Origin of the sequence: Paenibacillus allorhizosphaerae (assembly GCF_042659105.1) — a bacterium.
In the GTDB taxonomy this organism is placed as follows: Bacteria; Bacillota; Bacilli; order Paenibacillales; family NBRC-103111; genus Paenibacillus_G; species Paenibacillus_G allorhizosphaerae.
Genome location: NZ_JBHSRV010000002.1, coordinates 461371 through 519041, shown reverse-complemented (window position 1 = coordinate 519041; position 57671 = coordinate 461371). Strand labels below are relative to the sequence as shown.

Genomic DNA, 57671 nt, shown 5'->3' with positions numbered 1-57671 from the left:
CAAAAATGTGGCGTTTTCCCGCCGTTTTCAGCTGCTGCTCGAGCCACGCAAGCTGCTCTCCGTCGATGGCGTAAGCTTTGGCTTCGTTTCTGCGGTCGGAATTGAGCGTAATGAACCGCGCGTTCTCATAATCGAATGAATAGACGGTCTTCCCGAATCCTGGAAGCTGTTCCTTCGGCAGCGCCGGGAACGCTTCCGTAAACACCTTCTCATTATGCTCGTGATTGCCGAGCGTAGGATACACCGAAGTCATGGGCATATAATCGTCGACGATATTTTTCCAGGATTCCAGCTGCCCCGCAACATCCGAGCCTCCGGTTACTTGATCCCCGGTAAATAACATGAAGCTTGGAGGCGGCGTCAACGACTTCACTTTATCGAGCAGCGCGCGAATCGTCTTTTCGTTCGTCCCGTTCGAGGACCCGCGGCTATCGCCCATGACGACGAATCGAAATGGCTTCTCCTCCGCGGCCGTCTGCTTGCCTGCATCCGAACCGGGCTTGGCGGCCCCCGGGGAAACTGCGGCCTGCGCTTCGGCCTTTCCCGCCGTTCCGGTTGACGATGCCGGCGGCGCCCCCCCGCAACCGGCGGCAAGCATCATTACGGCGACCATCCACGCGAACGTCTTCCCACTTTTTTTCCAGCGAAAGATTCCCTCCAGGGTCATCCTTGCTTCCTCCTCGCAGCTTGAAATATTCCATAATTAACTTATTTTTCTATCGTTCTCTTCTGCAAGTCTAGCAAATGAAACCGCTCCTGCCAATGGGAATTGTGCAAAAGACGACCGGCTGTTCCAGGCTGCTGGCGGTCGTCAAGTATTCCCAGTCGCCTAAGGTACAAAAAGCCGCCAAGCGTTACGAATCATATGTCAAACGGCATGACGCAATCCGGTCAATGACAGCACTGTTAATCCCGGAATGCTGCCGATTGTTTGGTCCTGATGGCATGTCTGCAAGTCGTTCGCCGTGACGATGGTTTTTTTTAGGAAATATTTAAATTCTATGATATTATGAATATAAATACGAAAAAATAGAAGCGTTAGGAGCATAGGCATGGATCAGAATACGACCATTCAAGAAAAATTCCTTTTCCTATACAAATTTCTAAGTTCGCCCAAACAAATTGGAAGCGTTACCCCTAGCTCTTCGTTTTTATGCAAAAAAATGATTCATGCCGTACCCTGGGATCAAGTCCAAAACGTGGCGGAGCTGGGCTGCGGTACTGGGGCGTTAACCCGATATATCGCGCAAGCGAGAAGACCCGGAACCAAAGTGCTGCTGTTCGAAAAGGAAGCTCATCTCCAATCGCAAATTGCCGCCCGTTACCCGGAATTTCCGTGCTACGGCGAAGCCAGCCAGATTGACGTCGTCCTCCGCAAAGAAGGAATCGAATCGCTTGACTGCATTCTCAGCGGACTGCCTTTCTTTAATTTTCCGCAGGAACTCCGGGACGTGCTCATGAAGCAGATTCACGATAACTTGAAAAAGGACGGCCTGTTTATCGCTTTTCAATATTCGAAGCAAATGAAAAAGCAGCTCTCGGACCTGTTCGACATTCAAGAGATCCATTTCGTCCCTATGAATATTCCGCCCGCTTTCGTATACGTTTGCCGCAAGCGATAGAAAACTCGATCCTCCCATCGCCTATTTTATCTGGATTAGTATCCCGGATTTGGCGCAGCGCATAGTCTGTTGTATCAATACCCCACAACTATGAGCTGAGAGGGAGACGTACATGAGCAAAGAAGAAACCCGTTCTTACCAGTATCCTTCCGGATACTATCCGCCCTATCATCATTATCCATACCCGCACTATCCGCATCACTATCCTTATTTCCCGCATCATCACGGTCACTATTATCCGGGTTATCCCGGCTATCATCCTGGTCATCATGGTCATCATGGTCATCCCGGTTATCCCGGCCACTATCCCGGCGGTCAGCACGGGCCATATCCGGGTCATCATGGCGGCGGACACTTTGGTCAAGGCAGCCAAAGCAGCGGGCAACGAAGTGGTCAACGAGGTGGTCAACGAAACGGACAAAGAAAGAAATAAAACGCAAGAAGACCCGCTGGCGGATTATGCCAAGCGGGTCTTCCTTATGAGTGAAGCTTACAGGCCGAAATCGAAATATTCCTTTGCGTTGTTGTACGAGATCGCTTGAACGATTCCTCCGAGCAGCTCCATATCGTCCGGCGCTTCGCCGTTTTCCACCCATTCGCCGATCAGATTGCACAATAATCTGCGGAAATACTCGTGTCTCGTGTAGGACAAGAAGCTCCGGGAGTCGGTCAGCATGCCGACGAAACGGCTGAGAAGGCCCAGATTCGCCAGCGCTTTCATCTGATCCAGCATACCGTCGAGCGTATCGTTGAACCACCAGGCGGAACCGAACTGGATTTTTCCTGCAACGCCGCCGCCCTGATAGCTGCCGATGATCGTGCCGAGCACATAGTTGTCTTTCGGGTTCAGCGAGTATAAAATCGTCTTCGGCAGCGCGTCTTCGGCGTCAAGCGCATCCAGCAGGCGAACCAGCGGCTGCGCGATCAAGCTGTCGTTGATCGAATCGTAACCGGTATCCGGTCCGAGCTTGCCGAACATCCGCGTATTGTTGTTCCGGTGCGCGTTGATGTGGAACTGCATCGCCCAGCCGAGTTCGGCGTACAGCTTGCCCAGGAACGTCAGCGTATACGTCTTGTATTGCTTTTCCTCCTCGAGGCTAACCGTTCCGCCTTGCAGCGCTTTGTCAAAAATCGCCGCGGCATCCGCTTGGGTAGTCTCCGCATACGCGACATAATCCAGCGCATGGTCGGATACGCGTCCGCCGACGGAATGGAAAAACCGTACGCGCGATTCCAATGCCGTCAGCAGCTCGTCGTAGCTGCTAATTTTGCCGCCAGCCACTTCCCCAAGCTTCTCCACCCAAGGCAAGAACGTAGACCGGTTGATCTCAAGCCCTTTGTCCGGACGGAACGAAGGCAGAACCTTGCAGTCGAAGCCTACGATGTCCTTGATCTTGATATGGTATTCGAGCGAGTCGGTCGGGTCATCCGTGGTGCAGACGACCTTCACGCCCGACTTCGTGATCAAGTCGCGAGCGGCAAATCCTTCGCCGCCGAGCTGCGCATTCACTTTTTCCCAAATCGCCGGCGCGTTCTTTTCATTGATCAGATCGTAGACGCCGAAGAAACGTTGAAGTTCCAGATGGGACCAATGATACAGCGGGTTTCCGATCGTCATCGGCACGGTTTTCGCCCAGGCCAGGAAACGGTCGTAATCGCTCGCCCCGTCGCCGCCGGTCACGTACTTTTCTTCCGCGCCGTTCGCTCTCATCACACGCCATTTGTAGTGATCGCCGTACAGCCATGCTTCGGTAATGTTTTTAAACCGCTTGTTCTCGTAAATTTCCTGCGGGCTCAAATGACAATGATAATCGATAATCGGCATTTGCTTCGCGTATTCGTGGTACAGCTTCTCCGCCGTGTTGTTTTTCAGCAAAAAGTTGTCGTCCAGAAACTTTTTCATCGGGGCACCTTCCTTTTCATAATAAGCATCAGAACGGCAATGCAGCTGCGTTCATGCCGCTTGGAGCGGAACCTTGATTTATTTACCGAGCAAATCCAAATGTTTGCCGATATGCGAGATCAACGATTGCGCATATGCTTCTTCCTGCTCGCTGAGCGTGCGGAAAAACTCGTCCTTGAACAGCGAATTTCCTTGCGCGTCCTTCGCTTGCAGCAAAATGCCGTAAGTGATATGAATCAGCTGGCGCGCATTGTCCTCATTCATGTATGTGTCGGCCAAATCGGCGTCGGCCACTTGATCGAGCGGAGCGATTTTGCTCAGATCGGTTGTAACATGATAGTAAGCGGTCGCTTCTTCGAAATGCTCCAGTGCATATTGATGCATGCTGCGGTACAGGGACGGCTTTACTTTCGCAACCGTACGAACGGCTTCGAGCCAGTTGGTGCCGGCTGTTTTTACATGGAAGCGGCCTTTCGTATATTTACCGATAATCGGGAACACGCTGAACTTGTCGCTGCCCGAATGAATGCTCAGCTTGTAACCGAAATCGTCGGCAATGCCCGCATGAATGACAAGCTCTTTCTCGAACTGGGCGATATCGCCGATATAGTCGATGCCCTTCTGGAATTCGCCGCAGAAACGAGGCGCCATGCTGTAAATGGTCAAGCCGCGGCTGTACAGCTCTTTGGCTACGAAGAAGTGGGATTCCGGCGCTGTCGGCGTCATCGTCTCGTCGATCGAGATTTCGAAGTCGACCTCACGCTCTGCGTTTTTAATGTACGTTACATAAATATGCTCCATGAAGTCGATGGCCGCTGCATAGATCAGTACGTTTTTGATCAGCGTCTCGCGGTCGAACGCGATCGTCGAGCCGGCTACCGGGAACGTCTGATTCAGGTAGCGGGACTCGTAATGGCTGCGAACGGATTCCGGCAGCTGCGCGTACTTCGCTTCTTGCTCTGCGGCGGATGTGCCTTCCACGTTGTTGTCGATTTTCTCCGAGCAGTCGAGCGTCAGCATCGTAAAGCCGAGACCTAGCGCCAACTCGATGTCGGCCTCCACTTTCAAGTGGTCGCCGTCCGCGCCGAAGCCGTCCTTGTATCCTTCCTGGAATGCGGCGTAGCACGCGGCGTCTACGACCTGCTTGTAGTCGCGCCCGGTCAGGTTCAGCTCGCGGATGCTTTGCTGCGCCAAAATCGGTCGAACATTCCGGCCTCTTACGGTACGAATATGACCCGGGGACGCGATGCCCAGACGGTCGCCGAGACCGATCGTTGCGATCTGCGTACCGAATGCGCGCGGCACCGTATATTCGAAGTATCGGTTTAATACGAGACGGTTTTCATGTGAAAGCGGACACAATTTTGCCCCGTCCTGTACTTCGCCGTGCAGCGCATCGTAGAGCGGACCTTTCCCGACGGCTGCAATATATTTGACATGGCTGTCCAAGTCTTTTACCATGACCAGCTTCGTTTCACCGGACGTTTCCAATGATGGTTCATATACTTTCACACCGCTGCCGTTTACATTCGAAAGCGTGCCTGCGATTAACGCTTCTGCGATCGGTTGGAACTTACCCATGAGCGAGACCTCCTAAGTTTATTATCACCTCTATCATCATATCGCAATAATAGTTTAGTTTCTCTACCGATCTTGCTCTATTTTATATTACCTATGCATATTTTGCTGTAAAGCTGGAAGGCGTTCTGCTACAATAGGGATAGTAAAGCGGAAACTTCGGATGATGTGCAAAGGAGACCACGCGAATGAGCGAAACGATAGAACTGAATTACGGCGCGGAAGAAGACGACTTTTATATACAGCATGTCAAACGAACGGAACCGTTCGAACGGACGAATCATTTTCACGGAACATACGAGGTATACTATTTAATAACCGGCCAGCGAACCTACTTTATCAAGGACCGGTCCTATTTAATCTCACCGGGCGATTTGGTATTCATCAACAAGCTCGACCTGCACAAAACGTCGGATGTCGGCGAGCCCGGCCATGAGCGAGTTGTCATCAACTTCAGCGACCGGTTTCTCGGCAGCGATCATCCGCTGTATACGCCTGCGTTGTTTGCGGCTTTCCAGCACCCGTCGCACGTATTCCGGTTGAAGCTGCAGGACCAGTTGTTCGTTCAACAAATTCTGAAGCGGATGACCCTAGAGCTGAAAGAAAAAGCAACGGGTTATGAAACGTACGTGAAGCTGCTCCTGATGGAGCTGCTGCTGTTCGCGGGACGATGTTCGGAACGGCAGGAAACGGTATCTTTCGAGCACCGGAGCCCGATGCACAAAAAAATTTCCGAAGTCGTACGCCATATCAATGGCAGCTTCCACGAGCCGTTGACGCTGGCGGGATTGTCGGAACGATTTTACATGAGTCCGTTTTATTTGAGCCGCGCCTTCCGCGAAGTGACCGGCTTCACCTTCGTCGAGTATGTCAATACGACACGAATCAAGGAGGCGCAGCGGCTGCTCAAGGAAACGAATATGAAAATCATCGAAATCGCAGATAGCGTCGGCTTCGAGAATATCGCCCACTTCGGCCGCATGTTCAAGAAGCTGGCGCGCCTGACGCCGCTGGAATACCGGAAATTGAACCGCTGAGCCCGGGAATTCGTCTATACTGACGAAACACTGATATCTTGCTGTAAACTTCTTGAATCGCTGTGCGCCTGTGATATACTTTTGTTATCGCGTTTCCAATTCATAGGGCTCTGTATGGAGGGATTGTTATTATTTATTTCGCCGCTTTTCTGATGTCCTTTCTGATTGTGCTGTTTCTTATACCTCCGTTGCGAAAATTGGCGTTTCGCATCGATTTTGTGGACAAGCCCAAACAAGATGTCGAACGGAAGCTGCACCGGGAGCCGATTCCTTTGACTGCGGGTTTCGCCATCTTCCTCGGGATCGTATGCACGAATCTCGCTTTTATCAAGGACGATTGGAAACAGACGCTCGGCCTTCTGTGCGGCTCGCTTCTCATTTTGGCGATCGGTACGATCGACGATTGGTACAAGACGCACGGCAAGGAATTTCCCGCGCTTCCGAAGTTCGTCGTGCAGCTTTCCGCTGCCGTTATTGTGTACTATTCCGGTATCGTGTTTTACGGATTTAACAATCCGTTTACGGGACAAGATATTTTGCTGCCGGTATGGCTGCAGTTTTTCTTGACGGTCACGTGGATTTTCGGGGTGACCACCGTCATTAACTTCTCCGATGGCATGGACGGACTGGCGGGAGGTTTGTCGGCGATTGCGGCTGTGACGCTGTTCATCGTGGCGGCAGCCAAAGGGCAGTCGGAATCGGCGATGATGGCGATCATTCTCGTCGGGGCGGCTCTTGCGTATTTGCGTTATAACAAACCGCCGGCGAAAGTGTTCATGGGCGATGCGGGGGCGACGCTATTCGGCTTCCTGCTCGGCGTTATCGCGCTTGACGGCGCATTCAAGCAGGCGACGGTGCTGTCGCTGCTCATCCCGATTTTGGCGCTCGGCGTGCCGATCTTCGATAATTTGTTCGTCGTCGTCAAACGGCTGCTGAACGGAAAGCCGATCTATCAGGCAGACGCGAGCCAGGCGCATTACCGGCTGCTGCGCACCGGGCTGAGCCCGAAACAAGTCGTGCTGTTTCTATGTTTGATTAACACGTGCTTCGGTTTGACGTCGATTATTTTACTCTTGTTAAACGTATAGGCCGCGTACCTGGGGTACACGGCCTCATCATTTGCCGGTAGTTCGGCGCTCCATCCTGGTGGACGAATCCTCAGCACACCCGGCGGCGGAGCATATGCAATTGGAATATTTATCATTATGATACATATCGTCGTTATGAAATTTGCGTGCCTTTCTTTAGCGATTTCTGATCGGAGTTCGTGTTAACGAGCAATGGAAGCATCTTCATGCCGCGGACCATCGGAGCATGGCATTGCCAGCAAACCGGCGCATTTTCAAAAGCGAAATTGTCCCTCATCCAGCCTTTGCAACCTTCCGTTTGACAATACCAAATCGCGGTGTCCTCCTGAGGAAGCTCCTCCGCTGATTTTTTCCGAAAATTCATGCGTACCCCTCCTTTTTGCGCTAAAAGAAAAAGCTGCCCCTAACCTCGTTAAGGGCAGCTTTTCACTTGTCGAATTACAGCTTTACAACGTTCTCCGCTTGCGGTCCGCGATTGCCTTGAACCACGTCGAATTGAACGCGTTGACCTTCGTCAAGTGATTTGAAGCCGTCGCCTGTGATCGCGCTGAAATGTACGAATACGTCTTTGCCGCCTTCTACTTCGATAAAGCCGAAGCCTTTCTCTGCGTTAAACCATTTTACTGTACCTGTTTGCATGGAATTACCTCCAAAAATTTAAATTAATATGTTTTTTTATTTGGTTAGCAAATAAAAAATTCACACATTGTAAAAGGTTCCATCACTCAAATGATAACCCTTTACAACAAGTGAATCAGGTCTCTAAGATATGACTGTTTTAGAATACCACATTTCGAGCCATAAGGCAAGGAGAAGAGCAGCCTATTATATTGGGCCCGGCGCTCCCCCTTCTATAGTCAGCTCTCCCCTGTCTTGAGACGTCCCTTCAGCGCCCATCGCAGGAAGTACGGCACGATGAACAAGATAAACAAAATGCGAAACATCTGGTAGGCGACGACCATGGACACGTCCGCATGGACGGCCGACGCGGTCACGCCCATTTCCGTCATGCCGCCAGGCGAAGTACTGAGAAAGGCAGTGACGACGGAGATCGGCTGAATGAGACTGAAGCCGAACGACAGTGCGAGCGAGAAGGCAACGATGGCCACGCCGCCGGCGAGCGAGTACGGCAGCAGCCGCCGCCAACCGGCGAGCGCGCTGAATTTGATGCCGAGGCCCAGATAAATGCCGAGGCTCCACTGCGCCGCGAGAATGAGCGGCGACGGCAGGTGCGGCGGAGCCCAGCCGCAAATCGTCAGTACGGCCGCGACGGTGATCGGGCCGAGGAACCACGGCGTCGGCAGCTTCAGCTTCACGGCGAGCCACGCTGCCGCAAGAACGAGCGCGGCGATCAAGATGGCCGTCCACCATGAGATAGAGGCGAAGATGGCGGCACCGGTTTGCGGCGGCAAGGCGCCTGTCGCTGCGCCGCCGGCCAGCCCGTGCACGGCCAAGAAAGGCACGACGAAAATGACGCTCAGCAGCCGGATCGTCTGCATGAAGGCGACGACGGTTTGGTCGGCGTTCTCGATCTCTTCGCTCAGCACGACCATCTGCGAGAGACCGCCAGGGATGCTGCCGATGATGCCGCTCGGCAAGCTGATCCCACTCCTGCGCGATATCGCATACGCCGACAGCACGCTGAATCCGATGGTCAGCACGGTCGCCGCAAGCATGGACGGCAGCTGCGTCACGATTTGCCGCGCGCTCTCCGCCGTGAACGCAAGCCCCATGCTGTAGCCGAGCAGCACCAGCCCGCCGTTACGCAAGCCGACGGGCCATGCCAGCGTCCGCTTCGTAAAACCCTGCCACAGCAGCACCGCCGTCAGCGGACCGAGCATCCAACTCAGCGGCAAGTGCAACAAACTAAATAGTATTCCTCCCAGGAAGGTGACGATGATCGTCTCCAGCAGCTTCCCCATGATGTCAGGACCTCTTTTCCGCTCCAAACGTGTAAGATGACAAAATAAATACCGGATCAAGTCTCCTCTTTTTAAGGATAGTCTTGAACCGGTATTTGTCAACCTCAAACCGTTATGTTTCCAAATTGACGCTTGTTTGGGTCTTCTTAAGCCTATGGTTTATTGCCGTCTTCCGACAGCTACTCGACTAGAAACGGACGAGATCGGCCACTTGAACCGGCAGCCCGGTTCGGATCGATCGATTGCCCGCGATGCCTGTCAGAATCGACATGGCGCCATCCACATGGGATGCGGCCCGGTTAAAGCGGTCGTAGTCCGGCGTGCCGAACAAGTCGTTCAGCAGAACAGGGTCGCCGCCGCCGTGTCCGCCCTTTTTCTCCTCCACCTTTACCTCATAAGGCGGCTCGAAAATCGGATGAACGAGAATTTTCTTCCCTTTAACGGCGCCTTCCAGCGCCTGATCGCCGCCCGAGTTCACATACGAAGCCTCGACGACATCCATTTCGATCCGGCCTTTCGTGCCGTTGAACGCCACGCGGAAACCTTCCCATGGCGCATAAGCATACAAGTTGTACGTTAATAATGCCTTATTTTCGTACCTTACCATCACGCCCATCGTATCTTCGATGTTAATGCCGTCGCCGAATACGCTTTGGTCGCGGAAATAGCCGTCCTCATGCTCCGCGTCCAAATACATCGCTTTGAGGTTCGGGTTTTTGTCCATATGCAGCGCAAAATGATCGTTCTCCGCTGCCTTGCTGCCGTAAGCACGGGAATAAAATTCCGTCACGCCTCGCTTCTCCGCGTTCTCCCGACCGTAGAACATCAGATCGCCGAGGGCGAATACGGTTTTCGGTTGGGTGCCGAGCCAAAAGTTCACCAAATCGAAATGGTGCGTCGATTTATGTACGAGCAGCCCCCCGCTGTTGCGTTTGTCGCGGTGCCAGCGGCGGAAATAGTCTGCGCCGTGCTTCGTGTTCAGCAGCCATTCGAAATGGACCGAGTGCACGTCTCCGATCGTGCCGTCCATGATCAGCTCGCGGATTTTCGTATTGTGCGGCGAATAGCGGTAGTTGAACGTCACCCGAAGGTTTTGTCCCGTTTCTTTGACGGCGTCGAGAATCGCCTGGCACTTCTCTTCGTCGACGGTCATCGGCTTTTCCGTAATGACGTCGCAGCCGAGCTGCATTGCGCGGATAATATATTTATGATGCGTACGGTCCACGGAAGTGACGATGACCGTGTCCGGTTTCATCTCCTCGATCATTCGGTCGAATTCGTGCGCTTTGAACGTAGGCACCGGCTCTGCGCCAAGCTCTCCGATCACCTTGTTCGCATGGTCCATCCGCGTCTGATTCACGTCGCAAAACGCGATGAGCTGCGAAGTTTCTTTGAACGTGCTGACAAGCGCTTTATAAAAAAACGATGCTCGTCCTCCTGTACCGACCAGGGCATAAGTTTTTCGTCTAGACATCTGTTGATCCTCCTCAAGAGTATGGTATAGTGGCAGTATATCGCAATATATACATGTAAACAGCACATAAATTGCTTACATTTTTATTTTTTCTACAAATATTGCCCTATCGATCTATCTTGAAAGGGGAGGCGTTTTGCGCATGACTCAAACCGAACCGAACCGTCCGCCGAAAAAACCGTATTTGCTTGAACACGCATCGCGTTCAGGCAGCTTCAACATGCCGCAAAATCATGCGCACGATTCGTATGAAATCTATTATTTGAAAGCGGGAAGCCGCTATTATTTCATTAAAGACCGTTCATACCTCGTCCGCGAAGGCGAACTTGTATTGATCGAGCCGATGGTGCTGCACAAGACGACCGAAGCGTACAGCCCGCATCACGAACGGGTGCTGATCAACTTCAAGCCGTCATGGCTCTCGCAAATGCTGGCCGAGCTCGACGTCGACGCGCTGTCCGCGTTCGGCGTCAGCCCGGTTATCCGGCCGGAGGGCCGCGATCAGGCCCACGTACAGCAGTTGATCGCAGCGATGCTCACCGAGCAGGACAACAAAGAGCCCGGATCAGAAGGCTGCATAAAGCTGCTGATGACCGAGCTCTTGTTATGGCTGTATCGTTATGTTTCCAAACAGTCGGCGGAACAAGGATGGGAGCGCGCCGACCATCCCACGACCTTGCACCGCAAAGTTTCCGATATGGTCAAACATATTAACGAGCATTACCCTGAGCCGTTGTCGCTCAAAGGAATATCCGAGCATTTTCACATCAGTCCGTATTACCTTTGCCGTATTTTCAAGGAGGCGACGGGCTTTACCTTAATCGAATACATTCAACGGCTGCGGGTCCACGAGGCGCAAAAGCTGCTGCAATCGACGCAGCTGCCCGTATCGGGCGTAGCGGAACAGGTCGGGTTCGACAGCGGAACGCATTTCGGCCGCGTCTTCAAGTCCGTCAGCGGCATGTCGCCGCTGCAATACCGCAAAACTTTCGGTACGTAACCGCGCGTTACTTTTTGAACCTTAGATTAAATTTTCCGGGTTCAACTGTTCGAGCTCCGGAATGACGAACTTGCCGTCCTTGCGAATCAGCACATCGTCGAAATAAATTTCGCCTCCGCCATACTCCGGCCGTTGAATGAGCACCATGTCCCAATGAACGGAGGAGCGGTTGCCGTTGTCCGCATCGGTATACGCGTTGCCCGGCGTGAAATGGATGCTGCCGTCGATTTTTTCGTCGAACAATATATCTTTCATCGGCTTCTTGATGTACGGATTGACGCCGATCGCAAATTCCCCGATAAAGCGCGAACCGTCGTCGGTGTCCAAAATGTTATTGAGCCGCGACGTGTCGTTGCCGGTCGCTTCGACGATTTTGCCGTTCTCGAAGCGCAGCACGATGTTTTCAAACGAAAAGCCGTTGTATATAGTAGGCGCGTTATAGGAAATGACGCCGTTCACCGAAAGTTTGACCGGTGCCGTGAATACTTCGCCATCCGGAATATTGTTTTTGCCTGCGCATTTGATCGCCGGAATGTCTTTGATGGAGAAGCTCAAATCCGTACCCGGGCTGACCAAGCGCACCCGATCCGTACGCTCCATCAAAGAAACGAGCGCATCCATCGCCTTCGACATTTTGCTGTAATCGAGATTGCACACCTGGAAATAAAAGTCCTCGAACGCTTCGGTGCTCGTATTCGCAAGCTGCGCCATCGAGCCGTTCGGATAGCGCATAATGCACCACTTCGTATGATTGACTCTCTGGTCGATCACCGGGCGCTGGTACTCTGTAATGTACAGCTTCATCTGCTCATCCGGCACGTCGGACGTCTCGGTAATGTTCTCGCCGCTGCGAACGGCCAAATACGCCTGCATCTTCTTCATCCGGTTCAGCTCGATATCCGCCATGCGCTGGAACAGTTCCTTCGTACCGCCAAACATTAGGGCGCGCGTCACCGAAGGATCGCGAAATTCGATGAACGGGTGACCGCCGGCTGCATACACTTCTTCTATTAGACACTTGGTCAATTCATGATCGCGAAGCCCGATCATTTCGATCAAAATATTTTCTCCCGGCTGCAGGTCAACGGAGTACCTCACCAAATTGTGCGCAAACTGTTTAAGTCTTGGATCTCGCATTCATCTCTCTCCTTTAGCGGAAACATGGAACAATCTACATTCCAATGTACCCAATTTTCGCGGAAAGTTCAAATCACGTTACAACATGTCGGAACATCGGTTCCATATTGAACTTGGAAAATACAGGAGGATGCAGTGTGTGCGCTGATCGCCTAGCTTCGGAGCAAATAATAAGTGCCGAGCAGAGCCCACCCGGCCATATGAACGACCAGCATAATGCCGAGTACCGGCGCCGCGGTCAGCGGTACGCCTAGAAACAACGCGAGAAAAAGAGCATAGATCCCGAATAAAGTGAGGATCCAGCTTTTCGCCCGGGCCCGCTCCCATACACGCACATATCGTTCATCCAGCCCGCGCTTCCCTTGGATGGCGCGCCGTCCTCCCCACCAGCCGAGAAAACCCATCAATGCTCCGCCCAACAAACCGAACCATGCCCAAAAATCCGTAACCATTCGATCACTCCCCTTCGAAAATGAAAAGCTCTTCAATCGTGCTCTGGAACGCCCTGGCGATCTTGAAGGCCAACTCCAATGAAGGATTGTACCGGCCTGATTCGATGGAAATGACGGTTTGTCTCGAAACGCCAATCCTTTCCGAGAGCTGCTCCTGGGTCCAATTTCTACGCGCTCTCATCTCTTAAAAGCGGTTGTTCATTCCTTCCCTCCTTCGTCTTGCCCGCCACCAATGTAAAGCCAGCTTTACGTAAAGGTTACTTTACATTTTCAATTATGTCAAGCAAGCTTTACATCAGAAAATGCAGAAACGAAAGACGGCGTTCGGGTGCGTCGAAAAAAAATCATTCCAGCCTATTGGACCGGAATGACCTTGTCAGTTACAGTATTGAGAGGCAGACCGACCGGATAATCGCCGGTCATCAGCTCTTCCGGCCGGAAGAAGTTGGAGATCTCCCGATCGGCGCTTTGCGGAGAATCGGAGCCGTGAATAATGTTATTGCCGGTATTCAGCGCATAATCGCCTCGAATCGTACCCGGCGCCGCGTCAAGCGGATTCGTCTTGCCCATCATCGCCCTGGAGAGCGCCACAATGTTGTCTCCCTGCCACACCATCCCAAAGACCGGTCCGGAAGTAATAAAGGCCACCAGTTCCCCGAAAAAGGGCTTGTCCTTATGCTCCTCATAATGGTATTCAGCCTGTTCCCGAGTCAACCGGAACATCTTCGCACCGATGAGCTGGAATCCTTTTTCCTCGAAACGCTGCACCAGTTTGCCGATCAAATGCCGCTGAACCCCGTCCGGCTTCACCATCAGATACGTTTTTTCCATACGCAGCCACGCTCCCATCCAAGCAGAAGTTGTTGTGTTATGTCGCTTACAGCATGTCATTATGCCCACTTCCTGCCTTTTCCATAAGCCGGCGGTCCGATGTCATGACCGATAAGGCCAGTGACCGCAGCCAAAAAAACCGTACCCTCCGCAAGGAGAGTACGGTAACAACGTTATTTTCATATTAAAATCCATTCATTCCGATCGCCGGACGACCATCCTGATCCGTTTCCTGTTCCATCAGCGAAAGATTCGCGCCAAGCGTACGGAAGCTGTCGATCAAGTCGTCATAGCCTCGCTCCAAATGCTCTACGCCGGTTATGCGTGTGACGCCTTCGGCTGCGAGTCCGGCAAGCACCAGACAAAAGCCTGCACGAACGTCCGTCGCATGCACCCATTCGCCGACGAGCGGCCGGCCGCCTCGAATGAAGGCGGTCTCTTTCCGCACTTCTACGTCAGCCCCCATCCTGCGAAGCTGCGGCACATGGTTGAACCGGTTCGGAAATACACGTTCGGTGACAATGCTCTTGCCTTTGGCCTGCGTAAGCAGCGCCGTCATCGGCTGCTGCAGGTCGGTCGCAAACCCCGGGTACATCGATGTGCGGATGCGCGTCGCCTTAATGGGGCCAAGACCGTAAGCCGTAATGCTGCTCTCATCGGTTTCGATCCCCAATCCGACTTCCTTCAGCTTGGCCAGGCATGAGCCGAGATGCTCGGGGATGATGTCCTTCACCGTCACCTGCCCGCCGTTCATGCCGGTCGCCATCAGGAACGTCCCGGCGATCAATCGGTCCGGAATGACGGCATGTTCCCCGCCGGTCAAGTACGGCACGCCTTCGATACGGATACGGTCCGTTCCTGCGCCGAAGATGCGCGCGCCAAGCCGGTTCAGCAGCGTAGCCGTATCGACCACTTCCGGGTCGACGGCCGCATTGTACAAATTCGTCCTGCCTTTTGCCCTGCACGCCGCGAGCAAACTGTTGATCGTCGCCCCCGACGTAATCGTATCGAAGTAAATGTCGGCGCCTCGAAGCTCCGCCGCTTCTACCATGTAATAATCTTCGCGAAATTCCACTTTCGCGCCCAATGCCTGGAACGCTTTGACGTGTTGGTCGATCGGTCTGGAGGAGAAGTCGTCCCCGCCTGGAAACCCGATCGTAACCCTGCCGAATTTGGCGAGCAGCGCTCCTGCAAAATAATACGACGCCCGATACGCCGCTGCTTTCCCCGGATCGATGACAGCGCTATGTATCCAGCGCGGATCAATGACGATATTGCCGTTCTCCATTCGCCGCAGTTCCAGGCCGATATCCCGTGCGATGCGCGAGACGACCTTCACATCGTCGATGGCCGGAATGCCTTCCAGCGTCACCACATCGTCGGCGAGACAAGATGCGGCAAGCAGAGCGAGCGAGGAGTTCTTGGAGCCGGGAATTCGAACGGAGCCTTGAAGCGCCCCGGCCGGTTCCACTTGTATATATCGCATGCAATCGTACCCACTTTCGGAAGTTCGCTATTTGGAGTCCATCTCCAGCACATAACCGCTGCCTCGGACCGCGCTTATCACAAACGTGTCCTTGCCGTATTTTTTGCGAATTCGATAAACCAGCGCATTCAGCTCGTCCATGCTTACATCCGGCATGCCGTCCGCTCCTGTCGTTCGCTCCGGCCATACGTTGTGCTTGATTTCTTCGATAGGCACCAGCCGGTTTGCGCGATCGTACAACAATTGAATCAACAGGAATTCTTTCTCCGACATCGCAATCCGTTTGCCGTCCACCACGCATTCGCGCTTCTCCCAATGAATCTTGAGCGGCTCTGCCGGAATCGTGATACGCTGCGTAATGCTAAGCGGCTCGAATTCCAGCGTCTGATCCGCGAAAATATAGGAAAAGTGCAGCACCGTCATTCCTTTCGCCAACTTAATAATATCGAACGACTGCAGCGGATAAGGCTTGTTCGGTACGGCCCGTTCCCCGTTGATTTCGGTGCCGTGCGTACTCCCAAGGTCATACAGAACAGCCTTCTCGTCTTCCTTGCGTATAAGAAAATGCTTCCGCGATACAAAAGCGTTCGTAAAAGCGAAGTCCGGCGAAAAATGATTCGATGCCCGGCCGACAACGGTTTCGTCCGCCGATAGATTCAGGCAAGTGCCCGGACGGAACGGTTCGCCCCGGATTACATATAGACAAGCGAATGTTTCCAGTTTCTTTCCCTCCGCAACCGGTTAGCAGCCCCTCAGAAGCTGTACTTTTTAGAAAATGAATCCAATACCTTCATCATATCGCATTTTCAGTCCGAAGGTAAATACCCTAACAGTAACATCTCCCTTATAACTCAGTAACGATTTTACCATTGGTTAATGCAGGAGAAGTCATATTTTTTGCTTATTGTCCGCGCTCCCGTTATATCCCCGCTCGCCGTAAGGGTGAAGCTTCTCGAGCCAGGTCGCTTCCATTCCGGCCAGCGTCTTCCGCACATCCTGCATGCTGCCTTCACGGCCGTTCAGCTTTTCCAGCACCTCGAATTCAAACCCCGCTTCCCCGCCGTCGTTCCAATCCTGCTGAAGCGACGGATCCCGATGCCGCCCGATGGAAAGCTCGAATTTGATGCGGTTGATGGCGCCTTCGATGTTCGGATTCGAGCCGATTCCGATTTTGCCGTTCCGCTTGTTGCGAAGAAGAAAGACGCCTCCCGTCCGCTCCTTCTCCTCATACGCAGCGATCAGCTCTTTGCGCCGTTGCTTGCTCGTATCGGGTTCGTTCACGACGTCCACGCCATCAACGCCGTTCATCCCGCTCTCGTCCGGAAGCCAATAGGCGCTCCCATCATCCTTACGCAGCAAGTAACCGTATTCGACCATATACCGGCGCAGCACGGCATAATCCGGCCACACTTGCTCCAAAATAGCGTTGACCTCCGGCTCCGTGTACGTGGTTCCGTGCCGAAAGCGGCGCTGCAGCGATCCGGCAATTTCTTTTCGCTTGCTTTCCTTGTTCGGCCACTGCTGAAGCGGCCCGTCCGACGCTTCCGGTGCGTCCTCACCGTCAACCGTTCCCGGATGCTGCCCCTTCGCCGTTTTGCTTTTCGAAGCGCGGTCGGTTTCCGATCCGGTCTTCTCCTGAAACAGCTCCATCAGAGCCAGAAACAGCCTCGCCTGCTTCTCTTTCTCCCGCAGAACAAACCGGTGATTGCGAATCGTCGATGCGCTGCCTGCCCCTGTCCGGCGAACAACATCCGCGTCGCTGACGCCTTCATAGAACAACAGCAGCAGCTGCCGCTGCAGGTGGGAAAGCCCGGTTCTTTTTTTATCCAGCGTCAGCAAATAATGAAACATCGATCCGTGCTCCGCCGCAATATGCTCCTTCATCTGCTTCTCGGCATCCCGGTATCCCGACCCGTCGGGCGCCGCGTAAATGACGCCCTGCTCGGTCTCATATCCGCAAACCAAGCAAAAATACCGGTCGCTCTCTTCGCTCAAGCCGTACCCGCGTTTCAACTCCTGCATGGAGGAAACGAATAACGGATCGATATTATGATCTTGATTCATTTAAACATAACCACCATTCATCTTGTTATATATAGATATTTTATTGTTTTGTTTGTTTTATGTCAATTTGCTGCCATCATCTAATCAAAGCCCAGCACCTTTCGTCCGTACCGACTCTGTAACGCAACGATTCGGACAACCTGCCCTTTCTACCATTATGCCATAAAGTAGACAACGATAGCATGAATGATATAATACAGTAGTATACGATTAAACGCTTACACCTACAGGAGAGTTTTATGCCGCAACTCATCCGTTTGATGTTGACGGCCATCTTGACGATGGTCCTTCTGACGATACAATCGTCCGAATTCGAATTGCTTATGAATGAACCTACGCTGCCCGTCATTGTGCCGAAACCACCTACCTGGACGGAGGAGGAGCTCAACAAGCGGCAGCCGAACATTATCGTCGTGCTCAGCGAGTCGTTCTGGGACATTACCCGGCTGCCCGGTCTAAAATTCAGCCGCGATCCGGCGCCGTTTTTCCATTCTTTGCAGGAACAGTATACGCATGGCACCATGCTGTCCCCCCAGTTTGGAGGAGGCACGGCCAATGTCGAATTTGAAGTGCTGACCGGACATTCCATGCGCTTTTTCCGCGAATGGGCGATTGTTTACGATAAATACATCCACCAGCCGACGGCCTCGCTCTCGAGCATTTTGGCAAGCCAAGGCTACCGTACGACGGCGATCAGCCCGGTTGAACATTGGTACGCCAATTCGTCGCAGGTGTACAAGTACCTCGGGTTTTCGCGCTTTATAAGCCAGGAATATTTTAACCCTGATGATTATGTCGGTCCGTACTTGGGCGACCATTCGGTAGCAAGACGGATTATTGAAGAAAGTCAGCGAAACGAAGGGCCGGATTTCATCTACGCGGACACGATGGAAAATCATTACCATTATTGGCCGGGGAAATTCAAGCGTAACACGATCACCGTTCAAGGAAACGTATCGGATACGACGATCGGCATTGCAGAAACGTATGCCCAAGGGATGTCGGGCGCCGACCGCATGCTTCAGGAGCTTGTGACGTATTACAATCAATCGAAAGAGCCGACGATCATCGTATTTTTCGGAGATCATCTGCCCTCTCTCGAACAATATTTCGTATACGAAGACACGAAGTACATCACAGGCGAAGACGATCCGGAGTTTTTGGAAAAAATGTACCATGTACCCGTGCTCGTGTGGAACAACTATTTGCCGCCCGAAGCGAAGGATGAACTGCATATCAGCCCCTCGTTTCTCAGCCCTTATATTTTACATACCGCACAGCTCAAGGGCAGCGATTATACGGACTACTTGTATCAGCTGTCGCAAAAAATGCCGATCATACCGCCGGAGGACCATTATGAAGCGATGCAGATCGACAAACGGCTCGTGGACGAGTACGAGGCGCGGCAAACGCATATTATGGAGGCTGAACGAACGGCACCGCCACCGCCGGAGTCCGAATATATTCTCGGCTACGGCGATCCGAGAATCGACAAAATTTCGCCCGACACGGTGCCCGTACCCGTACGCGGCGGCGCTTTCGGCAAGACGCTGCTGAACATCAGCGGCGGACGTTTCGGACAAGGCAGCACCGCATTCATAAACGGCAAGCCTTATGAGACCCAGTGGCAAAGCGAAGGCACGCTGGTCGTGTCGCTGCCGAAAGAATCAATTGCCGCTCCCGGAAGTCTGGATATCCAAGTGAAAGTGCTTGATTCGAATAAGAAGGTACTAGGACAATCGCGGATCGTCAAAGTGCCTGTAACCGATAAGCCTCCGGGCAGCTGAAACGGACGGAAACAAAAAAACGATCATACGGCAGCAGTGCTGCCGCCATGATCGTTTTTTTGTTGAAGGCTGTCGAGGCGTGCGCTTGCCCGGGAAATAGACGGCTGGCTCCCGCTAGTCTTCTTTGTGCCACAAGCTGCGCAGCTCCTCGTTCGTTTCCAGCAGCTCCTCCAACTTGCCCGCGGCATCCACGCGGCCGTTCTTCAGAACGACGATCCGGTCGGCCCGGGCAAGCGCCGCTTTGCGATGGGAGACGACGAGACAGGTCGTCCCCTGCCGCTGTTCCTCGAGGCGCTCCCACAGCTTCCGCTCGGTGTCGACGTCCAGCGCGCTGGACAAGTCGTCGAACACGAGCAGCTCCGCCTCGCGGACGAACATGCGTGCCGCGGCCGTACGCTGCGCCTGACCGCCGGACAGCTTGACGCCGCGCGGGCCGATGACCGTCTCGAGCCCCTGCGGCAGCCGCTCCAGGTCGGTTTCCAGCACCGCGGCGCGGATCGCTTGCCCGAGGCGATCCGGCTCGGCGCGAAGCCCGAGCAAAATGTTATTCTCCATCGTATCGCTGTACAGCCGCGGAATTTGCGGCGTGTAGGCGCTGCGCGGCGGAATGAAGAAATCGCCGGGCGCGTCGACTCGTACCCCGTTCCAGCGGATGTCTCCCGTCTGCATCGGGAGCAGTCCGAGCAGCGCGCGCACCAGCGTCGTCTTGCCGGAGCCGACACGGCCCGTCACGACCGTGAACGAGCCGCGCGGCAGCTCCAGCTGGACGTCCTCGACGCCGCGGCCGGTTTCCGGATAGCGGTACGTCAATCCGCGCACCTCGAGCCGGTCAAGCAGGTCCTCTCCGCGCATTGAAGGTGCGGCCGGCTCCGGGGGCGCCCCGCGCAGGTGCAGCGGGTGATACTCCGTCAGTTTCTCCGGAGAAGCGCCTTGCAGCAGCTGCTGCAGCCGATCTTTCGCCACGGTGGACTGTTTGAAGTAAGTTAGAAATTTTCCAAAATTTTGGATAAATTGGGTGACGAAGGTTAAATAATAAACGAATAGGGCAAAGTCGCCTACGGTAAAACTGCCGTTTCGCATCGAATTCGCGGCCAACAGCAGGATGAGCCCTGTCCCGATATTGACTGCATTCGAGAAGATCGAGTCAAGCACGGAATTCACCAGCTTGTCTTTTAGCATCGCTTCCCGTCGTTGGTCGTTCAATGCCTTGAAGCGGCCGATCACCCGATCTTCCGCACCGGCTACCTGGATCGACTGCACGGTGCTGAACATTTCGCTGATCGCGCCGGTCACTTGACTCGTCGCCTCGCGGCTTGCCGCGCGGTATTTTTGCAGCAGCGTCGTAGACAGCTGCGCAATCGTAACGACGACGACGAGCGGCAAGAACACCCACAGCGTCAACTCCGCATTGATCCGCACCAGAATGAAGCAGGAGACGGCGGCGAATATCGTCATGCCGAAGGCGTCCACCGACCAGCTGACCGTTTCTTCCACCTGATCGACGTCGTCGCGGAACGAGGAGATTGCTTCCCCGGGCGAATACGGAATCGCTTTGGCCCCAGGTTCCTTGAGCACATGACTCAGCATGTTCCTCCGCAGCAGCCCCCCGATGCGGAACCGGAACTGAACGTCGGTAATGAACCCGAAAAAGATCAGCGCGGAGCGAGCGATAGCCGCCCCGATCAATAGCGCGATCAGAGCGCCTACGCCCAGGCCGTAAGCCGAATGCCCCGTCAGCAGGTCGAAAAACTGCTTCGTCAACAGCCCCGGCAAGATCGGCGCCAAATAAATCAACGTCCAGGCGAACGCATTGAGCCAATAACGCCCGGCCCGGTAGCAGGTCAGCTTCCATAAGAATGAGAACGTCGTCATACCAGCATTTCCTCCATTCCGACCTGAAGCATTCGGCTGTACCTTGATCTGGCATCCGCTCCGAGGAGCACCCGTTCCCCGTACTCGGCGATCCGCCCGTTGTCGAGAATCAAAATGCGATCCGCCCGCTGTATTGTAGCTAGCCGGTGAGCGATAATGATGCAGGTGCGATCTTGCAGCAGCCGGCTGATCGCCAGTTCAATGCGCTGCTCCGTTGCCGGGTCGAGACGCGAAGACGCTTCGTCGAGAATGACAAGGCCCGGATCGGACAAAAACACCCTCGCGAACGATAGCAGCTGTGCTTCGCCCGCAGACAAACCTCCGCCGCCCGATTCCAGCATCGTCTCCAAACCGTTCGGCAGCGTGCCGACCCAGCGCTCCAGCCCAAGCTCCGATAGCACTTGCATGATTTGCTTTTCGCTGACCATGTCGTCAAAAAACGTCAGGTTGTCGCGCACCGTCCCTTGGAAAATCTCGATGTTCTGCGTAACCATGCCGACGCGGCTGCGCAGCTCGTGCAGCTTCGCGTCGCGCAGTTCCGTGCCGCCGAGCCGGATGCTGCCTTCCTGCGGATCATAGAAGCGCAGCAGCAGCCGGGCGAGCGTCGTTTTGCCGCTGCCGGTACGTCCAAGCAGGCCAAGCACCTGCCCCGGTTCCAGGCGAAAGCTGATATCTTCCAGCGTAGAGCTTATATCGTCATACCCGAAGCGAACGCCTTCAAATTGAACCGTCAGCGCTCCCTTCGGAATGGGCGTGCCGGGGCCGTCCTTGATTTCCGATTCCGTCTGCAGCAGTTCTCGCACCCGGACAATGCTGGCGTCCGCTTTCTGCAAATCTTCCATCTGCGTGCGGATTTTTTCAATCGGTTTGGCCATCAGCTCCGTGTAATAAAAGATCATGTACACCGTTCCAATGGTTATCAATCCTTTGTGCCACAAATAGAAACTGAGCGCAATCGCGACTGCGTTTCCGATCGCAAACACAACCAGCGTCGTAATCCACATCGAAGCCCAGCCCAGAAAAGCGCGCACCCGCAGCGGCAGCCATTCTCTCAGCAGCCGGTGAAACCGATGCATGACATAACCGGTTGCACCGTTCGACCGCGTGTCCTCCGTGCCTTCCAAATGCTCGCCGAGAAAACCGTAGAACGTCGCGCTGATCTGCCTTAGCTTCCCCCAATGGGGAACGGCAAACTGGCGAACGTATTGGATAGCGTACATCGCGAATACGACAAACAGCAGCATGCCTGTTCCGATCAGCCAATTTTCACGGAACAGCAGCACCAGCATCCCTACTACCAGCAGCAGGTTGCTGAGCAGCGTAATGACGAAATTGGAGAAAAAGTTGGCCAGGTTGTTAATATCGCCGTCCACCCGTTCGATAATGACGCCGGACGTTTGCGATTTGTGAAAACCCATATCCAGCTTCATGCAATGTGCCGCTACATCCCCGCGCAGCTGGTTGGTGGCGATCCAGCCGACATTCTCGCCGATGTACGCCGCTACCACGGAGACGACCTGCTGCAGCAGCGTCACCCCGATAAACAAACCGGCGGCATACAGCAGCGGCGAGGCGCTTTCCTGTGATTGCGCCGTGTCGATGAAATACCGGATGATCTGCGGATTTACAAGCTGCATTCCGATGCCGACGAGCAGCAAAATGCTGAGCGTGACGATACTCGCCCGCTGCGTCTTTAAGTAGCGCCTTAGCAGAACAGTATATTCGCGAATCGGTATTTTTCTTTTTTGCGCAGTGTTGCTCACGGTACCGATCCCCCCATGTTATGAACAATAACAATGTCAATAACCATAATTTCAGAAACAACATGGATCTATTATCACGGTTCATAAAAATGAAAGCAAGCTAATTTCATACCAAGCTTAACGTTCCGTCCTTCTTTTATTCCGCGGCTAGTTGGGAGGGATCTTATCACCCGCCCCGTTCACTTATCGCTATCCCTCTGCTCCTCATTTATATGAAGCATATGCCGGAGTAAAGAATAAACTCGAAGACGTGAAGTTGCTCGAACCGTAAAATGACTCGTGAAAAACCTCCGAATCCGCGCTTCAAAGCGGGCTCGGAGGTTTGGTTTTCATGCACGACCGGACCGGTGTCATCGGCGGACCGTCGATACCGTCTCGTACGTATCCTTGTTCACTGCCGTAACGAACGGACTCGCTTCTCCGAGCGAGTACAAGCGCAGCGTATGCATGGCCCGCGTACATGCGGTATAGAACAGCTTGCGCACATCTTCCGTCCGGTATTGCTCGTTCGAAGCGTTGTAGATGACAACGGCATCGAACTCCACCCCTTTGGCGAGGTAAGCCGGTATGACGAGCGTCCCTTTCTCGAAAGACGGCGAACTCTTGGTAATAAGCCCAAGCGGCAGTCTGTCTTTCAGCGCATCGTAGACTTCCGCGCTTTCGCCAGCGGTTTTGCAAATGAGTGCAACGGACTCGTATCCATCAGCGTACAGCGCTTCGATATCCCGAACGATTGCGTCATGCAGGTCATCCCGGCTCCCGGTCAGCGTCAGTACCGGCTTCTCTCCGCTCCGGTTGAACGGCTCGATGGCGTCTCCGCCCGGCACCATGCCGCGGGTGAACCGGACGATTTCCTGCGTCGACCGGTAGCTGCGCGTCAAGCGAATCACTTCGGTTTGATCGGCCCCGTAGAGCTCCGTCAGCGGATCGATTTCATGCAGTACGGAAGCATGGACGTAGATCGCCTGATTCAAATCGCCGAGCGCCGTCATTCTCGCCTGAGGAAACAGCCGCTTCAAAAATTCGAGTTGGAACGGGGAGTAGTCTTGCGCTTCGTCTACCAGAACGTGACGTACGGATGTATTCGTCTCGAAGCCGAGCAGCAGCTCCCGCAAATACAAGTACGGCGTCGCGTCCTCGTAAGGCAGCTCCAACCGATCCAGTCGCTCCAGCGTTTGCTCGCAAACGAGCGGCCATGCCTGCGGCAGTTCCTCCCCGCCCTGCAAACCCGCGATCCGATCCGGGTTTTCGAACAATTTCCGGTACAATCCGAGTACATCGACATACCGAAGCCGTTTGATGCGCTGACGAACCAGCTTAAGCTTTTCGTTTACGACCATTCGCGCGAGCAGCTCCCGCTCCTTGTCGAAATCGTCGAAAGTAAAGTCTCTCCCTCGCTTACTGCGGCGCAGCTTGCTGTAAGCCCGGTGATAATCTTCGTTGCTCAGCAGCTCGATCTCATCTTCCACCCAATGCTTCTGCCATTCCGCCTCTTCGAACTCGGCGATTTTCTCCAACAGCCACTCGCGCATGAGCACGATGCGGTTCGTAAGCCGAATCGACGGATCATACTCGTAGAACCGCTCAAGCAATTGTTCGGCGGATACGATGTCTTCTCCTCGGAAGCGAATAGCCTTGAACAGCATGCCTTCGTGCTCCAACCGTTCTTTGTAGGCACGAATCGCCTGCAAATAACCGAATGACGATTTGTAGCGAATCCCGCTCACTCTCGCCGCTTGATTCAGGTCGTCCGCTCCCGTAAGCAGCGATTCGAGCTGCGCGAACGGGTCCTCGATCTGAAATTGCTTACCGAGTCGGTGCTCCAAGTATTCCTGAAAAGTCGTTTGCTGCATGTTTTCTTCCCCAAGCTCGGGAAGAACCGTGGAGACGTAGCTGTTGAACAGCGGGTTCGGCGAGAACAGCACCATCTGATCGGCCTTTAATTGTTCCCTGTGCTTGTAGAGCAGGTAGGCGACCCGCTGCAATGCAGCCGATGTCTTTCCGCTCCCGGCGGCGCCTTGCACGATTAGCATGCGGCTGCGGTCGTTGCGGATGATCCGGTTTTGTTCCTTCTGGATCGTCGCCACAATCGTCCGCATTTGCGAATCGGAAGTGCGGCTGAGCACCTGCTTCAGCAGCTCATCACCGATCGTCACGCCGGTATCGAACATCAGCTTCAATTCGCCGTTTTGGACGGCATACTGCCGCTTCAACAACATCTCGCCGGTTATCTCTCCGTGAGGCGTTGCGTAAGCCGCCGGACCGGGCGGGTAGTCGTAATAAAGACTGGAGATCGGCGCGCGCCAGTCATAGATCAAGTACGTTTCGCCGTCATCATCGGCAAACGAAGCGATGCCCAAATAAATTTGCTCAGGCCGCCGCATGCCAGTTTCGGTGAAATCGATTCTGCCGAAGTATGGAGAGACGGCAAGCCGCTTCAGCTTGCGCAGCGTTTCAGCGGCGTGACGGTAGCTTCGCTCCCGTTCGGACAACACCTCGACCTGCTGCTTCATGCTGAAATACGTCTCGGTTATATCTTCCGCCGTGCTGAGGTTGACCGTCACCTCATCCCAAAAATGTTTGCGGATATCGACGACTTCCGCTTTCGATGTTCCGATCTCGCTTTCCAGCCGTTCGATGCGATCCTTGATTTTTCCGGTTACCGAATGTACCCGTTCCTGCTCTGCTTTCCAATCTTGTTCCGTAATACTCATCCTATCGCTCCTCTTCAAATGATGTGACGATCCACAACCGAATTTCACGTTTGACAATGAGGGTTGATGGTGCTATAATTATTGTAGGAAGATACTGCAAAGATAGTTTTAATGCGATGCAGACACCAAAACATATTGTACCACCGGAAGCTGCCGAAATCAACGGGGCTTTTTTTATTTGCCTAAGCAGTCGGAACAAAAAACGGAGGATTCCCTCCGTTTTCTGATGGCTATAATTGCTTCCTCATCCGTACATGCCATATGCCGGCATCCAAGAACGGTTCACTCGAGATCGTCTCGTAGCCCAGCTTCCGATAAAAGGCTTCCGCCTGCGTCTGAGCATCCAATATGACGGCCGGTACGCCGCCTTCCCGAATATCCGCTTCCATCGCATCGATGATGATCCGCCCGATCCCCTTGCCGCGATACGACTTCAGCACGGCAATCCGCTGCAGTTTTGCCGTCAACCCGTCGTACATCCGCCAACGCGCGGCAGCGATCGTCTCTCCGAGATCATTGCGTACAACAAAATGCCGGCATGCCTGCGGCGAAGCGTCAAACTCGTCCATTTCGAGGTCGCGGGGAACGTTCTGCTCCTCCACGAACACCGCGATTCGGACGGATAAACCTTCCTGCAGCTGCTCATCCGTCTTGACCTTGATGATTTCCACTACCAAAGCAGCTCCTTTATCGTCGATTATATTGTCATCTTTTCGCCCGGCGAAAGCGATCGGCCGCCAATACCTTTTTCCGCCAACCGGCTTATAAACTGCTCTCCGTTTTGCGCAATCGGCGGGAAGGTGTTGAAGTGAAGAGGGACGACCTTCTTCGCACCGAACCATTCGGCAGCGGTAACCGCATCTTCCGGCCCCATCGTGAACAAGTCGCCGATCGGCAAGAAGGCGAGATCGACCTGATTGCGTTCCCCGATCATCTTCATGTCGGAGAATAACGCTGTATCGCCGCTGTGCAATATCGTCATCCCGTCCCACTTGATAATAAATCCGGCAGGCATTCCGGCATATACGATTTTACCTTCCTGGTCCACAATGACGCTGGAGGAATGGAACGCTTGAATCATTTGCACTTCGGCAAACCCAAGGGAAACTTTGCCTCCGAGATTCATTCCGAGCGCTTTGGCCCCCTGCCAGCCCATATACGTAGCGAGCTCATGAATCGCTACGATGGTAGCGTCATTGTTCCTCGCAATCGGGAGCGCGTCGAGCGTATGATCCGTATGCCCGTGTGTCAGCAGCACGTACTCCACTTTGATATCCTGCGGTTTGGTTACAGCCAGCCCGTTCCCGGATATAAACGGATCGATAATCAGCGAATGTCCGCCATGGGTTAGTTGCACGCAGGAATGTCCGTGATACCAAATTTCCAATTCAAATCCCTCGCTTTCCAAAATGATCACAATACTATGTTTGCGCAAGCAGCTTAATACCATTGTACTATCCGAATGCGCCAAACTCCAAATTTCGCCGATTCAATCGTTGGCGAATCTCATGTTACATACGGACCTGGCTGTCATCCGGCAAAAGCTTTGCGGAACGCCTCCATGACCCGCTCTTTATTGAAAGGCTTGACGATAAAATCGCTTGCCCCCATATTTACGGCCTGAATCAGCAGCGCCTGCTGTCCCATCGCCGACACCATAATAATTTTTGCGGAAGGGTCCATTGTACGAAGCTTGCCAAGCGCAGTGATTCCGTCCATCTCCGGCATCGTGATATCCAGCGTCACCAAATCCGGTTTGTGTCGTTCATATAATGTCAGCGCTTCCAGACCATTGCTTCCTTCCGCAACGGTTTCGTATCCGAGCTCTTGGATCACGTTTTTCAGCATCATTCTCATAAACAATGAATCGTCGACGATTAATATTTTTTTCACGTGTTCCGAGCTCCCCCCCACTAAACGTAGAAAAGCCCCCCCAATTGCAAAAGGGAGGCCTGTTATCTCTTATATCCTCATGTCCTTCGGCAGCTGGCTGACATTGTTTACACGTTAGTCCCTTTAGCTTTGCGTCCTTGGCTTTCACCAAGTTTGCTTTTATGTACCGACAAAAGTATTTTCCAGTTGTATTATAGCATCCCTTCTAGAAAATACAAGTAAAATGATAGATTAACCCATTCATTGCTCCCTAATACTGGTATAATGAGTTTATACTGTACGTCAACAACCATCGGAGGGATGATCATAATGAAGGAAATCAGGTGGGGGATTATCGGGTGCGGGAACGTGACGGAAGTCAAAAGCGGCCCCGCTTTCCAAAAAGCGGAAGGATCGCGGCTTATCGCTGTCATGAGACGGGACGGCGCGCTTGCGGAAGATTACGCCAAACGGCACGGTGTTCCAAAATGGTACGACCGGGCCGAGGCGCTTATTACCGATCCCGAGGTCGACGCCGTCTACGTGGCGACGCCGCCGGCCTTCCATAAAAATTATGCGATCGAAGCGGCAAAAGCGGGCAAGCCGGTCTACGTGGAAAAACCGATGGCGATGAACGCCGCCGAATGCGAGGACATGATCGCTGCTTGCCGTGAAGCAGGCGTACCGCTCTTCATCGCCTATTACCGTCGCGCGCTGCCGCGGTTCCTCAAGGTGAAACAGTGGCTCGACGACGGCGCGATCGGCGAGGTACGCACCGTCATCACCACGCATCTGGCGAAGCCGAGCGCCCATGACTTGAGCGGAAGCTCCACGGCATGGCGGATTAAACCGGAGTTGTCCGGCGGCGGGTACTTCTACGATCTTGCCAGCCATACGCTGGATCTGCTCGATTTCTTGCTGGGACCGATTGAGCGGGCCCATGGCTCGGCCTCGAATCAAGCCGGGCTGTACGAGGCGGAAGATATCGTTACCGGCAGCTACACGTTTGCTTCAGGTGCCCACGGTACCGGAACCTGGTGTTTCACCACCGGTTCTCGGGTAGATCGCAACGAAATCGTCGGCAGCAAAGGCCGGATCGTCTTCTCCACCTTCGGGGAAACGCCGATCCGGCTCATCCGCGAGCAAGGAGAAGAGGAGTGCGTCATTGAGCATCCGGCCCATATTCAACAGCCGCTCATTCAATCGATCGTGGGTCAACTGCTCGGCAAGAGCTTTTGCCCTAGCACAGGCGAAACCGCGATGCGAACGAGCCGCGTCATGGACGCCTTAACGGGCGGCCGCAACTTGTAATGGAATACGGGGAGGCAGCAAGACGATGCAGCCGCCTCCTGGTGAAAAAGCTGCCGGGCCCCCGGCAGCTTTTTCGCTATTGCTATGCTATACAGCCGTATCCGCTTGCCCGGCTTTCGGTTTGGCCATGCCGCGCTGCGCGGTTACGAGCTTGTAATAAATTCCTTTCTGCTCCATCAGTTCTTGATGGCTTCCGATTTCCGCCAATCGCCCTTTATCCAGCACGACTAGCCGATCGGCGTTACGCAGCGTCGTTAGCCGGTGGGCAATGGCCAGCGTCGTACGATTTTGGGTCACCCGCTTGAGCGCTTCCTGAATCGCCGTCTCCGTCTCGATATCCAGCGACGCCGTCGCTTCATCCAGGATCAGGATGCGCGGGTTGTTCAGCACCGCTCTGGCGATGGCCAGCCGCTGCCGCTCGCCGCCGGAGATGTTGTTCCCGTTCTCCTCCAGCTTGGTGTCGTAACCGTCCGGACAGCGGATGATAAAGTCATGGGCGTTGGCGATTTTGGCCGCTTCAATGACCTCCTCGAACGTGGCATCCGGCTTGGAATACCGGATGTTGTCGGCGATCGTCCCGCTGAACAGAAACGTTTCCTGCAGCACGACGCCGATTTGTGACCGCAGCTCCTCCTGCTTGATATCCCGGATATCGATGCCGTCTATGCGAATGCTGCCTTCGGTCACATCGTACAAGCGGGAAACGAGATTGATCAGCGTCGATTTGCCTGAACCGGAATGGCCGACAAGCCCGATCATCTCCCCCTGCTTTACATCAAATTCGATTTTTTTGAGCACCGGCTCGTATGACTTGTAGCCGAACGTAACGTCATGGAACGAAATGGAGCCCTGAATCGAATGCTTCTTGGAATGATGCTTGTCATACACTTCCGGCTGTTCGTCGATGACGGAAAATACGCGGTCGATGGAGATGACGGCGTTGGCTACCCATCTCGGCATGAACATGAGCCAGGCGATCGGGCCGAAAATCATCGATGCGTACATCGTAAACTGGACAAGCTCCCCCAGCGTCATTTCCTTGCCGATAATCATGCTGCAGCCGATCATGAGCACGAGATATTGTCCCATTTGAATCAAGTAGTTCGTGACCGGCGATAAAATGCTGAACAGCTTTTCGCTTTTGATCGAAGCGTCGGCAAAATCACGGTTGAACTTAATGAACCTTCTTATTTCCCGCTGCTCCTTGCCGAACGCCTTCACCACGCGAATTCCGCTCAGCACGTCATGCAAAAACGAGCTCGCTTTGTCATATACGCGCCATTGCAAATGAAACAGCTTCCACAACACGTGCTTCCAAATGTAAACATGCAAGTAGGCGACAATCGGAGCCGGAAGCAGCACGACGCAAGCGAGACGCCAATCCGCATGAAACAGCAAACTCGCTGCGGAGACAAGCACGATCATTTGATAAATCGCGGTCGTGCACAGCTCTTGAATCAACTGCCGGATTCGTTCCGTATCCGACGAAATGCGGTTCATCATGTCTCCGGCCCGCTGCGACGTTAAAAATCCGAGCGACAGCTGCTGCAGCTTGTCGTACACCATTTGTCGCAAATCGGCGGCGATCGACGAGCTGACGCCCGCCATAATCCGGCCTCTGGCGATGCCGAGCAATTCGCCGAAGAGCAGCACGGATAACATCCCGCCCAGCGCAAAGAAGAACATCTCTACGCTAGCGCTCTGACCTTCGGGCGGCTGCAGCGCGGAGTTGACCATCACCTTCTGGAAATACGGGCCAAGCATCGCGAGACCGGCGGAGACGAGCAGGACGGCAACCCCGAGCCCGAGCTTTTTCCAGTGGGCCTTGGAGACGAGCAGCAGCCGTTTTAAAGCCGCCGCCTTGTTCATGCACTTCGGGCAAACGCGCGTGCCGGAAATGTACGGGCCGCCGCAATTGGTGCAGATGGCTTCCTCTTCGTTGTTGTAAATTTTCACCGGGCTGTTCTCGGCCTTATCGTTCAATATTTTGGCCATGTAGCCATAGCGGGCCGCATGCTGCATCGTCACTCTGGCGACGATCCGCTTCGAGCCGTTCTCCGTCGCTTCCAGAACGGCATTGCCGATGAGCGGCACGATTTTGTAATCTCTCGCTTCCGCAATCACACCGCTGTCCAGCGTCTCGCCATATTCGATGCTAGCCCACTTTTCGTGTCCAATGACGAAATAGCCTTGCGTCCTCATGCCGCCTAACGTCAGATCGGCAGGCACGCAGTATTCGATATGCTCTCCGACGGCATGCTGCGCTGCGAGTAAATCGCGTTCGGAGAGCGTATAATGTAAATTCATCGAAACCTCCGCTTTCTCCCATGTACTGGCGAACGATTACATGCACATTTCGACCATCCGGTATTCTTTGTCACTGAGCTTCTCCAGATCGGGAATAACGAACCGGTTGCCGTCCACATCCGTAACCAGCAGCCGGTTCTCCCCAACCAGCTTCGCGTTGCTCCCACCGCTTCGCACCGTAAAACGGCAAATGCCCGAGGTCGTCTCCGTTTCCCAGTAGGAGTAGCCGAATTCATCCTTGATCTTGATGACCCTCGTAATTTCCGGTGCGAAATAGCGGACCCGCACCTGCTCCTCAAGCAGCACGGCCACATCGGGCGGGAACTCGTCAAGCGACCGGATCATTCCGATCTCTTTGTTCTCGAACGTCCGGATGGATAAATAAATGCGCTTGTTCGTATGCGGAAAAGAACAGTGCACATAGACGGAATCGGTCTGCACGCCGTCAATCGTTACGTTCAGCATCCGGCCTTCCGTGATGTCAAATTTCGTATTGGCCGGCGTCATATAGCGGATTTGCGCTGCCCCGGCGAGATCCGACTCGTTGTTCCGTTCGCTGCCTTTCTCCGTCCCGACCGGCATCGATTTTTTCTCCGGAGCGTTTTCCGTTTCCGTAACCGCTGTCGTCATGCGATGATCCCCTCTTTCATTTTGAGCGCTTCGTCATGCTTTTTCACGAGCTTGCAGTATTCGCCCTCTTTGCTCATCAGCTCGTCGTGCGTCCCGGCTTCAACCACTTTGCCCTGGTCCATCACCACGAGGTAATCGGCGTTGCGAAGCGTGGACAACCGGTGTGCGATGGCGATGGTCGTTCGGCCTTTGATGAGCGAATCCAGCGCGTCCTGAATTTGCAGCTCCGTCTCCGTGTCAAGCGAGGCGGTCGCTTCGTCGAGAATCAGTATTTTCGGATTGTACAAAATAGCTCGCGCGATCGACAGCCGCTGCTTCTCACCGCCGGACAAATTATGGCCGCCCGTTCCGACAATCGTGTCGTATCCGTCCGGAAGCTTCTCGATGTAATCGTGAGCGTTGGCGATTTTGGCGGCGTAAATAATATCGTCAATCGTACAGTCGGGATTCGCGTAGGCGATATTCTCGGCAATGCTGCCGGAGAATACATACACATCCTGCGAAACGATGCCAATATTTCGCCGCAGCGAGGCGGTCGTCAAATCTTTGACGTTGATGCCGTCGATCCGTATTTCGCCCTCCGTCACGTCGTACAATCGCGAGATCAGGTTGACAAGCGTCGATTTCCCCGCTCCCGAATGTCCTACGACGCCGATCATCTGGCCGGGCCTCGCTTCCATGGATACGCCCTTCAGTATCGCTTTGTTCGGCTCGTAGCCGAAGACGACGTTCGATACGCGAATCTCGCCTCTCAGCTCCTCCAGATGAATTGCGTCGGCTTTTTCCGCTACGTCCGGCACCGTGTCCTGTATTTCGAAAATGCGCTGGGCCGCCGACATGCAGCGCGACCACCAGTTGACGATATTGTTCATAAACTGAATCGGACCGTACAGCATGTGCATATAGCCGACGAACGTCATCACCTGTCCGAATGAAAATTGGCCTTTCATGACCATCCAGCCGCCGAAAGCCCAGATCAGCAGCCCGCCCGTTTGGGTCAGCAGGTTGAGCACCGGGAACACGGTGCCGCCCAGCTTGTTAACCATCTGTTCCGATTCGGAGAAGGAGACGTTCGCTTTATGAAACCGTGCGATTTCCTCCTGCTCTTTGCCGAACGATTTGACGACACGCGTCCCGCGCATCGTATCGCTGATGATCGAATTGAGCGCCGACACCTTCCTGTGCCTTCTCCAGGAAAGCCTCCACAAGCGTGGGAACACTTTCCGGACGATAACGAAGACGAGCGGCATCGGAAGGAAACAGAGCAGCGTCAGCTTCCAGTCCATGACAAGCAGGACGACGGTTATGCCAATAATGTTCATCGCGTTCACGATAAAATAGGACATGCCGTCTACGAAAAAATATTGCAGCTCGGTCGCGTCGTTGTTCACCCGTGTCATGAGCTGGCCCGTCTGCTTGCGCTGGAAAAAGTGAAGAGACAACCGCTGCATGGCGGAAAATACGCTTGTTTTCAGGTCGAAGGAAACGTTGGCTGCCAGCTTCGAAATCATGACCCCGAAAAGGACCCCGAACAACAGCGACAGTGTACGGAACGCAATGATGAGCAAAATGACGAGTCCGATTTTACCTGCGAACGTCCCTTTCCCGCCCAGCGCCTGATCGAACAGTACGGTTCCCTGCAAATACGGGATGACCAGGCCGGTCGCCGAATTAAGCAGCATGAACAAAACGATGAAAAAAATCGAAGTTTTGTAAGCGCCCGAGAACGAGAGCAGCCTAAGGAAAATGGCGTGCTTTTTCAAACATTTCGGGCAAATTTGCCGGCCTTTTTCCGGGTAAATCATGCCGCATTTGGGACAGGATGAGGTTTCCTGCGATTCATCCAGCTCCTGCGGGTCAAGCGCTTCGTTCTTCTTCAGTTTCTTGAATGCGGAAGCCAGCTTCGCCGCCCGGGCCATATGCCCGTTCGTAAAGGCGGCAACGATCCGCTCACCCTCCTTTTCCTTGATCACGATCATCCCGGACGCGACGAGGTTGACGACTGAGATCGCTTCCAGATCACTCAGCTTCATCGTCTCTTTGGACCACGGACCGGTTGGGACCGGGGTGGCGGCCTTTTGTTCCTTCTTCGGCACGAAGAAGCCTTTGTAGTTTTTCTCAAGCGACGGCGGCCGCCCGCTGGAGACGATGACGAGCGCTTCCCGGCCGAGCAGCAAATACGTATCCGCAAAGCTGCCGTCCGTGCTTCGATCGCAGACCATCCAGTAGATCAGTTGTTCCCGATCGAGCCCGTTTTGCTGCAGTACCGCTTCCACTTCCATTGGCAACGTTTTCATCTTTACTCCATTTAGTAAGAAATTGGGATTTTTCCGTGCATATTACCAATAATAATGATTATACCGCCATCTGAAAAGGTAAAAAATGATTGAAAAAACGGAAGAAACCGCATGAATTCTCCAAATACCCTTCGAATGCCCGACGTTTGAAATTGTTTTGCAATCCGACAAGATGCACAGGATGCATTGGCTTGATTTTGATACACCTCCAATTTGTGGATCTTACTCCTAGTATATAGGAACAACCGTTCCCGTTCAAGTCACAATAATAGCGTTTCCATTTATGACTTAAACCTCATGTCTTCTACATGAAGAAAAGGAGAGAAAGATGACGTGCGGTTCTCGTCTCTTTCTCTCCTTCTGTACACTTCAATGTCGAATTAATTATGCCGTTACTTCTCCTTGAGCGGAAACACCATATTCCATGTATTCTTGGCGTCGGAAAATCCCTTGGTTCCGTCGGACACGGCGGCGAACAAATGCGTGGGCTTGCCGTCCTCGCCGAAGAGCAGGAACGGTCTTTCCATATTGCCGAGCGTCGTCGACGTGCCGTCGTCCCATACGATATTGCGGGAGTAAGCATGCGGCTCGTCCGAGACTTCCCATTTCAAACCATCGGCAGAACGCGCGTGAATGCCGCCGTATTTCTCTCCGCAAATATTGCCGTCCATATCTTTCGCGATCAGCTCATAGCCGTCTTTCGTCCTCCAGATGAACGGGTCTTCCAGATGGAACTGCTCCGGCGGGAAAACGGGCTCCTCCTGCAGCACCCGGTAAGGTCCCAAATAATGGTCCGCTGCAGCCGCGCCGATCGTCATTTTCCCGTGCACGTTGCCCTCGTATTTGCGCGCCTTGTATATGAGCAGCACCGATCCGTCCTCCGCCACGCTCGGCGCCGGATTCGACGTAAGGAAGCTGTCGAATCGGCCGGAGCGGGTCGGCAGGACAGGCGCATCCAGACGCGTCCATGGTCCGAACACGCTCGGTGCGGTTGCGACGCCGATTCTTTTGTTTGACCGAGCGACGATGGTTACCGGGTCCTGCAATCCTAGAAAGCTCTCCGTGTCCGGATCGGACAGAGGATGGGTGGAGCCCATATAAAACAGTACGTACGTCCCGTTATGCTTTGTGATGTGCGGGTTATGCGTGCTGCGTCCGTCCCAGTATTCGGCGCCTCTGGCAGGCAGCACGACTTCCTGGAACGCATACGGCCCTTCCGGCGTATCCGAAACCGCCCTCACGACCTCCGAAGCAAATAGCCAGCCCGGATGCATCGGATAACGTTTCGGCCAACGCGATGCGAACATATGATAATTGCCGTCTTCTCCGCGTACGACCGATCCGCACCATACCCAATATCCTTCCATGCGGAAACCGCCTTGCTTCGGAGCTGGTTGAATGTTCCATTTCATAAGATGACAACTCTCCTATTCCATATATCTTGTAGTTTCGTTGCAAGCAAATCATGAGGATTCGACAAGGAAACAACGATTTAAGCTATGTTTTCTTCGTACCGGCAAGTCTATAATCAAACTATACCAAAGAATCGCAAACGGAGGAACCACCTTTGAACCTGCAAGGTAAAGCATATTTCATCGTTCAATCGGCTTTGCTCGCCGCCCTTCTATCCGGATGCAGCGGCGGTGTGAAGCAGACGGGCACGCCGGCAGCCGCGCCTTCCGCATCGGAAGCGTCCAAACCGGAGCCTTCCGGACAGCCGTCTGCCAAATCTTCGGCCGCACCGGCAACGTATATTATGAACGGCGCCGTGCTCAGCGATATTCGCGCCAAGATCGCAGCCGGCAACGCGGCCGAATACAAAGCTGCGCTGGATCAGCTGAAGCGGGAAGCGGATGCGGCACTGAAGACGCCACCCTTCACCGTAACGGCTAAAACATCCGTACCGCTGAGCGGCGATAAGCACGATTATATGAGTATGGCGCCCTATTGGTGGCCCGACCCGGCTAAGGCGGACGGCAAGCCGTACATCCAGAAGGACGGGCAAACGAACCCGGAGCGCGATACCGAAAAATACGACGCCGTCCGGTTCGGCAAAATGGCCGGAACGGTAGAAACGCTCGCGCTCGCTTATTATTTGACGGGCCATGAGCCGTATGCCGTGCAGGCCGGCAAGCTGCTCCGCACCTGGTTCCTCGACTCCGCCACGAAGATGAACCCGAATATGAACTTCGGGCAAAGCGTGCCGGGCCGGGCCGACGGGCGCAAGGAAGGCGTGCTCGATTCGCGGCACTTCCTTGCGACTTCCGACGCCGCCTCGCTGCTGGAAGGCTCGACCGGCTGGTCGAAGCAGGACCAAGACGGCTACCGCAGCTGGCTTTCCCAGTACGTCAGGTGGCTGAAGGAAAACCCGCTCGCGCTGCAGGAGAAGAAAGCGACCAACAACCACAGTACGTGGTATGACGCCATCTTGACCGGCCTCATGCTGCACAGCGGCGACCGCGAAGGCGCCGCCGCTTATTTGAAAGAATCGGTGCCGGGGCGCATCGCCGCGCAGATCGACAAGGACGGCGGACAGCCGGAGGAAATGAAGCGCACGCGTTCGTTCCACTATCCGGTGTTCAATCTGGAGGCGTTCTCGATGCTCGCCCTCTACGGCCAGAAGACCGGCTTCGATCTGTGGAAGTACGAGACGGCCGATGGCAAAAGCATCAAGAAAGCTTTCGATTTTCTTGTCCCGTATTTCAACGGCAAGCCTTGGCCTCATGCGCAAATTAAAGCGGAGAACGAAGCCGATTTCGCCGCCTATCTGCGCGAAGCCGCCATCATCTACAGCGACCGCAGCATGGCCGAAGCGGCGGACAAGACGCTCGGTTCGGCCAAATCGAGCTCCCGCGTCAATTTGATCGCGCCTCAACCGCCGAAGGTCTCGCCCTAACCGCCATGGTTAGGGCTTTATGCCTTGCGGCACGATCGCGACGGCCTCGCTCTTGCCGAGCGTCAAGCTTATGGCGCGCATCCGCACGGGAATGGAGGGTCCGAACGGAGTCAGCCCATCGATGCCGATCCGATACGCTTCCACCGTTTCGCCTTCCGGCCAGTCCGGCGGAAGCTCCCATTCCATCCCGCTGCATCCTTCTTCGCTGAACGCGATGATTTCCGGGTGGCTGTGCTCATGCCATAGCGCCGGAACGAACAAATCGCCTCCACGCCGAATCCATCGGTCTGCCTGACGAATCCATAACCGGTCGCCATCCATTCCGCTGGTCACATCGCTCGAGAACGTAACGACGCCGTCTTTATCCTGCAAGCGTTCCAGCCGGTTGAGGAAATACCAGGGCAGCGTCGTCGTGCAAAATTCCTTCAAAAAACCCTTCAGCTTCTCCGGGTCTTTCTTGATCAAGCCTTGTCCGAGCATGCTCACGCCGAAACGCGCATCCCCGCCTTCTCCGCCGATGTAAACGGAAGCCGGCACCTGCATCAGATCGAGCTGGCCGAAATGCCAGGCGAACGGCTGCAGGCCGATCAGCGGATCTTTTCGGTACCGATGATCGAATTCGGACGTTACGTCAACGCCTTTTTCCATCCAGTAACGGATGATCTTGCACTGCGTTTCGAGCTCCTCGTCCGTCGTAATCCCGTGATACGGACTGATCGGTTCTTCTCCGAAGCCGGGAATGTATTGATGGAACGCGTCAATATGGATCGTGCCAGCTCGGGCGAGCGGCAGCATGTCCGTAAGACGGTCGATGCGCCGCTGCGCATAGCCCGCATTCCATTCAAGCGTATAACTGATCGGATAGCCCCACTTGTATTTGCGCAAGCTGCCGTCGGGATTTTTGGCGAGCAAATCCAGCTTCACATATTCATCCCACACAGGACTGTCTTCTTGTGCGTCAAGCATATTGATATGCAGACTAACGGCGGTGCGGTATTGGAACGCTTCGGACATTAGCCACTTTAGGCTGTCCAGCGCGGTTGCGTCTTCCGCACGCTTGATGCGGGGATTGACAACATCCATTGCCGGATATCCCGTATCGTGCCCGTCATACTGCCAGCCGACCAAGTACACGATTTTCGGAATTCCGCGCGTCAAACGGTCCAGCTTGCGTATAACCTCCAGCGCCTGCTCGCAGGTCAGCCGCTGCTGCCCGCCTTTTTCGCACAGTGTCATTTTCATTGTAAGCGTCTGATGATAGCGGTGTTTAAAAGACAACATCGGCGGCACGCCTTCTTTCTTGTATATTCATCGGCACATCGTGTCTCAGCGGTTCGGCAGCCCGTACAGCTTCCACGGCTTGTGCCCGCCGAAATATCCGCACAGGTGCGGCTGGGCCGGAAGCGGATGCACATCGAATTCTGCCGGCAAAGCGCCATCCGGATACAATACGGCTTCTTCCCCCTGCTGCAGTTCGACCGTCAGCCATCCGCTGCCGTCCATGCGGCATGCGCCCGGCTTGCTGCATGCAACCGGGGCATCCGGCTCCCAATCCGTCCGTAGACGGCAAGGTTCCCCGGCCAAGCTGCGAATCCGAATCCATGCCGTCCGTCCACGCTCCCGTTTGGCGCTGACGAGAAAGCCGCCCTCCGCCCGCAAATCGTGAAACACGACGTCCGCCCATTCCGAAGGAACCGCAGGAAATACGCGGATGCCGTCTCCCCAACTTTGCAGCAGCAGGTCGTGCAGCGACTCCGCGCCGGCCAGCGGCGATTCGATGACCGGCCCTGCTTCCTTATACATCGTATTCGGCTTGAACAAATGCAGCATCGTGCGAATGTACTGCAGCGCTTCATCCCCCAGTCCGATCGCGGCGGCTACGGAAGCCGCGCTCGTAAAGCTAAAGCCGCGAAGGTCGCCTTCTTTGCCTATCCAATGTCGCAGCGTACGGAGGATGAGCGCTCGCTCCTCGTCCGTCTCCCCACTGACGATATGGAGCGGGAATATTGCCTGCAGATGGCTGAAGTGGCGGTGTCCGAATTCGAGCGATTGCCCTTTCCCAAGAAGAAAACCTTCTTCCGGGTCGGTCGGCAGCGGAGTCAGGCGAACCAGCACGTCGTCCCACTTCGAGTGAAGCTCGTCCTGCACTCCCAGCCGTTCGCAGATGCGAATGAGCGTACGGCACCCCCAGGCAAGGAGCGCCAAATCGTAATGGCAATCAGGCACGGTCAGTTGTTTGAAGGAACCGTACTCCGGCGATACGGAAGGCGGCAGATGAAGTTTGCCGTCTTCCCCCTCCTCCAAGATGTGCAAATAAAAGTTCACACTCCGGCGCAGCAACGGATACAACAACTCGCGCAGCAGCTCGTCATCCATCGAATGGCGGTAATGCCGCCACAAATTATGGCATACCCACGTTAAGTTGCCGGTCTCGTCGCCCACTTTGGCTTTCAGGTCGTAGCTGCAGCTCCGTCCAAGCCCGGCGGAATCGTGGCGGTACGCTTCCGGCACGTTGCCGATCAGGTTCGGCATTTGCTCCCGGAAGCTCTTCACCAGTGATTCGCCGATCGACAGCCGCCCGGAAGTGTACACGGGCGAATAACTCATCTGCACGTTCATATTGAACCAGACTCCTGCCCAAGGCGTTGGAGCGAGCCACGGCCCCTGATTGTCGATGATCTTCCCGTCCGAACGGGTCGCCGAAGCCAGCTTATACATCTGGATCCAGTAAAACCCTTCCAGCCTCGTATCCGGCAAGGAGACGAAGCTTTGCGGGTAATAGGCATGCCACCATGCACGGTGAGATTGGACAAGCTCTTGCCAAGGAAGCTTTCCTGCGGTTGCCAAATCTTCCTGCGCCTGCCGCACTTCCGCGTCACCCGCTCCGTTTCTAACGGTAAGCAGGAACTTGCAGGTCAGCGGCGTATCGGGGACAACTTTCCATGCGGTAACACAGCCTTCCCCGGACGGATACCGCTGCACGCCGAAGGACATGCCGTTCGTATCCCATTTGTCCACTGTCGTATCGGGAATGTATTGGTTCAGATTGAACCCGTCCGCATTTTTCAGCACCGGATCGACTTCCGGGTTCGCGTACCAGCGAAGAGCCGCGCCGCGCTCCTCCTCCGTCGTTGTCAGTTCCACGCAAAGCACAGGCCGGGTGCTGTGTACGAAAGCGCGCAGCGACACTTTGCCGACCGTCGTCATAATTTCGGCACGAAGCTCGGCGTTCCACAGGTCGAGACGAAGCGTCGTCGGCTGATACAAATGCCCCACGAGCTCCAAATCCAGCTCGCCGATCGGCACGCGCGGGGGAAACCCGCTGCCGGTCGCTCTCCTCGCCGTTATGTCCGTATGCCCGAGAACGAAGCGAAGCACGTTGCGCTTGGCGCGATGCTCCTCCGCATAAACCATCGCGCCGATTTGCCCGTTGCCGAGAAAAGCCCCCTCGTCCCACGAAATCGGTTTTACGACCCAAGTCATGTCATGCCGGGCCAAAAAGGAACCCCAATCGATTTTATTCGTTATCATAATGTCTCCCTGTTCCTATTATGAAGTTTTGATGCCGTACTTCCGTTTGCGATACTGCGATGGGGACTCCCCTTTGCGTTCATGAAACAGCCTTGAGAAATACGAGGTCGTCAGCCCTACGCTTTCGCTGATTTCGGTTACCGTCATGTTCGTCTGCTCCAAAAATTCCATCGCCTTGAGAAGACGGATTTCCTGCAAATATTGAATCGGGCTCATGCCGATGCGCTGGTTAAACATCTTGATGATGTAATGGGGGTGAAAACCGAAATGCTTGGCCATCTCGCCCAGCGTTACTTTGTCGGAGTAATGTTTGCGAATATACTCCGCCATTGGAAACGAAATGCGATGCTGCTTTTCTCTTTGTTCCGGCATCATGTCCCGTTCCGTTACATCGCCGCCCAGTGCGGTGTGAGCCAGCGACAACAATGTCGTCTTAATCCCCGAGTCGATCCGGTAGCACGTAAGCGGATGGGGACCTTTCTGTTCCTGTTCGGCGACCCGAATCCAATGCTCCAGGGCGTTCAAATCGGCGGAACCGCATGTTCCCGTCGCCGGAATGCCGCGAATGATATTTTCCAGCTCATAATCCTGCAAAGTAAAACAACAAGCGATGACCGAACCGTCAACCGGCAGCGTTATATTGTATGTGAACGGGTTGCCAGGAAGCGCCAAGTAATAGCAGCCCGCAAGAAGCGGGTATGCCTTGCCGCAGCATTCCACGTTACCTTTCCCTTTGTGGGCAACGATCAACAAGAAGCCGTCTCCCCCGTCGAAAGGAGCCATTACGCTCTCTCCCGGGCCTTCTAGTTTACCGATCCAGCCGGTCCTTAGCTGCGCATCTCGGAATACATTTGTTTCGTGAAAACGAATGCCTCTCATCCGTGCGACCCCCTCTTATCGAATAGTCTCCATGCGCCGTGATTGAAACCGTTTTCCGACGAAACCGTCACCTCCTGCGATGGCCGGTCGCAGCCCGTTTTCGTTTCGGCTTCAACGTCCGGATTATACAATTCCCTATGTTCATCTTATACGGTTTCTTCCCGCACGTAATTGCGTTTTTTTATGATCACATGTTGCTTTTTTGCTATAAGGAAATGCAAACAAGGCTGTCATGCGGCAGCCCGGGCATGGATATTTACTTGTTTCCGCTTCTTTTCGGGCACATATCGTTATCCATTCGATACGAAATGTACGCCCTGCACTGACTTCCTGAATTGATCCGGCGATACGCCGACCTGCCGCTTGAATACCCGGCTAAAATGCGAAAGATGCTTGAAACCGACTTTAAAACAAACATCGGTAACGGTAAGTTCGTCGCTTTGAAAAAACAATATTTTCGCTTGATTCACTCTTCTTTTATAAATGTAATCAAATATCGTCATCCCGGTACTGTCGCGAAACACTTTCATCAAATGATACCGGCTAATATGAAGCTCGTCCGCGATGCGATCCAAATCGAGGTCTGTCATATACGCACTTTCGACGAAATCGATAATTTGCTGCGCATAACGTTCCCGATCCGATTTATAACGCGGCCGGCCGCCAATCTCCGCTCGGCACTGCTCATATACAAACATCAGCAAGTCGTAAAACGCCATCAATAACCGGTGGTGAGGTACGATATCGTTCAGGCGATAAAACCGGTCGATTCGTTCCAATATGTTTTCTAAATCAGCTTGCGCATCGGGATTCAATCGGATGTGGTGATTTCTAAGCGTTTCGAAAGGCTGTAAGGGGCTGCATTTTAACAGGGCGGGGCCAAAAATTTCAACGAGGCAAGGGTCAAATGAAAACATAGTGCGGACGTATTCCGACGACCGATCCACCTTGGGGCAATGCTGAGTCATTCCGTTCATGATGATCAGATCGCCTGGCTGCAGCGGGATAACCCGATCCCCGAGCACATAGCTGCAGCTGCCGCTGTGGAAATACAATATTTCGTAGCGCGGATGCGTATGTAGGGTGAAACGGCTGGGAAGCATTCTCCACTTGTAATAATAATCGGTAAAAATGCGATAAGGATGCGATTTCATCAACAAAGAATCACCGACCCTTTCTTATGCCAGGTAGGAATTGCGTCCGTTTCTTCCATTATATAGCGCAGGGGACAGAGGTTCAATCGAATTTCGGCGACGGCCGGTATCGATTGTCGGGCCCTGCATCTCACCAGCAGTCAAATCAAGGCGCAAATACCGCACCTCCATATCATGAGTAGTATGCTATCGTTATTTAATATGAATCGGAGGGACGGTGGATTGCATGTCATATAAACGAACATGCGTTAGCATGGCTGTTTTTGCGGCGATCGCTTTGCTTTACGGTTGCAGCGCAAACTCTCCCGGCGGCGCCGAGATCGATCGACCGTCTCCGAAAGCGACGGATGCGTATACGGGCGGCCCGGTCGAGCTGCTTGTTCAGGACCGGAATACGGGGATTACTGAAGAGGAATTCCAACAGTATTTCGCACAACCGGTCAAAGCGAAAAATCCGGATATTACAATGAAGCTGACCAAAGAAACGAGCATCGAGAAATTGCTTGCTTCCGGCACGACGCCGGACCTTGTCGCAGTTAGTAACACACAATTGGGCGCTTATATCGAAATCGGCTACCCCGAAGATTTGAACCCGATGATCCGGCGTTTCAACGTCGATGTGAGTCGCATCGAGCCGGCCATCGTCGAAGTGATACAAACGGTAAGCCGGAACGGAGCCATGTACGGATTGCCCTTCGGCATGAACCATGGTGCGCTGATGTACAACAAAGATTTGTTCGATAAATTCGGCATTCCGTATCCGAAAGATACGGTGACATGGGAAGAGTATCTCGATTTGTCCAGACGGCTTACGCGCATGGACGGCGGCGTGCAATATATCGGCGGAACGCCCAACAATGTGTTGAACCTGATTCGACAATACGGCGCATCCAATATCGATGCCAAAGACGAGAAAGCCGTGTTTACGACGGATCGGCACAAAGCGGTGTTCTCATTACTGCAGCAGTTTTTCACCATACCCGGTCTCGTCGTCGGCAATACGTATTTGCCGATCAATCTTAACGGCGGCACGCTCGCGATGAAGACGGATTGGATCGCCTCCATCTCCTCGTCCGTCGTCAAAAGCAAGCCGAAGTTCGAGTGGGACCTTGCTGGTTACCCGACGTTCAAAGAGCGTCCGAATCTAGGCAACCCGGTTGATTTTCATATGCTCACCGTATCGAAATCGACCAAACATAAAGAGGCTGCCTACCGTGTGCTGCTCACGATGCTTTCCGAAGAGGCACAAACGGCGCTCAGCAAAAACGGACGTCTGTCCCCGCTTCAAGATCCGAAAATCAAAATGAGCTTCGCCGTGGATGCCAATGTTTTTGCGGGTAAAAATTTGCAAGCGATCTTCAAAACGTCTCCTTCGCCGCTTCCGGACTATTCCATCTGGAAAGCGATAGCCGATCCGTTCCTGAACGACGCGGCCAAAGAGGTGGCAGTGAATAAAAAAGATATCAATACCGCATTGAGGGAAGCTGAAGAAAAAGCGAATCTGGCGATCCAAAAAGAACGTAATGCGAAACGGTAGGTTGACTTGCGCCTGCTTCTTGCTGTATGAAAAAGCTCCCGGGCTAAAGGCCCGGGAGCTTGCCGTCGTCACACGACGAAGGGATATGAAAAAGTATACGTCCCCGATCCGAGACGAAGGCGGACATTGCCCTCTGCTTGCCGGCAGGAAATAATGCCTTCCGCGGTCTCTGCCCGGCGTCCGTTTTCCTGCACTTCCGCAAGCAGCGCTTTCGGAAGCTCGACCGAAGCGGTCGTATTCGGCGGCAGCGTAATCTCGACCGTCAGTCGCCCGTCCGGCTGCTTCCGCCAGCCCGATTCAACCGTGCCGTACATCGTCACAAGCTTTGCGCGCACCCACTCGAACCCGTCGCTCGGCTGCGGGCGAATCTGAAGATGCTTATAGCCGACCGTTTCGCGATCCGTATCCAGACCGGCCAGCACTTGATACATCCAATCGCCGATCGATCCGTACGCGTAATGGTTGTAGGAGTTCATCGCCGTACTCCAGAAAGAGCCGTCCGGCTTGATGCCGTCCCAATGCTCCCACATCGTGGTTGCGCCCTTCAGTACCGAATAGAGCCACGACGGATATTCCTTTTGCAGCACAAGCTTAACTGCCGTCTCGTGGTAACCGTTCTGCGATAGCACATGGCATAAATACGGCGTGCCGACGAATCCGGTCGTCAGACGGTCTTTGTTTTGTTCCACCATTTTGGCGAGCGTACCGGCCACGCGCCGCCTGACCGCGCCGTCCACCAGATCAAACATGAGCGCGAGCACGTGCGCCGTCTGCGTCGGCGCGGCCAGACGCCCTGCCGGCGTCACGAATTCCTTATTGAATGCTTCGACGATCCGGCGGTGCAGCAGCCGGTACTGCTCCGCGTCCTGGGCGTTGCCTAGAATCTCCGCCGTCTTCGCAAGCAGGCTGGTCGAATAAGCGTAAAACGCGGTCGCGATATAATCATTAGGCGTTGCCCCCCGATAGCTGCCTTCTTTGGCATCGAGGCCGAGCCAGTCTCCGTAATGAAAGCCCGTGTTGCGCAAAAACTCGTTATCGCCTTGGCGGCGCATATATTCCACCCAGGCTTTCATGCTGTCGTACTGCTCTTCCAAAATGCGCGTATCCCCATAGCATAAATATACGGTCCACGGGCAAATGACGGCAGCGTCGCCCCATGCCGCGGAACTGTGCGTATGGTCGGCAGGAAGCGCATCCGGTATTACGTGCGGAACGGCTCCATCCTCAAACTGATCGGCTTTCAAGTCCCGAAGCCACTTCGTGAAAAATGGCGCAACATTCATATTAAATGCCGCCGTCCGGATGAACACCTGCGCATCGCCGGTCCAGCCGAGCCGTTCGTCCCGCTGCGGGCAATCGGTCGGGATGTCGAGGAAGTTGCCTTTTTGCCCCCACAGAATGTTGTGCTGCAGCTGATTGATCAGCGGATCGGAGCATTCGAAAAATCCGGTGTGATCCATATCCGTATGAATGACCCTGCCCGTAAAGCTGCTCAAGTCCGGCTCGCCGTCCCAACCTTCCACCTTCACATAACGGAAGCCTTGGAATGTAAAATGCGGCTCGTACGTTTCCGCATCCCCGCCCTTGCATATATATTCAATCCGCTGCTTGGCCGAACGCAAATTGGCGGTGTAGAAGTTGCCTTCCTTATCCAGCACTTCCGCATGCTCCAATACGATCCGATGTCCTGCGCTGGCATTGACCGTGAAACGCACCCAGCCGACCATGTTTTGACCCATATCGATAACCGTTTCGCCCTTAGGCGTGTGGATCACGGCAATCGGCTGAATGTCCTCCACTACCCGTGTCGGATCGTTCTCTTGGGCAACCAAGTGCCCTTTAGGATGATCCAGCACTTCCGCAAGCGTCCAGCTTGAAGCGTTGTAATCGGGGGAACTCCAGCCCGTCAGCTCCAACGTGGCATCGTACTGTTCACCATGATACAGCTCCGCCATCCGGATCGGACCGGATGAAGATACATGCCACGAACGGTCCGTCGACCATACCTGCTCGCTTCCGTCCTCGAATTTCACATGAAGCTGCATCAGAAAAGCGCGCCGGTCGCCATACAGGTTGCGCACACCCTTCCAGGCCAAATTGCCTTTGTACCATCCATCGGCAAGCACGGCGCCGACAACATTCTCTCCTTGACCGATCAAGCCGGTGACGTCGTACGTCTGGTACTGCAGCCGCTTATTGTAACTTGTCCAGCCCGGCGTGAACAGGTCGTCGCTGACACGGCGGCCGTTCAAGTACAGCGTATACAAACCCAGTGCAGTCGCGTAAATACGGGCGGAACGAACTTTTCCCGGCGATGTGAATGGCTTTCTTACATAATCGGCGGGTTCTTCCGCCGGCTTGTCCCCTGTGCCGTCCGACGGTTTGCGGGAAGGCGATATCCACTCCGCTTTCCATGCGGACGTCTCCATCAATCCGGTTTCCCAGTAAGCGGAACTGCTCCATTCCGAACCGGTCCCCTGGTCGTCCCACACGCGAACTCGATAATAGTAACGGGTTCGGGGCTCAAGTTGCGTTCCCTCATAAACGATATGGACGGATTGGTCGGAATCGATCGTACCGGTGTCCCATACGAGTGTGTTAAAGTCCGGATCTTCCTTCGATACATGTATCCGGTAAGCGCTTTGATTCGTATTTCTGCGGCTCGCCTCGATGTTCCAGCCGAGTCTCGGCTTGCGTACATCCAGTCCGAGCGGATTGTTCTTGTACTCGCATTTCAGTCGAACGACTTGCAGTCCCATGTTTGTCATCACCTCAGGCTCGATTTTCCTTCATTGTAGTATGAATGATTGCGATATTTATGGGTTGTTCCCGACATTTATATAGGTCTATAATGACATTACAATCACAAGGAGCGAATGATGACATGACTATTCGAAAAAGCATGCGGACGTTAAAGGGGAAATCGTATTTCGAGCCTGATTTTCCGGTGTATGTCAATCGCGCCGTCGAATCGTTCTCGCTGCTCGAGCACGGCCACGATTTTATGGAGCTATGCTACGTGGCCGAAGGCGGCGGTTATCAATACATCGGCGAGCAGACGCTGCCCGTGAAGCAAGGCGACTGGTTTTTTATACCGGTAGGGGTATCACATGTATTTCGCCCTGCGCATGCCGATACCCGCAGCCGGCTGATCGTATACAACTGCATATTCTCGCCGGAGATGCTTGACCGAATTACCGAGAGCCAGGCGTGTCTTTTGCCGGAGGAAGAACTGTCCGTGTTTCGCCTTCTCCGTCAAGAAATGCGCTGGCTTCGGGCCAAAGAGCAGAGCAACGAGATTCACACGCTGATGAGCCGGCTTCATCTGGAGTATACGCTTCACAAGGAAGCGCGCCGCACCATGATCGTGAGCTGTTTGACCCAACTGATCGTCGCGTTTGCAAGATCGGTTTATTCGGAAGAGACGGCAGCGGCGGACAAAGGGGAGACGAGATTCGACGAAGTGCTGCTGTGGATTGAACATAACTCGGAGGCTCCGCCCCTTCTGGAAGAAGCCGCCGCCCGGCTCAACGTTGGCAAGCGGCATTTTCAACGGCTTTTCGTGAAAGCGACCGGACAAACATACTCCGATTACATTCAGACGATCCGGGTACACCGGTGCTGCGAGCTGCTGCGGACGACCGATTGGAAGGTGTACGCGGTTGCCGAACGGGCAGGATTCAAAGATATGAAGCACTTCTACGCGCTTTTCAAAAGGAAGACGGGAATGACTCCCGGCGAGTTCAGGCAAAGCTGATCCGGCTATGACGCGTACTCCCTCTATCCTACTCATGCTGCAAGGTAGAGCCCATCGCGAAAGTCAAATAAGCCTTGATCCGTCATCGCGAACGACCTACAATGATAGGCGCTGGCCGAACCGGGTTCGGAATGAATTTGGTCGCTGGGATTCCAATCCATAAATTTGAACAATTGCGGGTGCCCCACTCATTTCCTGATTTTACCTCGAAGCCTTTAGGTGGGCGTATTTCGTCCGATCAAGTCTAAGACAGAAGGAGAAAATCAGTGAAGAAGAAACAATCGGCAAAAAGGCTCAGACGTCTTGGAACGATGGTACTTGGGCTCGTCATCGCCGGACAAACGTTGGCATGCTCGCCGCTTTCCGGAGCAGGCGGTTCTATCGCCAAAGCGGCCGCGCCGGAGCAGCAGGCAGTCGTCAGCACCTGGATGTGGAATCCGTACTTGATCACAGACAAGGACAATACGTTGCGGCAGTTGGCGGAGAAAGGCGTGAATCGTCTGTATTTGTTTATCGACCCGGATTTCTCGGCAACGTATTACAAGGAGTTCATCCGCGCGGCGCATGCGGGCGGCATCAAGGTACATGCAATGAGCGGTGCGCCCGATTGGGTGCTTCCCGAACACAACTACAAAATGTACAAATTCATTTATTGGGTGAAACAGTACAACGCCGGCGCCCAAGCGGAAGAACAGTTCGACGGTATCCATCTGGATGTGGAACCGTACGTGATGCCGCAGTGGAAGCAGCAGTCGGACGCAATTATCGGCCTGTGGACCGATACCGTGAGCGGATTTGTACAGGAAGTGAAGAGCGACACCGATTTGACCGTCGGCATCGATATGCCGGTTTGGATTGATTCCTACCGCGTTCGCGACGGTTACGGCGGCATGACGACACTTTCGGACCGTCTCATTCGCATGGTGGAGCAGGTGACGCTCATGGCTTACATTGATAATGCCAAAGACATTATCGATTCGGTCAAGAACGAACTGGCCGAAGCGGATCTGGCTGGCGTTCCTGCGTTGATCGCGGTGGATACCGTTGACAGCGGAGAACCGGGCGGCAGCTTCTATACGAAGGGTTACGTTTCCATGAACGCAGAGCTCGGCAAAATAAATGAAGCTCTCGGAAGTCATGCCTCCTATAAAGGAACAGCCGTTCACGAATGGGATAGTTGGCTGAGGCTCGGGAATTAGCGTTTCATCCGCCAGCGGGTTGCAGTGGACCCTGAGCATAAGCGGTACGGAGACGACGGTTAATTCCCAGGTTTATAGCAAAAAAAGATTGGCGGGATTCTCACAAAAGACGCTCCCGCCAATCCTCAGCAGCCCATAACCTGTACTCACTGGAGTCCGCCACGAAGCTTTACTTTGGATATGAAGTTATCACGTTTCCCAATGTAGCGTATATTGGTTCAATTGCGGATCCTATTAGCGCAGTTCCAACCGGCCGGGTGGGCATTCTCTTGATGAATAAGATAAAAGCTCCTCCGGAACCGCATTCGGCAGCTCGTCGATGTCGCCCCCATATGCACATGAAAAAGGCACAGCTCCGACTGAGGAACGCTGCGCCTTTTTGCTAATTTGCTGATATTTGATGATATCGGTTGTCCAGTTGATTGATTTGGGATGTCAGCCGTCTCAGCGACGAATTGATTTCTTTGAATGATTCTCCGATTGCCGTAATTTCCCGGCCCGCGTGACTCATCTCCTGCAGCAGCCGGTCGATATCCGACTTGGTAATGGTAGCCGCTTTCAATTGAATCCCTCCTAATTGCTAACATAAGTTTAACGAATCGTTGCTGATTCGAATTTTTCTTTCGCCTACTATACTGTTCGCAGACCGACTGCATTTTGGGAGGGAAGCACTAACATTTGTTTGCCTCTCCATTAGGGAACAATATAAAAATGCTTTCCAGCCGCGCTGGAACTGGACACGACATGACGATCCCCGCTGCCTGGCGGGTTCGAAGAACGCGTTACCATGCCTTGCACGAACAGGTGATAATAAGAAGGCAGCTCCAGTTCTTCTCCCGGGGACAGCTTCGTCATGTCTGCTCCGCGAACGAGATATGACGGATCCTGCGGAGCTTTAAATTTCCCGTAATAAATGCCGGGAGGAACGACGACCGTGAAATAATCGAATACTCCTTCGGGCAGCATGTCTTGCATGCGGAGACGGTCCAGCTGAGTAAAGAGCGTTATCACCGGCAACAAGCTGTTAGGAAACGGAGGCGGCTGCCGGTTCATCGGCTTACCTGGCTCCTTCGGGTATTCTTCCGTATACCGGATTTGATACTGCCGCGAATCCGGGCGAAGACTGACAAAGTAACCTGTGGTCTTTGAACCCGTCATTGTCATGCGCAATTCACGCAAAGCGCCGTCCGGCTCGAAACTGAATGAAAAATCGCTTACGGACAAATATTCGCGAAGCGTTCCGGCAAGCCGCCGTTGATCTTTCTGCCAGCTCATGCGATATACGTTGTCGTTGGAAACTGGCAACTCGACCGAACGCTCCACGCGCCGCATATCCGGCAGCAGGCAATAAATGAACATGATGGCAAACACGAGCAAACCGAGATACGCCGCTTTCCTTTTGACTGCCGCATTGACGGCCGGCCGAAAAAACATCCCGTAAACGAAAAATCCCAGCGGAATGCCGAATTGATTGATACGAAACGTAAAAGCGCCCAATATCACATACCCGACCAGTTTGAGTCCGAGCACCGGCTCGTCGGCTTCGCGTTTGTTATGCAGCGGAATCAACAGGAGGAACGGCAGCACGCTGACGATCCACAGCACATATTTGAGCCAGGGAAATTCGTACAAAAGCATTCCTCCATTCCTCGAAACCATCCAATATTGCTTGCCGATCATTAAACGAAGCGGCACGGCCAAATGTTTCAAAGCCGCTGCGTTTTATAAGACAAATAAAAAAAGCTCCCGCGGGGGAGCATCGCAAAAAAGCACAAGCCTTCGTAAAAAAAGACATGTTTATCATCAAGGAACAACTGTAAGATAGTGGATATCCATTTTGCGTAGGCAGGAGAATCGTATGCATCGTTTAACCGAGCAGCAGTTATTGCACATTATTCGTCAAGCGGACGCCATCCCGTTCGAGAAGGAATTTGTCGATTTGTTGCGTCAAGAGTTAAGCCGCAGAAGCATGAAGCAAACTTCATCCGTTGCAAGCCAGCCCGGAGAAAAGCCTTTCGTCCTCATGGGTTCAAAGTCAAATTAAGATTGAAGCTATTCATTCGTCAAATATTTGGCGATGACGCTCTCGTATACGCTTTTCGGACGCAGTCCGACCAGCTTCTCCACCGGTTCTCCATCGTGAAACAAAATCACGGTCGGCATGGACATCACGCCGTAGTCGGATGCGGTTCTCGGGGAGTCGTCGCAATCGATTTTGGCGATGGACATTCGATCGCCCATTGTCGCTTCCAGTTCCTCCAAAATAGGCAGCAGCACTCTGCACGGCGGACAATGGACGGACCCGAAGTCAATGAGCGTTACCCCCTGCTTGCGAATTCCATCGCGAAATGTATTGTCATCCAGTAACAACATACGAACCATCCCTTTCCTTGTGTGCTTGCTGTTCGTGCATGATGGATTGAATCCGTTCTTCCAGATTCGACTGAATGTGCTGGAGCAGCCGGATTTGCCCGTTGATTTCTTCCAGCTTTTGCCGATAGACAGGAAGCACTTCCTGACAAAACGCTTCCTTGTTTTTGATAACGCAGTGCAGGAATCCGGCGATTTGCTCGGTCGATAAACCGAGGCTCAAGTAAAATTGAATGGTGCGCACCTGCTCTACCGCGAGCGGGGAATAATTCCGGTACCCGTTATCGTGGCGGGAAGGTACGAGCAAGTTCTGCTCTTCGTAATAGCGCAGCGAGCGGATGCTGACCCCTGTTCGTTTCGAGAGCTCCCCGATTTTCATATGCGTACGTCTCCTTCCGTTAGCGGCTGTTCATTCATTATAAACCATAACATTGATGTGAGAGTCAAGAAATAAAAAAAGACCGGTTCGCGGCCGAAAACCGGCGAACTGGCCTCTTTCATGTCGTCTACGCTTAAATATGCGCTTCAATAATGCGAGCTACGCCGTCTTCCACATTCGTCAGGGCAATGACATCCGCTATCGCCTTCACCGTGTCCTGGGCGTTCCCCATCGCCACTCCCAAGCCGGCTGCTTTGATCATCGGCACATCGTTCAGACTGTCGCCGATCGCGATCACTTCGGACATTTGAATGCCGAGGATGCGGCATACTTCCTGCAAGCCGCTCGCTTTGCTGATGCCCGGTGCGTTCAGTTCGATATTTGTGACGTCGGAGTTGCTGATTTCGAAGGCATTCCACGTCTCCAGTTCGCTGCGGATTTCTTTCAGCAGGTCGATATTTTTGCTGCTGATGCCAAGCTGCAGCCAGCGAAGCGAATGAACGTCATCCGGCAAATTCGTTTTGTTGACGCGACCTTCCACCGTATGCGACCAAAAGTTGACCTGTTCGGCATAGGCCGGAATCACTTCGGTCAATAGGCGCGAGACGAGATTCGAATCGATCACATGTCTGGCATGAAGCTTGTCCGGCAAGCTCCACACTTCGCTGCCGTTATTGATTACGAGAGGGGTCTCGAGCTGCAAATCCTGCGCATAGACGGACGCATCCGAGATCGGCCTGCCGGTTGCCAGCGTCACACGAACCCCCGCCTCGATGGCGCGCCCAATCCATAGCCGATTTTGTTCCGAGATTTGCTTTTTGGGGTTGAGCAGCGTTCCATCCATGTCCAGCGCAATCAATTTATAAGTCACGTTTGTTCCTCCGTTCCGATCCGCATCGGTTTTTTCTGTATAATTATCGTCGAAGAAGGGGACTCCTCCCGCTTCCTGCTCTTACATATTGACAAAACAAGACATATCAGTCAATTGTTTTCTTCGTCATACGAACAACTTTTTTGGGGAATAATCACAACAATACCCATTCCTTGTTTTTGAAACGTCTACAAATGAGGTGTTCGCCGGTGACTTATATTTGCGAAGTATGCAATGGATTGGAATCGTTGTCGAGCAGCTGTCCCACATGTCTTCAACCCGCCGATGATCAAGGAAAACTAAGCGACTTTTACGGCCCATACTCTCCTTACAGACCGATCGACGATCTGAAGGCGACAAACGGATTTGACGATGCAAGGCAGCACCTGTGCATTCATCTGGCTTACTGCCCGAACTGCTCCGCATCGTTTCCCGTCTCCGTCCATGAGCATGCGGGAATGGAATAACGTACAACGCAAAAAAGCGGAAATGCGCCACCTCGGCCATCTCCGCTCTTGAAGTTATGATCAACGCTTCGGCGCGAGTTCGATCGCTTGCCGGATCGCTTCCTTCATGCTCTGTTCGTCCGCAATCCCTTTGCCGGCAATGTCGAATGCCGTTCCGTGGTCCACGCTCGTTCGAATGATCGGAAGACCGACCGTAATATTCACGCCCGCTTCGAGCCCCAATACTTTTACCGGTCCGTGCCCCTGGTCGTGGTACATGGCCACTACAATATCGAAATCTCCCCTTGTCGTCCGAAAAAACAAAGTGTCCGCTGGCAGCGGGCCGACCACTTTAACGCCTTCCCTCTGCGCGCGCTCTACCGCCGGAATGACTTTCTCCTCTTCTTCGCCGTAGCCGAACAGTCCGTTCTCTCCGGCGTGGGGGTTAATGCCGCAGACGGCGATACGAGGCTGATCGTAGCCCGCCTTTTGCAGCGTTTCGTGCGCAAGCCGGATCACCTTGTATACCCGTTCCGGATTGATCATGTTCACGGCATCGATGATGCCGACATGCGTTGTCACGTGAATGACTTTCAATTTCGGCGCCGACAGCATCATGGAGTAGTCCTTCGTGCCCGTTAACTCGGCCAATATTTCCGTATGCCCCGGATATACATGCCCGCCTTTATGCAGCGCTTCTTTATTGAGCGGCGCCGTACAGATCGCATCGATTTCTCCCGAATTCGCCAGCTCGATCGCTTTTTTCAAATACATGAAAGCGGCATATCCGGCTTCCGCCGAAACTTTTCCGAAGGACAGGTCCGCAGGCAGCAGATCCAGATCCAAGCAGTCTACAACGCCGTGAGCGTACTGAGCTTCTTTCGGAGTGGAGATCGTTCGTACGGAAAGCTTGCTCTTCAGGAGGTTACCGGCTCTTTCCAGCATCTTCGCGTCCCCGATGACAAACGGACGGCAGCTATCGTAGACGCCCCTGTCGTCCAAAGCCTTCATTATGATTTCCGGGCCGACTCCTGCGCCGTCCCCCATCGTAAGCCCTATAATCGGTCTGCTCATCGTCATTCTTCTCCTTTCAAGCTTTGCATCGCATGCCACAGCGACTTCTTGTCGCCGAAAGCGCCCGCTTTGGTCACCGTCATTACATTTTCCGATCCCAGCAGTCTTCCGAGCGGTATGCCCGGCTCAAGCTCCCGGACCAGCTCGATCCCGTGAACGCCCATATGCCGGCATACTGCCTTGGCCGTATCGCCGCCGGTAAGGACGAGTCCCTGAAGACGATGCTTTGCCGCAATGTTCGCCGCGATGCCGCCTAACGCATCTGCAATCCGATTCGACACGCCGGAGGAATCGAGTCCTATGCTTGCACCCAGCTCTTTGGCGGAAGCGACCTGCTCCGGCGATGAACCCGCGTGGAACGATACGTCGGCTCCGCGCTCCAATGCCGCGGATATCGCGGAGAGGCAGCGCTCTCCCACGAGTCTGTGCCGCTCCGGAGACGCAAGCAGAGCGATCGGGTCCAATTCGACATCGGCTACATCGTTTTGCGCGTTTACGTAACCGACCTGCTCCCGGGTCACCTTGGAAATGCTGCCCGCCACCAGCATGACGGGACTGCCGTCCCGAACCGCAGCCACCGGCCGCGAAGCCGTCTGTACTTCCACCGGCAAGTGTTCGGCCAAACCGGCGGAGCCCGCCCACAACACGCGGCTTCCAAATAACGGTACCAGCTCCGCAATGCGTTGCATATCCTCGTCCGTCTCTGCATCAAGCACTAGCAGTCGTTTTTGCTGTTCGAGCATTTCCTTTACCATCACGACCAAGTTCGAAATTCCGCTTCGAACGGACGAAAGACTTAAACAACCGACAGGATGCCGGGATTGGGATGCGAGCAGCTTGCATACGTCCGACTCCGGCACGGGAGTTTTCGGATCTCTTGCAATTTCGGTCTCGCTGACCGGAACACCGTTTAAATAGTGAATGCCCTCAAGCGTCGTTCGGCCGATTCTGGGAAAAGCCGGAACGACCACGGCGGCTTCAAAGCCGAACGCATCCAAGACGGCGTCGATTTCTTGTCCCAAATTTCCGCGTAAAGTCGAATCCATCTTTTTATATATAAAGTCGAATCCCTCGCCTTTTAACGCTTCAGCAGCGCTGCGGACGCGCCGGTACGCTTCCTCGCCCGGAACGGACCTACTGTCCGTATCAAGCACGATCGTTTGCAAGTCTTCGGAATTTCCTGAAAGTCCGTTCCAGTCAAAAATAACCTGCGTATGCAGTCCTTTTCTAGCAAGCTGTACGCCGGAATCGGACGCCCCCGTCAAATCATCCGCAATTATAGCTAACCTCTTCAATACTACTTCCTCCCCCAGGCGTTTATAAAGGCGGGCTTTCTTACAAAACGGCATGTCCGTCCCGGCACCGATTGTACCAGGGCATCCCGCTTTACGCCCGTCAGCGGACCACGCCGACCCGTTTGGCCCACCAAGCGGTTACGATCGGCACCAATATAGCCGTAACGATAACGCAGGAGGCTACAAGCGCGGTTGCTGTCGGCACCACAGGTGCATATGCGGCGTTGGCGGCTGCAACCGCAGCGGGAACGCCCGCGGCATTGCCCGCGGTAGAGGCGGCCGACAAGCCGGCAACCCCGTTGCCGCCCGTCAGCTTATCCGTAAACAGCAGCGCGATGCCCGTAATCACAACTACGGAAATGCCTAGCAGCACGCCGAGCAAACCCGCCTTCCATACATTTTGCAGATTCAGCCCTGCGCCAAGCGCAAAGGCGAAGAACGGAACGAGCACAGGAACCGCTTTACTCAAAAACTCACGCATCTCTTTGTCCAAATTACCGAGAATCATGCCGACAACGAGCGGTAAAATCGCACCGACCAGCGTCTGCCACGGGAAAGCGGCGAGACCGGCAACGCCGAGCGAAATCATCGTCAAGAACGGTCCCGATTCAAGGCTCATGATGGAATACGCGCCGACATCTTCTTTCTTGCCAAACTGCCCCATAAGCGCCATATACAACCCACCGTTCGTATCGTTCATCGCGGCCACGATAGCGAGTACGGACAAACCTGCAAATAATCCGCTTTCGATCATGCCTTCCCCGATAAATTGAGCGGCGATCAAACCGACGATCATCGCGATTGCAACTTTCGTAATGAGCAGGGTGCCGCCTTTTTTCAAAATATACGGCGTCGCTTTAAAGTCGATCGTCGAACCCATGCAGACGTAAAAAACGGCCAGTATCGGCAGCGAGCCCGTGAGAAGCGCTCCAGTAAACGAACCGAAAGTTTTAGAGGCTGCCGGGAATAACGTATTGACAATGGCGCCGATCAGCAGCGGCACGATCATCATTCCCCCCGGAATTCGCTCGATGGTTGCTTTAATTTTCATGATGATGCCTCCCTTTAATGCGTTGTTTATTTTTGCAACATTATTACATGATGTAAGCGTTGCATTTCATATTATACGCGCAGGAGCTCTTTTTACACAACGTTAATTATGTTTCATTTTTAAACAGTTTATTTGCTTTTCTCCATAATGTCGTGCGATTGATTCCTAGCCTTTTACAGGCCTTAGACTGATTTAGCCCTTCTTCTTGAAGAACATGCCACAATATACGCGCTTCGATCTCTTCGAACGTACCGCTCAGATCGATCTGGACATACGACTCGGCTTGCACCCGACTACCGTCCGGCCGCTCCAAACGTTCCAGCACCTCTGCTGCATCGCCTGATTCGATATAGTGTCCTCTGGTTGTAATTAACATCTCCTGAATCGTATTTTCCAATTCGGCGATATTGCCGGGCCACTCGTACTGAACAAGCCGCTCCAGCACCCGGTCCCGGATACCGACAATTTGTTTTCCCGATTCCGAATTGTAATCCGCGATCATCACCCTGACGATCTCCTCCAGATCCTCGGGCCGCTCCCGCAGCGGCGGAACATTCAGTTGCAGCTCTGCGATCATCGTCAGCAGCTCAACGCTATATTCCGTTCGATGCTGCAGCTTGGTCAGCGGGACGAGGGAGGAAGCGACAAGGCGTACATTGTTGCTGCGCCGAAGGGCATGCAGCCACTTCGTTTGCGCAAAACGCGTCAACCGGTCGGCATTTTTCAAATAAAGCGTACCGCCGAATCCTCCCTCGAACAACCCGGGCGCGTGAGCTGTGCCGGACAACAGCATTTCCGTCTGCTCGTCCGTCATTTCGTCGCAGGCGATCATATAAAAGCCTTGATCCCGCCGCTTGCTCGCCGAATGAACGGCCTGGGCGAACATCGATTTTCCGGAGCCTTTCTCGCCGGATATCCATATGCTGCGGTCCGATGCCGCAAATTTTTTAGCCCGGCTCACGGTCTTTTGCAGAGCGGAGCTGGAACCAATCAACTGATCAAAGGAGACTACCCGCGGCGGAATGCGCACCGGGTTAAGCTGATCGATCCGCCACTGCTCTACCGCCTCCAGTCGTACGAGCCAG

General features: G+C 53.9%; 51 protein-coding genes, 1 pseudogene and 1 riboswitch (2 of these 53 only partly in view). Of the genes and pseudogenes, 13 read left to right on the top strand and 39 right to left on the bottom strand.

All coding sequences use genetic code 11. From position 1 onward, the window contains the following. A protein-coding gene (locus tag ACFQI7_RS10900) for a metallophosphoesterase family protein (protein WP_218099235.1) crosses the window boundary here: on the bottom strand, window positions 1–667 show its 5' portion. It extends 389 nt beyond the left edge of the window; 667 of the gene's 1056 nt are visible here — the first part of the coding sequence; its start codon is at window positions 665–667; its stop codon lies beyond the left edge, outside the window. A 385-nt stretch (window positions 668–1052) separates the two neighbouring features. Between ACFQI7_RS10900 and ACFQI7_RS10895 the strand changes: the two genes are divergently transcribed. Together ACFQI7_RS10895 and ACFQI7_RS10890 are read left to right on the top strand one after the other, a co-directional pair. Beyond that, window positions 1053–1622: a class I SAM-dependent methyltransferase gene (locus ACFQI7_RS10895; RefSeq protein ID WP_218099236.1), complete on the top strand. Its 570-nt coding sequence runs from the start codon at window positions 1053–1055 to the stop codon at window positions 1620–1622. 112 nt (window positions 1623–1734) lie between these two features. Then, entirely contained in the window at window positions 1735–2055 is a 321-nt protein-coding gene (locus tag ACFQI7_RS10890) for a hypothetical protein (protein WP_218099237.1), read from the top strand. Window positions 2056–2112: 57 nt separating this feature from the next. Here the strand turns inward: ACFQI7_RS10890 and uxaC are convergent, their stop codons facing one another. Both uxaC and ACFQI7_RS10880 read right to left on the bottom strand, forming a co-directional pair. Then, window positions 2113–3525, bottom strand: coding sequence for a glucuronate isomerase (uxaC, locus tag ACFQI7_RS10885; RefSeq protein ID WP_218099238.1), 1413 nt, complete (start codon window positions 3523–3525; stop codon window positions 2113–2115). 78 nt (window positions 3526–3603) lie between these two features. Beyond that, a complete protein-coding gene (locus ACFQI7_RS10880) occupies window positions 3604–5106 on the bottom strand; it encodes a tagaturonate epimerase family protein (RefSeq protein ID WP_218099239.1) in 1503 nt (500 codons plus the stop codon). 185 nt (window positions 5107–5291) lie between these two features. Between ACFQI7_RS10880 and ACFQI7_RS10875 the strand changes: the two genes are divergently transcribed. Next, complete coding sequence (locus ACFQI7_RS10875) at window positions 5292–6140, top strand: helix-turn-helix domain-containing protein (RefSeq protein WP_218099240.1); 849 nt, start codon at window positions 5292–5294, stop codon at window positions 6138–6140. 152 nt (window positions 6141–6292) lie between these two features. Next, entirely contained in the window at window positions 6293–7228 is a 936-nt protein-coding gene (locus ACFQI7_RS10870; RefSeq protein WP_218099241.1) for an MraY family glycosyltransferase, read from the top strand. A gap of 133 nt (window positions 7229–7361) precedes the next feature. Here ACFQI7_RS10870 and ACFQI7_RS10865 read toward each other — a convergent pair whose 3' ends face one another. The 4 genes from ACFQI7_RS10865 to ACFQI7_RS10850 form a co-directional block, all read right to left on the bottom strand. After that, window positions 7362–7592 carry a cold-shock protein gene (locus tag ACFQI7_RS10865; RefSeq protein WP_218099242.1) on the bottom strand — a complete coding sequence of 77 codons (231 nt, stop codon included), beginning with the start codon at window positions 7590–7592 and terminating at the stop codon, window positions 7362–7364. Between the two features lie 74 nt (window positions 7593–7666). Next, window positions 7667–7867 (bottom strand): cold-shock protein, encoded by a 201-nt coding sequence (locus tag ACFQI7_RS10860; RefSeq protein ID WP_218091883.1) that lies wholly within the window; start codon window positions 7865–7867, stop codon window positions 7667–7669. Between the two features lie 218 nt (window positions 7868–8085). Beyond that, the gene (locus tag ACFQI7_RS10855) at window positions 8086–9210 is read right to left on the bottom strand and encodes an AbrB family transcriptional regulator (protein WP_230414948.1); all 1125 of its coding nucleotides are present in this window, start codon (window positions 9208–9210) and stop codon (window positions 8086–8088) included. 127 nt (window positions 9211–9337) lie between these two features. Continuing rightward, window positions 9338–10624 carry a Gfo/Idh/MocA family protein gene (locus tag ACFQI7_RS10850; RefSeq protein ID WP_218099243.1) on the bottom strand — a complete coding sequence of 429 codons (1287 nt, stop codon included), beginning with the start codon at window positions 10622–10624 and terminating at the stop codon, window positions 9338–9340. 142 nt (window positions 10625–10766) lie between these two features. Between ACFQI7_RS10850 and ACFQI7_RS10845 the strand changes: the two genes are divergently transcribed. Further along, window positions 10767–11624: an AraC family transcriptional regulator gene (locus ACFQI7_RS10845; RefSeq protein WP_218099244.1), complete on the top strand. Its 858-nt coding sequence runs from the start codon at window positions 10767–10769 to the stop codon at window positions 11622–11624. Between the two features lie 21 nt (window positions 11625–11645). Here ACFQI7_RS10845 and ACFQI7_RS10840 read toward each other — a convergent pair whose 3' ends face one another. The 8 genes and pseudogenes from ACFQI7_RS10840 to ACFQI7_RS10805 all read right to left on the bottom strand — a co-directional run bounded on the left by ACFQI7_RS10840 (window position 11646) and on the right by ACFQI7_RS10805 (window position 17594). Next, complete coding sequence (locus ACFQI7_RS10840; RefSeq protein ID WP_218099245.1) at window positions 11646–12761, bottom strand: aminopeptidase; 1116 nt, start codon at window positions 12759–12761, stop codon at window positions 11646–11648. 152 nt (window positions 12762–12913) lie between these two features. Next, window positions 12914–13213: a hypothetical protein gene (locus ACFQI7_RS10835; protein ID WP_218099246.1), complete on the bottom strand. Its 300-nt coding sequence runs from the start codon at window positions 13211–13213 to the stop codon at window positions 12914–12916. Between the two features lie 4 nt (window positions 13214–13217). Then, complete coding sequence (locus ACFQI7_RS10830) at window positions 13218–13394, bottom strand: helix-turn-helix transcriptional regulator (RefSeq protein WP_218099247.1); 177 nt, start codon at window positions 13392–13394, stop codon at window positions 13218–13220. Window positions 13395–13567: 173 nt separating this feature from the next. Further along, window positions 13568–14044, bottom strand: a complete 477-nt coding sequence (ndk, locus tag ACFQI7_RS10825; RefSeq protein ID WP_218099248.1) for a nucleoside-diphosphate kinase — start codon at window positions 14042–14044, stop codon at window positions 13568–13570. A gap of 184 nt (window positions 14045–14228) precedes the next feature. Continuing rightward, the gene (murA, locus tag ACFQI7_RS10820) at window positions 14229–15530 is read right to left on the bottom strand and encodes a UDP-N-acetylglucosamine 1-carboxyvinyltransferase (protein ID WP_218099249.1); all 1302 of its coding nucleotides are present in this window, start codon (window positions 15528–15530) and stop codon (window positions 14229–14231) included. A gap of 27 nt (window positions 15531–15557) precedes the next feature. Beyond that, window positions 15558–15965: a winged helix-turn-helix domain-containing protein gene (locus tag ACFQI7_RS10815; RefSeq protein ID WP_230414950.1), complete on the bottom strand. Its 408-nt coding sequence runs from the start codon at window positions 15963–15965 to the stop codon at window positions 15558–15560. A gap of 9 nt (window positions 15966–15974) precedes the next feature. Further along, window positions 15975–16190 (bottom strand): annotated as a pseudogene (locus ACFQI7_RS10810) (FHA domain-containing protein); the annotation flags it as partial. A gap of 228 nt (window positions 16191–16418) precedes the next feature. Continuing rightward, complete coding sequence (locus tag ACFQI7_RS10805; protein WP_218099250.1) at window positions 16419–17594, bottom strand: DUF2087 domain-containing protein; 1176 nt, start codon at window positions 17592–17594, stop codon at window positions 16419–16421. 239 nt (window positions 17595–17833) lie between these two features. Between ACFQI7_RS10805 and ACFQI7_RS10800 the strand changes: the two genes are divergently transcribed. Next, on the top strand, window positions 17834–19381 hold the full coding sequence (locus ACFQI7_RS10800) for a sulfatase-like hydrolase/transferase (RefSeq protein WP_230414952.1): 1548 nt from the start codon (window positions 17834–17836) through the stop codon (window positions 19379–19381). 114 nt (window positions 19382–19495) lie between these two features. Here ACFQI7_RS10800 and ACFQI7_RS10795 read toward each other — a convergent pair whose 3' ends face one another. From ACFQI7_RS10795 to ACFQI7_RS10770, 6 genes are all read right to left on the bottom strand, one after another. Further along, a complete protein-coding gene (locus tag ACFQI7_RS10795; RefSeq protein WP_218099251.1) occupies window positions 19496–21253 on the bottom strand; it encodes an ABC transporter ATP-binding protein in 1758 nt (585 codons plus the stop codon). After that, window positions 21250–23016, bottom strand: coding sequence for an ABC transporter ATP-binding protein (locus tag ACFQI7_RS10790; protein ID WP_218099252.1), 1767 nt, complete (start codon window positions 23014–23016; stop codon window positions 21250–21252). Before ACFQI7_RS10790 ends, ACFQI7_RS10795 begins: the two co-directional genes overlap by 4 nt. 350 nt (window positions 23017–23366) lie before the next feature. Then, a complete protein-coding gene (gene helD, locus ACFQI7_RS10785) occupies window positions 23367–25730 on the bottom strand; it encodes an RNA polymerase recycling motor HelD (RefSeq protein WP_218099253.1) in 2364 nt (787 codons plus the stop codon). Window positions 25731–25960: 230 nt separating this feature from the next. Beyond that, window positions 25961–26407 (bottom strand): GNAT family N-acetyltransferase, encoded by a 447-nt coding sequence (locus ACFQI7_RS10780; RefSeq protein WP_218099254.1) that lies wholly within the window; start codon window positions 26405–26407, stop codon window positions 25961–25963. Between the two features lie 20 nt (window positions 26408–26427). Continuing rightward, window positions 26428–27117: a metal-dependent hydrolase gene (locus tag ACFQI7_RS10775; RefSeq protein ID WP_218099255.1), complete on the bottom strand. Its 690-nt coding sequence runs from the start codon at window positions 27115–27117 to the stop codon at window positions 26428–26430. Window positions 27118–27260: 143 nt separating this feature from the next. Continuing rightward, window positions 27261–27623: a response regulator gene (locus tag ACFQI7_RS10770; protein WP_218091905.1), complete on the bottom strand. Its 363-nt coding sequence runs from the start codon at window positions 27621–27623 to the stop codon at window positions 27261–27263. A gap of 85 nt (window positions 27624–27708) precedes the next feature. Continuing rightward, window positions 27709–27791: riboswitch (cyclic di-GMP riboswitch) on the bottom strand. 141 nt (window positions 27792–27932) lie between these two features. Between ACFQI7_RS10770 and ACFQI7_RS10765 the strand changes: the two genes are divergently transcribed. Beyond that, on the top strand, window positions 27933–28913 hold the full coding sequence (locus ACFQI7_RS10765) for a Gfo/Idh/MocA family protein (protein WP_218099256.1): 981 nt from the start codon (window positions 27933–27935) through the stop codon (window positions 28911–28913). Window positions 28914–29000: 87 nt separating this feature from the next. Here ACFQI7_RS10765 and ACFQI7_RS10760 read toward each other — a convergent pair whose 3' ends face one another. The 4 genes from ACFQI7_RS10760 to ACFQI7_RS10745 form a co-directional block, all read right to left on the bottom strand. Continuing rightward, the gene (locus ACFQI7_RS10760; RefSeq protein WP_218099257.1) at window positions 29001–31220 is read right to left on the bottom strand and encodes an ABC transporter ATP-binding protein; all 2220 of its coding nucleotides are present in this window, start codon (window positions 31218–31220) and stop codon (window positions 29001–29003) included. A 36-nt stretch (window positions 31221–31256) separates the two neighbouring features. Continuing rightward, window positions 31257–31850 carry a DUF1854 domain-containing protein gene (locus tag ACFQI7_RS10755; protein ID WP_230414954.1) on the bottom strand — a complete coding sequence of 198 codons (594 nt, stop codon included), beginning with the start codon at window positions 31848–31850 and terminating at the stop codon, window positions 31257–31259. Further along, a complete protein-coding gene (locus ACFQI7_RS10750) occupies window positions 31847–34147 on the bottom strand; it encodes an ABC transporter ATP-binding protein (protein WP_218099258.1) in 2301 nt (766 codons plus the stop codon). The genes ACFQI7_RS10755 and ACFQI7_RS10750 overlap by 4 nt, the downstream gene beginning before the upstream one ends. Window positions 34148–34539: 392 nt before the next feature. Beyond that, the gene (locus ACFQI7_RS10745; protein ID WP_218099259.1) at window positions 34540–35559 is read right to left on the bottom strand and encodes a glycoside hydrolase family protein; all 1020 of its coding nucleotides are present in this window, start codon (window positions 35557–35559) and stop codon (window positions 34540–34542) included. 155 nt (window positions 35560–35714) lie between these two features. On the opposite strand from ACFQI7_RS10745, the gene ACFQI7_RS10740 reads away from it, so the two are divergent. Continuing rightward, window positions 35715–37043, top strand: a complete 1329-nt coding sequence (locus ACFQI7_RS10740; RefSeq protein ID WP_218099260.1) for an alginate lyase family protein — start codon at window positions 35715–35717, stop codon at window positions 37041–37043. Between the two features lie 9 nt (window positions 37044–37052). Here ACFQI7_RS10740 and ACFQI7_RS10735 read toward each other — a convergent pair whose 3' ends face one another. The 4 genes from ACFQI7_RS10735 to ACFQI7_RS10720 form a co-directional block, all read right to left on the bottom strand. Next, window positions 37053–38324 carry an endo-alpha-N-acetylgalactosaminidase family protein gene (locus ACFQI7_RS10735; RefSeq protein WP_218099261.1) on the bottom strand — a complete coding sequence of 424 codons (1272 nt, stop codon included), beginning with the start codon at window positions 38322–38324 and terminating at the stop codon, window positions 37053–37055. A 45-nt stretch (window positions 38325–38369) separates the two neighbouring features. Further along, on the bottom strand, window positions 38370–40574 hold the full coding sequence (locus tag ACFQI7_RS10730) for a glycosyl hydrolase family 95 catalytic domain-containing protein (RefSeq protein ID WP_218099262.1): 2205 nt from the start codon (window positions 40572–40574) through the stop codon (window positions 38370–38372). A gap of 18 nt (window positions 40575–40592) precedes the next feature. Continuing rightward, a complete protein-coding gene (locus ACFQI7_RS10725; RefSeq protein WP_218099263.1) occupies window positions 40593–41453 on the bottom strand; it encodes a helix-turn-helix domain-containing protein in 861 nt (286 codons plus the stop codon). A 290-nt stretch (window positions 41454–41743) separates the two neighbouring features. Further along, window positions 41744–42607 carry an AraC family transcriptional regulator gene (locus ACFQI7_RS10720; protein ID WP_218099264.1) on the bottom strand — a complete coding sequence of 288 codons (864 nt, stop codon included), beginning with the start codon at window positions 42605–42607 and terminating at the stop codon, window positions 41744–41746. A gap of 226 nt (window positions 42608–42833) precedes the next feature. Between ACFQI7_RS10720 and ACFQI7_RS10715 the strand changes: the two genes are divergently transcribed. Further along, window positions 42834–44144 carry an ABC transporter substrate-binding protein gene (locus ACFQI7_RS10715; RefSeq protein ID WP_218099265.1) on the top strand — a complete coding sequence of 437 codons (1311 nt, stop codon included), beginning with the start codon at window positions 42834–42836 and terminating at the stop codon, window positions 44142–44144. Window positions 44145–44212: 68 nt separating this feature from the next. On the opposite strand, the gene ACFQI7_RS10710 is transcribed toward ACFQI7_RS10715, so the two are convergent. Beyond that, window positions 44213–46903: an alpha-L-rhamnosidase gene (locus ACFQI7_RS10710; RefSeq protein WP_230414956.1), complete on the bottom strand. Its 2691-nt coding sequence runs from the start codon at window positions 46901–46903 to the stop codon at window positions 44213–44215. Window positions 46904–47028: 125 nt separating this feature from the next. Here ACFQI7_RS10710 and ACFQI7_RS10705 point away from each other — a divergent pair, with 125 nt between their 5' ends. Continuing rightward, complete coding sequence (locus ACFQI7_RS10705) at window positions 47029–47901, top strand: AraC family transcriptional regulator (RefSeq protein ID WP_218099266.1); 873 nt, start codon at window positions 47029–47031, stop codon at window positions 47899–47901. A gap of 266 nt (window positions 47902–48167) precedes the next feature. Then, window positions 48168–49100, top strand: coding sequence for an alpha-amylase family protein (locus tag ACFQI7_RS10700; protein WP_218099267.1), 933 nt, complete (start codon window positions 48168–48170; stop codon window positions 49098–49100). 382 nt (window positions 49101–49482) lie between these two features. Here the strand turns inward: ACFQI7_RS10700 and ACFQI7_RS10695 are convergent, their stop codons facing one another. After that, a complete protein-coding gene (locus tag ACFQI7_RS10695) occupies window positions 49483–49662 on the bottom strand; it encodes a hypothetical protein (protein WP_218099268.1) in 180 nt (59 codons plus the stop codon). Window positions 49663–49793: 131 nt separating this feature from the next. After that, window positions 49794–50732 (bottom strand): hypothetical protein, encoded by a 939-nt coding sequence (locus tag ACFQI7_RS10690; protein WP_218099269.1) that lies wholly within the window; start codon window positions 50730–50732, stop codon window positions 49794–49796. Between the two features lie 226 nt (window positions 50733–50958). On the opposite strand from ACFQI7_RS10690, the gene sda reads away from it, so the two are divergent. Continuing rightward, entirely contained in the window at window positions 50959–51144 is a 186-nt protein-coding gene (gene sda, locus ACFQI7_RS10685; RefSeq protein WP_218099270.1) for a sporulation histidine kinase inhibitor Sda, read from the top strand. A gap of 8 nt (window positions 51145–51152) precedes the next feature. On the opposite strand, the gene ACFQI7_RS10680 is transcribed toward sda, so the two are convergent. From ACFQI7_RS10680 to ACFQI7_RS10670, 3 genes are all read right to left on the bottom strand, one after another. Beyond that, on the bottom strand, window positions 51153–51473 hold the full coding sequence (locus ACFQI7_RS10680) for a thioredoxin family protein (protein ID WP_230414958.1): 321 nt from the start codon (window positions 51471–51473) through the stop codon (window positions 51153–51155). Continuing rightward, window positions 51457–51849, bottom strand: coding sequence for a MerR family transcriptional regulator (locus ACFQI7_RS10675; RefSeq protein WP_218099272.1), 393 nt, complete (start codon window positions 51847–51849; stop codon window positions 51457–51459). Before ACFQI7_RS10675 ends, ACFQI7_RS10680 begins: the two co-directional genes overlap by 17 nt. Before the next feature lie 133 nt (window positions 51850–51982). Next, complete coding sequence (locus ACFQI7_RS10670; RefSeq protein ID WP_230414961.1) at window positions 51983–52720, bottom strand: Cof-type HAD-IIB family hydrolase; 738 nt, start codon at window positions 52718–52720, stop codon at window positions 51983–51985. A 209-nt stretch (window positions 52721–52929) separates the two neighbouring features. Here ACFQI7_RS10670 and ACFQI7_RS10665 point away from each other — a divergent pair, with 209 nt between their 5' ends. Then, window positions 52930–53187, top strand: coding sequence for a hypothetical protein (locus tag ACFQI7_RS10665; protein WP_218099273.1), 258 nt, complete (start codon window positions 52930–52932; stop codon window positions 53185–53187). A 60-nt stretch (window positions 53188–53247) separates the two neighbouring features. Here the strand turns inward: ACFQI7_RS10665 and pdxA are convergent, their stop codons facing one another. The 4 genes from pdxA to ACFQI7_RS10645 form a co-directional block, all read right to left on the bottom strand. Further along, on the bottom strand, window positions 53248–54246 hold the full coding sequence (pdxA, locus tag ACFQI7_RS10660; protein ID WP_218099274.1) for a 4-hydroxythreonine-4-phosphate dehydrogenase PdxA: 999 nt from the start codon (window positions 54244–54246) through the stop codon (window positions 53248–53250). Beyond that, window positions 54243–55535 (bottom strand): four-carbon acid sugar kinase family protein, encoded by a 1293-nt coding sequence (locus ACFQI7_RS10655; RefSeq protein ID WP_230414963.1) that lies wholly within the window; start codon window positions 55533–55535, stop codon window positions 54243–54245. Before ACFQI7_RS10655 ends, pdxA begins: the two co-directional genes overlap by 4 nt. A gap of 100 nt (window positions 55536–55635) precedes the next feature. Beyond that, window positions 55636–56586 carry a 2-keto-3-deoxygluconate permease gene (locus ACFQI7_RS10650; RefSeq protein WP_218099276.1) on the bottom strand — a complete coding sequence of 317 codons (951 nt, stop codon included), beginning with the start codon at window positions 56584–56586 and terminating at the stop codon, window positions 55636–55638. Window positions 56587–56692: 106 nt separating this feature from the next. Further along, window positions 56693–57671, bottom strand: the 3' portion of a protein-coding gene (locus tag ACFQI7_RS10645) for a sigma-54-dependent Fis family transcriptional regulator (protein WP_218099277.1). Its footprint extends 860 nt past the window's final position; the window shows 979 of its 1839 coding nt (coding positions 861–1839); its start codon lies beyond the right edge, outside the window; the stop codon is at window positions 56693–56695.

Excerpts from the sequence above, each read along its gene's own strand:
- ACFQI7_RS10895 (WP_218099236.1), top strand. The coding sequence starts at position 1,053 with ATGGATCAGAATACGACCATTCAAGAAAAATTCCTTTTCCTATACAAA.
- ACFQI7_RS10890 (WP_218099237.1), top strand. The coding sequence starts at position 1,735 with ATGAGCAAAGAAGAAACCCGTTCTTACCAGTATCCTTCCGGATACTAT.
- uxaC (WP_218099238.1), bottom strand. The coding sequence starts at position 3,525 with ATGAAAAAGTTTCTGGACGACAACTTTTTGCTGAAAAACAACACGGCG.
- ACFQI7_RS10880 (WP_218099239.1), bottom strand. The coding sequence starts at position 5,106 with ATGGGTAAGTTCCAACCGATCGCAGAAGCGTTAATCGCAGGCACGCTT.
- ACFQI7_RS10875 (WP_218099240.1), top strand. The coding sequence starts at position 5,292 with ATGAGCGAAACGATAGAACTGAATTACGGCGCGGAAGAAGACGACTTT.
- ACFQI7_RS10870 (WP_218099241.1), top strand. The coding sequence starts at position 6,293 with ATGTCCTTTCTGATTGTGCTGTTTCTTATACCTCCGTTGCGAAAATTG.
- ACFQI7_RS10865 (WP_218099242.1), bottom strand. The coding sequence starts at position 7,592 with ATGAATTTTCGGAAAAAATCAGCGGAGGAGCTTCCTCAGGAGGACACC.
- ACFQI7_RS10860 (WP_218091883.1), bottom strand. The coding sequence starts at position 7,867 with ATGCAAACAGGTACAGTAAAATGGTTTAACGCAGAGAAAGGCTTCGGC.
- ACFQI7_RS10850 (WP_218099243.1), bottom strand. The coding sequence starts at position 10,624 with ATGTCTAGACGAAAAACTTATGCCCTGGTCGGTACAGGAGGACGAGCA.
- ACFQI7_RS10845 (WP_218099244.1), top strand. The coding sequence starts at position 10,767 with ATGACTCAAACCGAACCGAACCGTCCGCCGAAAAAACCGTATTTGCTT.
- ACFQI7_RS10840 (WP_218099245.1), bottom strand. The coding sequence starts at position 12,761 with ATGCGAGATCCAAGACTTAAACAGTTTGCGCACAATTTGGTGAGGTAC.
- ACFQI7_RS10835 (WP_218099246.1), bottom strand. The coding sequence starts at position 13,213 with ATGGTTACGGATTTTTGGGCATGGTTCGGTTTGTTGGGCGGAGCATTG.
- ACFQI7_RS10830 (WP_218099247.1), bottom strand. The coding sequence starts at position 13,394 with ATGAGAGCGCGTAGAAATTGGACCCAGGAGCAGCTCTCGGAAAGGATT.
- ndk (WP_218099248.1), bottom strand. The coding sequence starts at position 14,044 with ATGGAAAAAACGTATCTGATGGTGAAGCCGGACGGGGTTCAGCGGCAT.
- murA (WP_218099249.1), bottom strand. The coding sequence starts at position 15,530 with ATGCGATATATACAAGTGGAACCGGCCGGGGCGCTTCAAGGCTCCGTT.
- ACFQI7_RS10805 (WP_218099250.1), bottom strand. The coding sequence starts at position 17,594 with ATGAATCAAGATCATAATATCGATCCGTTATTCGTTTCCTCCATGCAG.
- ACFQI7_RS10800 (WP_230414952.1), top strand. The coding sequence starts at position 17,834 with ATGCCGCAACTCATCCGTTTGATGTTGACGGCCATCTTGACGATGGTC.
- ACFQI7_RS10795 (WP_218099251.1), bottom strand. The coding sequence starts at position 21,253 with ATGACGACGTTCTCATTCTTATGGAAGCTGACCTGCTACCGGGCCGGG.
- helD (WP_218099253.1), bottom strand. The coding sequence starts at position 25,730 with ATGAGTATTACGGAACAAGATTGGAAAGCAGAGCAGGAACGGGTACAT.
- ACFQI7_RS10765 (WP_218099256.1), top strand. The coding sequence starts at position 27,933 with ATGAAGGAAATCAGGTGGGGGATTATCGGGTGCGGGAACGTGACGGAA.
- ACFQI7_RS10760 (WP_218099257.1), bottom strand. The coding sequence starts at position 31,220 with ATGAATTTACATTATACGCTCTCCGAACGCGATTTACTCGCAGCGCAG.
- ACFQI7_RS10755 (WP_230414954.1), bottom strand. The coding sequence starts at position 31,850 with ATGACGACAGCGGTTACGGAAACGGAAAACGCTCCGGAGAAAAAATCG.
- ACFQI7_RS10750 (WP_218099258.1), bottom strand. The coding sequence starts at position 34,147 with ATGAAAACGTTGCCAATGGAAGTGGAAGCGGTACTGCAGCAAAACGGG.
- ACFQI7_RS10745 (WP_218099259.1), bottom strand. The coding sequence starts at position 35,559 with ATGAAATGGAACATTCAACCAGCTCCGAAGCAAGGCGGTTTCCGCATG.
- ACFQI7_RS10735 (WP_218099261.1), bottom strand. The coding sequence starts at position 38,324 with ATGTTGTCTTTTAAACACCGCTATCATCAGACGCTTACAATGAAAATG.
- ACFQI7_RS10730 (WP_218099262.1), bottom strand. The coding sequence starts at position 40,574 with ATGATAACGAATAAAATCGATTGGGGTTCCTTTTTGGCCCGGCATGAC.
- ACFQI7_RS10725 (WP_218099263.1), bottom strand. The coding sequence starts at position 41,453 with ATGAGAGGCATTCGTTTTCACGAAACAAATGTATTCCGAGATGCGCAG.
- ACFQI7_RS10720 (WP_218099264.1), bottom strand. The coding sequence starts at position 42,607 with ATGAAATCGCATCCTTATCGCATTTTTACCGATTATTATTACAAGTGG.
- ACFQI7_RS10715 (WP_218099265.1), top strand. The coding sequence starts at position 42,834 with ATGTCATATAAACGAACATGCGTTAGCATGGCTGTTTTTGCGGCGATC.
- ACFQI7_RS10710 (WP_230414956.1), bottom strand. The coding sequence starts at position 46,903 with ATGGGACTGCAAGTCGTTCGACTGAAATGCGAGTACAAGAACAATCCG.
- ACFQI7_RS10705 (WP_218099266.1), top strand. The coding sequence starts at position 47,029 with ATGACTATTCGAAAAAGCATGCGGACGTTAAAGGGGAAATCGTATTTC.
- sda (WP_218099270.1), top strand. The coding sequence starts at position 50,959 with ATGCATCGTTTAACCGAGCAGCAGTTATTGCACATTATTCGTCAAGCG.
- ACFQI7_RS10680 (WP_230414958.1), bottom strand. The coding sequence starts at position 51,473 with ATGTTGTTACTGGATGACAATACATTTCGCGATGGAATTCGCAAGCAG.
- ACFQI7_RS10675 (WP_218099272.1), bottom strand. The coding sequence starts at position 51,849 with ATGAAAATCGGGGAGCTCTCGAAACGAACAGGGGTCAGCATCCGCTCG.
- pdxA (WP_218099274.1), bottom strand. The coding sequence starts at position 54,246 with ATGACGATGAGCAGACCGATTATAGGGCTTACGATGGGGGACGGCGCA.
- ACFQI7_RS10650 (WP_218099276.1), bottom strand. The coding sequence starts at position 56,586 with ATGAAAATTAAAGCAACCATCGAGCGAATTCCGGGGGGAATGATGATC.